49 protein-coding genes (1 of these 49 cut by a window edge) are annotated in these 55,762 nt (G+C 68.7%); 29 read left to right on the top strand and 20 right to left on the bottom strand.

What is annotated here, in order from left to right; translation table 11 throughout:
• The 3 genes from AC1DJH_RS24445 to AC1DJH_RS24435 all read left to right on the top strand — a co-directional run.
• Positions 1 to 232, top strand: partial view of a LysR substrate-binding domain-containing protein gene (locus tag AC1DJH_RS24445; protein ID WP_478187455.1) — the 3' portion only. It extends 809 nt beyond the left edge of the window; 232 of the gene's 1,041 nt are visible here — the last part of the coding sequence; the start codon falls outside the window, past its left edge; the stop codon is at positions 230 to 232.
• Positions 198 to 1,001: a helix-turn-helix domain-containing protein gene (locus tag AC1DJH_RS24440; RefSeq protein WP_478187454.1), complete on the top strand. Its 804-nt coding sequence runs from the start codon at positions 198 to 200 to the stop codon at positions 999 to 1,001. Before AC1DJH_RS24445 ends, AC1DJH_RS24440 begins: the two co-directional genes overlap by 35 nt.
• Positions 1,002 to 1,064: 63 nt before the next feature.
• Positions 1,065 to 3,500 (top strand): penicillin acylase family protein, encoded by a 2,436-nt coding sequence (locus AC1DJH_RS24435; protein WP_478187453.1) that lies wholly within the window; start codon positions 1,065 to 1,067, stop codon positions 3,498 to 3,500.
• 32 nt (positions 3,501 to 3,532) lie between these two features.
• Here AC1DJH_RS24435 and AC1DJH_RS24430 read toward each other — a convergent pair whose 3' ends face one another.
• Positions 3,533 to 4,792, bottom strand: coding sequence for an MFS transporter (locus AC1DJH_RS24430; RefSeq protein WP_478187452.1), 1,260 nt, complete (start codon positions 4,790 to 4,792; stop codon positions 3,533 to 3,535).
• A 127-nt stretch (positions 4,793 to 4,919) separates the two neighbouring features.
• On the bottom strand, positions 4,920 to 5,477 hold the full coding sequence (locus AC1DJH_RS24425) for an MOSC domain-containing protein (protein WP_478187451.1): 558 nt from the start codon (positions 5,475 to 5,477) through the stop codon (positions 4,920 to 4,922).
• Between the two features lie 112 nt (positions 5,478 to 5,589).
• Here AC1DJH_RS24425 and AC1DJH_RS24420 point away from each other — a divergent pair, with 112 nt between their 5' ends.
• From AC1DJH_RS24420 to AC1DJH_RS24385, 8 genes are all read left to right on the top strand, one after another.
• Positions 5,590 to 6,537: a GlxA family transcriptional regulator gene (locus AC1DJH_RS24420; RefSeq protein ID WP_478187450.1), complete on the top strand. Its 948-nt coding sequence runs from the start codon at positions 5,590 to 5,592 to the stop codon at positions 6,535 to 6,537.
• Positions 6,538 to 6,644: 107 nt separating this feature from the next.
• Positions 6,645 to 7,469, top strand: a complete 825-nt coding sequence (locus AC1DJH_RS24415) for an SDR family NAD(P)-dependent oxidoreductase (RefSeq protein ID WP_478187449.1) — start codon at positions 6,645 to 6,647, stop codon at positions 7,467 to 7,469.
• Positions 7,470 to 7,571: 102 nt separating this feature from the next.
• Positions 7,572 to 9,452 (top strand): acyl-CoA synthetase, encoded by a 1,881-nt coding sequence (locus tag AC1DJH_RS24410; protein WP_478187448.1) that lies wholly within the window; start codon positions 7,572 to 7,574, stop codon positions 9,450 to 9,452.
• A gap of 73 nt (positions 9,453 to 9,525) precedes the next feature.
• Positions 9,526 to 10,335, top strand: a complete 810-nt coding sequence (locus AC1DJH_RS24405; protein WP_435495421.1) for an enoyl-CoA hydratase-related protein — start codon at positions 9,526 to 9,528, stop codon at positions 10,333 to 10,335.
• Positions 10,336 to 10,384: 49 nt separating this feature from the next.
• Positions 10,385 to 11,386 (top strand): Bug family tripartite tricarboxylate transporter substrate binding protein, encoded by a 1,002-nt coding sequence (locus AC1DJH_RS24400; protein ID WP_478187447.1) that lies wholly within the window; start codon positions 10,385 to 10,387, stop codon positions 11,384 to 11,386.
• Between the two features lie 2 nt (positions 11,387 to 11,388).
• Entirely contained in the window at positions 11,389 to 13,095 is a 1,707-nt protein-coding gene (locus AC1DJH_RS24395; protein ID WP_478187446.1) for a tannase/feruloyl esterase family alpha/beta hydrolase, read from the top strand.
• A 71-nt stretch (positions 13,096 to 13,166) separates the two neighbouring features.
• Positions 13,167 to 14,024, top strand: coding sequence for a helix-turn-helix transcriptional regulator (locus AC1DJH_RS24390; protein ID WP_478187445.1), 858 nt, complete (start codon positions 13,167 to 13,169; stop codon positions 14,022 to 14,024).
• A 67-nt stretch (positions 14,025 to 14,091) separates the two neighbouring features.
• Positions 14,092 to 14,748, top strand: a complete 657-nt coding sequence (locus tag AC1DJH_RS24385; protein ID WP_478187444.1) for a hypothetical protein — start codon at positions 14,092 to 14,094, stop codon at positions 14,746 to 14,748.
• A 7-nt stretch (positions 14,749 to 14,755) separates the two neighbouring features.
• Here the strand turns inward: AC1DJH_RS24385 and AC1DJH_RS24380 are convergent, their stop codons facing one another.
• Positions 14,756 to 15,043: a hypothetical protein gene (locus tag AC1DJH_RS24380; protein ID WP_472123377.1), complete on the bottom strand. Its 288-nt coding sequence runs from the start codon at positions 15,041 to 15,043 to the stop codon at positions 14,756 to 14,758.
• Positions 15,044 to 15,303: 260 nt separating this feature from the next.
• Between AC1DJH_RS24380 and AC1DJH_RS24375 the strand changes: the two genes are divergently transcribed.
• A complete protein-coding gene (locus AC1DJH_RS24375) occupies positions 15,304 to 16,863 on the top strand; it encodes a sensor domain-containing diguanylate cyclase (protein ID WP_478187443.1) in 1,560 nt (519 codons plus the stop codon).
• A 108-nt stretch (positions 16,864 to 16,971) separates the two neighbouring features.
• Positions 16,972 to 18,084, top strand: a complete 1,113-nt coding sequence (locus AC1DJH_RS24370) for a BMP family ABC transporter substrate-binding protein (protein WP_478187442.1) — start codon at positions 16,972 to 16,974, stop codon at positions 18,082 to 18,084.
• A gap of 40 nt (positions 18,085 to 18,124) precedes the next feature.
• On the opposite strand, the gene AC1DJH_RS24365 is transcribed toward AC1DJH_RS24370, so the two are convergent.
• Positions 18,125 to 18,913 carry a helix-turn-helix transcriptional regulator gene (locus tag AC1DJH_RS24365; protein ID WP_478187441.1) on the bottom strand — a complete coding sequence of 263 codons (789 nt, stop codon included), beginning with the start codon at positions 18,911 to 18,913 and terminating at the stop codon, positions 18,125 to 18,127.
• Positions 18,914 to 19,075: 162 nt separating this feature from the next.
• Here AC1DJH_RS24365 and iaaH point away from each other — a divergent pair, with 162 nt between their 5' ends.
• The 5 genes from iaaH to AC1DJH_RS24340 are packed head-to-tail and all read left to right on the top strand — an operon-like array spanning position 19,076 to position 25,019.
• Positions 19,076 to 20,482 (top strand): indoleacetamide hydrolase, encoded by a 1,407-nt coding sequence (gene iaaH, locus AC1DJH_RS24360; protein ID WP_478187440.1) that lies wholly within the window; start codon positions 19,076 to 19,078, stop codon positions 20,480 to 20,482.
• 48 nt (positions 20,483 to 20,530) lie between these two features.
• Positions 20,531 to 21,679 (top strand): substrate-binding domain-containing protein, encoded by a 1,149-nt coding sequence (locus tag AC1DJH_RS24355; protein WP_478187439.1) that lies wholly within the window; start codon positions 20,531 to 20,533, stop codon positions 21,677 to 21,679.
• Between the two features lie 7 nt (positions 21,680 to 21,686).
• Positions 21,687 to 22,541 carry a branched-chain amino acid ABC transporter permease gene (locus AC1DJH_RS24350; RefSeq protein ID WP_435439585.1) on the top strand — a complete coding sequence of 285 codons (855 nt, stop codon included), beginning with the start codon at positions 21,687 to 21,689 and terminating at the stop codon, positions 22,539 to 22,541.
• Entirely contained in the window at positions 22,519 to 24,327 is a 1,809-nt protein-coding gene (locus tag AC1DJH_RS24345; RefSeq protein ID WP_478187438.1) for a branched-chain amino acid ABC transporter ATP-binding protein/permease, read from the top strand. The genes AC1DJH_RS24350 and AC1DJH_RS24345 overlap by 23 nt, the downstream gene beginning before the upstream one ends.
• On the top strand, positions 24,324 to 25,019 hold the full coding sequence (locus AC1DJH_RS24340; RefSeq protein ID WP_478187437.1) for an ABC transporter ATP-binding protein: 696 nt from the start codon (positions 24,324 to 24,326) through the stop codon (positions 25,017 to 25,019). The genes AC1DJH_RS24345 and AC1DJH_RS24340 overlap by 4 nt, the downstream gene beginning before the upstream one ends.
• A gap of 39 nt (positions 25,020 to 25,058) precedes the next feature.
• Here the strand turns inward: AC1DJH_RS24340 and AC1DJH_RS24335 are convergent, their stop codons facing one another.
• The 3 genes from AC1DJH_RS24335 to AC1DJH_RS24325 all read right to left on the bottom strand — a co-directional run bounded on the left by AC1DJH_RS24335 (position 25,059) and on the right by AC1DJH_RS24325 (position 27,698).
• Positions 25,059 to 26,399, bottom strand: coding sequence for a type II toxin-antitoxin system HipA family toxin (locus AC1DJH_RS24335; protein WP_478187436.1), 1,341 nt, complete (start codon positions 26,397 to 26,399; stop codon positions 25,059 to 25,061).
• 2 nt (positions 26,400 to 26,401) lie between these two features.
• On the bottom strand, positions 26,402 to 26,707 hold the full coding sequence (locus AC1DJH_RS24330; protein ID WP_478187435.1) for a helix-turn-helix domain-containing protein: 306 nt from the start codon (positions 26,705 to 26,707) through the stop codon (positions 26,402 to 26,404).
• Positions 26,708 to 26,831: 124 nt separating this feature from the next.
• On the bottom strand, positions 26,832 to 27,698 hold the full coding sequence (locus tag AC1DJH_RS24325; RefSeq protein ID WP_478187434.1) for a LysR substrate-binding domain-containing protein: 867 nt from the start codon (positions 27,696 to 27,698) through the stop codon (positions 26,832 to 26,834).
• Positions 27,699 to 27,915: 217 nt separating this feature from the next.
• Between AC1DJH_RS24325 and psrA the strand changes: the two genes are divergently transcribed.
• A complete protein-coding gene (gene psrA / locus AC1DJH_RS24320) occupies positions 27,916 to 29,010 on the top strand; it encodes an iron-containing alcohol dehydrogenase PsrA (RefSeq protein ID WP_478187433.1) in 1,095 nt (364 codons plus the stop codon).
• 84 nt (positions 29,011 to 29,094) lie between these two features.
• Entirely contained in the window at positions 29,095 to 30,411 is a 1,317-nt protein-coding gene (locus tag AC1DJH_RS24315) for an MFS transporter (RefSeq protein ID WP_478187432.1), read from the top strand.
• A 141-nt stretch (positions 30,412 to 30,552) separates the two neighbouring features.
• On the opposite strand, the gene AC1DJH_RS24310 is transcribed toward AC1DJH_RS24315, so the two are convergent.
• The 4 genes from AC1DJH_RS24310 to AC1DJH_RS24295 all read right to left on the bottom strand — a co-directional run bounded on the left by AC1DJH_RS24310 (position 30,553) and on the right by AC1DJH_RS24295 (position 35,738).
• Entirely contained in the window at positions 30,553 to 31,683 is a 1,131-nt protein-coding gene (locus AC1DJH_RS24310; RefSeq protein WP_478187431.1) for a 2-aminoethylphosphonate--pyruvate transaminase, read from the bottom strand.
• Between the two features lie 51 nt (positions 31,684 to 31,734).
• Positions 31,735 to 33,474: a putative 2-aminoethylphosphonate ABC transporter permease subunit gene (locus AC1DJH_RS24305; protein ID WP_478187430.1), complete on the bottom strand. Its 1,740-nt coding sequence runs from the start codon at positions 33,472 to 33,474 to the stop codon at positions 31,735 to 31,737.
• Entirely contained in the window at positions 33,471 to 34,604 is a 1,134-nt protein-coding gene (locus AC1DJH_RS24300; RefSeq protein WP_478187429.1) for a putative 2-aminoethylphosphonate ABC transporter ATP-binding protein, read from the bottom strand. The genes AC1DJH_RS24305 and AC1DJH_RS24300 overlap by 4 nt, the downstream gene beginning before the upstream one ends.
• Positions 34,605 to 34,685: 81 nt before the next feature.
• Positions 34,686 to 35,738, bottom strand: a complete 1,053-nt coding sequence (locus AC1DJH_RS24295; RefSeq protein ID WP_478187428.1) for a putative 2-aminoethylphosphonate ABC transporter substrate-binding protein — start codon at positions 35,736 to 35,738, stop codon at positions 34,686 to 34,688.
• Positions 35,739 to 35,912: 174 nt separating this feature from the next.
• On the opposite strand from AC1DJH_RS24295, the gene AC1DJH_RS24290 reads away from it, so the two are divergent.
• Genes AC1DJH_RS24290 through AC1DJH_RS24265 form a run of 6 tightly spaced genes read left to right on the top strand, consistent with a single transcriptional unit; the run spans position 35,913 to position 41,775 of the window.
• On the top strand, positions 35,913 to 36,656 hold the full coding sequence (locus AC1DJH_RS24290; RefSeq protein WP_435485566.1) for a phosphonate utilization associated transcriptional regulator: 744 nt from the start codon (positions 35,913 to 35,915) through the stop codon (positions 36,654 to 36,656).
• A 1-nt stretch (position 36,657) separates the two neighbouring features.
• Positions 36,658 to 37,884 carry a phosphonoacetate hydrolase gene (gene phnA, locus AC1DJH_RS24285; RefSeq protein WP_478187427.1) on the top strand — a complete coding sequence of 409 codons (1,227 nt, stop codon included), beginning with the start codon at positions 36,658 to 36,660 and terminating at the stop codon, positions 37,882 to 37,884.
• A gap of 14 nt (positions 37,885 to 37,898) precedes the next feature.
• Positions 37,899 to 39,347, top strand: a complete 1,449-nt coding sequence (gene phnY, locus AC1DJH_RS24280; RefSeq protein WP_478187426.1) for a phosphonoacetaldehyde dehydrogenase — start codon at positions 37,899 to 37,901, stop codon at positions 39,345 to 39,347.
• Positions 39,341 to 39,919, top strand: a complete 579-nt coding sequence (locus AC1DJH_RS24275) for a phosphonate degradation HD-domain oxygenase (protein ID WP_478187425.1) — start codon at positions 39,341 to 39,343, stop codon at positions 39,917 to 39,919. The genes phnY and AC1DJH_RS24275 overlap by 7 nt, the downstream gene beginning before the upstream one ends.
• Complete coding sequence (locus tag AC1DJH_RS24270) at positions 39,916 to 40,365, top strand: N-acetyltransferase family protein (RefSeq protein WP_478187424.1); 450 nt, start codon at positions 39,916 to 39,918, stop codon at positions 40,363 to 40,365. Before AC1DJH_RS24275 ends, AC1DJH_RS24270 begins: the two co-directional genes overlap by 4 nt.
• Positions 40,366 to 40,386: 21 nt before the next feature.
• Positions 40,387 to 41,775: an FAD-dependent oxidoreductase gene (locus tag AC1DJH_RS24265; protein WP_478187423.1), complete on the top strand. Its 1,389-nt coding sequence runs from the start codon at positions 40,387 to 40,389 to the stop codon at positions 41,773 to 41,775.
• A gap of 8 nt (positions 41,776 to 41,783) precedes the next feature.
• Here AC1DJH_RS24265 and AC1DJH_RS24260 read toward each other — a convergent pair whose 3' ends face one another.
• The 9 genes from AC1DJH_RS24260 to AC1DJH_RS24220 form a co-directional block, all read right to left on the bottom strand.
• A complete protein-coding gene (locus AC1DJH_RS24260) occupies positions 41,784 to 42,671 on the bottom strand; it encodes a LysR substrate-binding domain-containing protein (protein ID WP_478187422.1) in 888 nt (295 codons plus the stop codon).
• A 103-nt stretch (positions 42,672 to 42,774) separates the two neighbouring features.
• On the bottom strand, positions 42,775 to 44,925 hold the full coding sequence (locus AC1DJH_RS24255) for a phosphocholine-specific phospholipase C (RefSeq protein WP_478187421.1): 2,151 nt from the start codon (positions 44,923 to 44,925) through the stop codon (positions 42,775 to 42,777).
• A 43-nt stretch (positions 44,926 to 44,968) separates the two neighbouring features.
• A complete protein-coding gene (locus tag AC1DJH_RS24250; RefSeq protein WP_478187420.1) occupies positions 44,969 to 45,244 on the bottom strand; it encodes a hypothetical protein in 276 nt (91 codons plus the stop codon).
• A 12-nt stretch (positions 45,245 to 45,256) separates the two neighbouring features.
• The gene (locus AC1DJH_RS24245) at positions 45,257 to 47,422 is read right to left on the bottom strand and encodes a hypothetical protein (RefSeq protein WP_478187419.1); all 2,166 of its coding nucleotides are present in this window, start codon (positions 47,420 to 47,422) and stop codon (positions 45,257 to 45,259) included.
• A gap of 224 nt (positions 47,423 to 47,646) precedes the next feature.
• A complete protein-coding gene (locus tag AC1DJH_RS24240) occupies positions 47,647 to 48,543 on the bottom strand; it encodes an SDR family oxidoreductase (protein WP_478187418.1) in 897 nt (298 codons plus the stop codon).
• 148 nt (positions 48,544 to 48,691) lie between these two features.
• Complete coding sequence (locus tag AC1DJH_RS24235; RefSeq protein WP_478187417.1) at positions 48,692 to 49,705, bottom strand: succinylglutamate desuccinylase/aspartoacylase family protein; 1,014 nt, start codon at positions 49,703 to 49,705, stop codon at positions 48,692 to 48,694.
• Positions 49,702 to 50,526, bottom strand: coding sequence for a transporter substrate-binding domain-containing protein (locus tag AC1DJH_RS24230; protein ID WP_478187416.1), 825 nt, complete (start codon positions 50,524 to 50,526; stop codon positions 49,702 to 49,704). The genes AC1DJH_RS24235 and AC1DJH_RS24230 overlap by 4 nt, the downstream gene beginning before the upstream one ends.
• Positions 50,523 to 51,359 (bottom strand): transporter substrate-binding domain-containing protein, encoded by an 837-nt coding sequence (locus tag AC1DJH_RS24225; protein ID WP_478187415.1) that lies wholly within the window; start codon positions 51,357 to 51,359, stop codon positions 50,523 to 50,525. Before AC1DJH_RS24225 ends, AC1DJH_RS24230 begins: the two co-directional genes overlap by 4 nt.
• A 120-nt stretch (positions 51,360 to 51,479) precedes the next feature.
• Positions 51,480 to 52,433, bottom strand: coding sequence for a LysR substrate-binding domain-containing protein (locus AC1DJH_RS24220; RefSeq protein ID WP_472123419.1), 954 nt, complete (start codon positions 52,431 to 52,433; stop codon positions 51,480 to 51,482).
• Positions 52,434 to 52,542: 109 nt separating this feature from the next.
• On the opposite strand from AC1DJH_RS24220, the gene metC reads away from it, so the two are divergent.
• The 3 genes from metC to AC1DJH_RS24205 are packed head-to-tail and all read left to right on the top strand — an operon-like array spanning position 52,543 to position 55,128.
• Positions 52,543 to 53,700, top strand: a complete 1,158-nt coding sequence (gene metC, locus AC1DJH_RS24215) for a cystathionine beta-lyase (protein ID WP_478187414.1) — start codon at positions 52,543 to 52,545, stop codon at positions 53,698 to 53,700.
• A gap of 10 nt (positions 53,701 to 53,710) precedes the next feature.
• The gene (locus AC1DJH_RS24210) at positions 53,711 to 54,361 is read left to right on the top strand and encodes an amino acid ABC transporter permease (RefSeq protein WP_472123425.1); all 651 of its coding nucleotides are present in this window, start codon (positions 53,711 to 53,713) and stop codon (positions 54,359 to 54,361) included.
• Positions 54,358 to 55,128, top strand: coding sequence for an amino acid ABC transporter ATP-binding protein (locus AC1DJH_RS24205; protein ID WP_478187413.1), 771 nt, complete (start codon positions 54,358 to 54,360; stop codon positions 55,126 to 55,128). The genes AC1DJH_RS24210 and AC1DJH_RS24205 overlap by 4 nt, the downstream gene beginning before the upstream one ends.
• The last annotated feature ends 634 nt before the right edge of the window (positions 55,129 to 55,762 follow it).

Here is a 55,762-nt window from a genome sequence, read left to right as displayed (position 1 = left end):
GGTGCTGTCGTTGCCGGCGCTGCCGCAGATCTCGCTCGTGTTGTACCGCGCGCAGGCGCGCGCCGAGGCGCCGGCCAGCCGGCTGGCCACGTTGCTGCTGGAGGCGGTGCGCCAGCATGTGCAGCCCGTGGCGGTGCCGATGCGTGAGAATCCGCCGCTGGAGACAAAGACAAAAGCAACGACAGAAGCGAGACCGCATGGCAACGCACAACTTCCTGCATCTGTGGGATGACCGGTTCCTCTACATCACGCCGGCGATCCAGTCGGGCCTGACGGCCCGCTCGTCGGCCACCTTGCTGGCCTCGGTCAGCGGCCACCCGTTCACCCTGGAGGCGGTCGACGGCACGCGCGTGCGCTGCACCGCCGCGCTGGTGGCGCCGCACGTGTCGCGCCGGCTCGACGTCGACGGCTGCGGGCTGCTTTCGCTCAACCTCGACCCGGCCTCCGTCGCCTACCGCATGCTCGCCAGGCGCATGGGCGGCCACGGCATCCAGCCGCTGGACGCGCGGCGCTTCGGCCGCCTGCGCGACGATTTCGCGCCGGCGCAGTGCGGCGCCCTGGCCGACGACCGCTTGCAGATGCTCAGCGCGAAGATGGTCGAGGCCATCACCGAAGGGCCCGAGTGCGAGGCGCCCGTCGACCCGCGCATCGAACGGGTGCTGCGGGCCATTCGCGCGCACGCGGGGCAGATCGCGCTGCGCGAGCTGGCGGCCGTGGCCTGCCTGTCGCCCGACCGGCTGACGCACCTGTTCGCCCGGCAGGTGGGCGTGTCGGTCAAGCGCTATGCGCTGTGGACCAAGGTGCGCCGCACGGTGCAGCAGTTCACCGGGCAGCGCGCGCTGACCGACGTGGCGCTGGTCAGCGGCTTCACCGACGCGGCGCACATGAGCCGGACCTTCCAGCGCTACTTCGGCTTGGCGCCGTCCTTCCTGGCGAGCCAGGTGCGCGTGACGGCGGATGCGCAGGCTTCCCGCGCGTGGGGTCAGCACGCGTTGCACTGAGGCCTTGGCGCCGGCCGCGGCGCTGTCGCCCTGAACAAAAGCGCAGCCAGAACGTCAGCAGGCATGCGCGCCAAATTTTCGCGCGGCCTTCGGCCGCTCTCTCTCGTGCCCATTGCCCTGGCCCTTGCGGCATGCGCGGGCATCGAGGATCGTCCGGCGCCCGCGCCCCATGGCGCCTACCAGGCCGAGATTCGCCGCACCGCCATGGGCGTGCCGCACATCAAGGCCGACGACTGGGCCGGTGCCGGCTACGGCTACGGCTACGCGCAGGCGCAGGACAACCTCTGCACCTTGGCCGACGCCTTCCTTAGCTACGGCGGGGAACGCTCGCGGTTCTTCGGCGCCGAGGCCCATGTGCCGGCCAGGAGCACCATCGGCCAGCCGAAGAACATCGATGCCGATTTCTTCCACAGGCACGTGCTCGACGCCGAGCACGTCGATGCCATGGCCCGCGCGCAACCCGCCAGCATCCAGCGCCTGGTCGAAGGTTTTGCCGCCGGCTACAACCGCTATCTGCGCGACCTGACAACCGATGCCCATGCGCACGACGCCTGCCGCAACGAGGCATGGGTGCGGCCCGTGACTCCCCACGACATCTACCGCCGCATGTACGCCACCAACCTGGCGGCGGGCTACAGCAACTTCGTCGCCAACATCGCGACCGCGGTGCCGCCCGGCGCCCAGGTGGCGTCGCACGGCCTGAGCGACACGGCGCCGCGGCAGTGGGCGATGGAAGTCGGCGGCACCGCCGGCGTGGGCAGCAACATGATCGGCTTCGGCACCGCGGCCACCGGCGACGCGAGCCCGCTGCTGTTCGGCAACCCGCACTGGTACTGGCGCGGGCCCGACCGCTTCTACCAGGCGCAGATCACCATTCCGGGGCAGATCGACGTGAGCGGCACGTCTTTCCTGGGTGTGCCGGTGATCCTCATCGGCTTCAACGAGAACGTGGCGTGGAGCCACACGGTGTCGGCGGCGCGGCGCTTCGGTCTGTACCAGTTGCAGCTCGCGCCCGGCGACGCCACCCGCTACCTGCGCGACGGCCGGCCGGTGAAGATGCAGGCCCGCGTCATCACGGTGCAGGTGAAGCAGCCCTCGGGCGCGGTCGAGCCCGTGACGCGCACGCTCTACACCTCGGCCTACGGACCGCTGGTGAACCTGGGCGCGATCGACCCGGCGCTGGCCTGGAACGCGGCCACGGCATTTGCCATCCGCGACATCAACGCCGACAACTACCGCACCTTCCGCACCTGGCTGCGCTGGGGGCAGGCGAAGTCGCTCGACGAGCTGATTTCGGTGCAGCGCGAAGAAGCCGCCATTCCCTGGGTCAACACCGTGGCCGTGGGCCGCGGCAGCGCTCAGGCCTGGTACGCCGACATCGGCGCGGTGCCCAACGTGCCGGGCGCGCAGGTGAAGGACTGCACCCCACCCGCCGGCCAGGCCCTCGGCGCCGCGATGCCGCGCGTGCCGGTGTTCGACGGCTCGCGCAGCGCCTGCGACTGGCAAAGCGATGCCGACTCGGTGCAGCAGGGCGCCGTCGGCCCGTCGCGCATGCCCGGCCTGCTGCGCGACGACTACGTCGCGAACATGAACGACAGCCACTGGCTCGCCAACCCGAAGGCGCCGCTCACGGGCTACCCGGACATCTTCGGGCCGACCGGCAGCGATGCGCAGACCTTCCGCACGCGGCTGGGCCATCTGCTCGCGCAGGGGCTGGCGGGCAACGGCGCAACGGTCGACGGCGTGAAGCGGGCTGCGCTGAACAGCCGCGCCTACACCGCCGAGCTGTTCAAGGCCCGCGCGCTGGCCATGGTGTGCAACGTGCGCCGCATCGCGGTCAAGGCCGACCCGCAGACGGGCGAGGCGTTCTCGCCGCCGCGCAGCGTCGACACCGGCCCCGCCTGCGCGGTGCTGAAGGCGTGGAACGACACCGGCACGGCGTCGGCGCGCGGCGCCCACGTGTGGGACGAGTTCTGGGCGCGCGCCGAGCGGCTGCCCGCGGGCCGGCTCTACGCCGTCCCCTTCAGCGCGAGCGACCCGCTCGGCACGCCGCGCGGCCTTCGGGCATCGGCCGCCGAAGACCTGCGCCAGGCCTTCGGAGCGGCGGTGCTGCGCGTGCAGGCGAGCGGCTACGCGCTGGACGCCCCGCGCGGCGACACCCTGTTCGTGACGCGCAACGGCCGGAAGATTCCGCTGTCGGGCGGCTGCGACGACCAGGGCTACTTCACCATCGTGTGTTCGGAAAACCGCCTCGACCGGGGCGGCTACGGCATGGACGGCAACCCGAACGGCAACAGCTACATGCAGATCGTGCGGTTCCCGCAGGGCGGTGTGGAGGCCCACACCTTCCTGACTTTCTCGCTGTCGGACGACCCCGCCTCGGCGCACCACGCCGACTACACGCGCGCCTACAGCGCGGGGCAGTGGCTGCGCGTGCCGTTCTCGCAGGCGCAGATCGAGGCCGACGCGGCCTACCGCAGCGTGACGATCCGCGAGTAGCTGCGCGCGCCGCCCGCTGTCTCGCCATCTCGCTAAGGTTGACGCCGCTTGGCCAGCCAGTTCCACCCGGCGCCCGCGGCCATCAGCACGCAGGTGCCGAGGAACACGGCGCGCATGCCGATGTGCCCGCCCACCAAGCCGCCCAGCAACGGTCCCGCGACCTGGCCGGTGTACTGCGCCGAGGTCGAGTAGCCCAGCATGTTGCCGGCCACGCGCTCGGGCACGTTGTGGCGGATCACGCTGGCAATGCACGGCAGCAGCCCGCCGAGCGAGAGCCCCATCAGGAAGCGCAGCACCACCAGCTGCCAGCCCGCCGTGACGAAGGCCTGCGGCACCAGCAGCAGCGCCGACACCGCCAGGCAGCCGACGATCACGTTCCAGTGCCCTACGCGGTCGGCCAGCTTGCCCAGCCGCGAGGCCGAAAGAATGCTGCCGAGCGCGGCGGCCGACATCACCAGGCCCGCCATCATCGTCACGCGGTTCGGGTCGTCGACCAGCGTGGCCACGTACACGGTGATGATCGGCTCGATCGACATGTTGGCGAGCATCAGCAGCATGCCGGTGAACAGCATGGCGACGAGCGGGCGCTTGTCCGCAACGGCGGCCCAGCCGCTGTCGGCGGCGTGTGGCTGCTTCTTGCCGGCCGGCGTCCTCCTGTCCTCGCGAATGAGGAAGGCCGTCGCCAGGAAGGCCACGAAGATCATCGCGCCCGCCGCGAAGAAGGTCGCGCGAATGCCGATGAGCGGCGGCAGCACGCCGCCCACCAGCGGCCCCACGAGGTTGCCCGCCATGATGGCCGAGGACATGGTGCCCAGCGCCCAGCCGGTGCGCTCCTTGGGAGTTTGCGTAGCCACAAGCACCATCGAGCCCGAGGCATAGCCGCCCAGCAGGCCGGCCAGCAGCCGCAGCCCCACGAGCTGCCACACGTTGCCCGCCAGGCCGATCAGCGCCATGGCCACCGACATGCCCAGGCTCGCGCGGATGAGCATCGGCTTGCGCCCGTAGCGGTCGGCCAGCCGGCCCCACAGCGGCGCCACCAGCGCGGCACTCAGAAAGGTGGCGCCATAGGCCGCGCCCGACCACTGCACGATGGCCGCATGGTCCTTCACGCCCAGCTGCTCGACGTACAGCGGCAGGAAGGGCAGCAGCAGCGTCATCGCGATGATGGTGGTGAAGGAGCCGAACATGCACACCGCGAGGTTGCGCTGCCAGTGGATGTGGGCGTGGATGTGAGGGGTGGTGGCCGCTGCGGCTTCAGCCGCGGGCGCGTTCGTGGGGGTCGGGTGCGTCATGGGGAGCGGCCATTGTGTGACGCGGCGGCCCGGTTGGCGCCTGCCGGATGGCGGCGGCACCCATCGCGGGGGGCGGGGGCCTCGGTCTGCAACCCAGGGCGCAGATGCGAAGGCGGGAACATCCGGTTCAATTTCCGGTGGGTCTGCCGCCCTCCATGGACATGCCCGCCGCTTCAGCCGGCCGGCACATCACTGCATCTCCCCGCCGCAAGAGCCCGCCCCGCAGCACCCGCGCCGTCAGCCCGCCGTGCCCGCGCACCGCGTTGTAGCCGCCGGGCCCGAGCGCTTCTTCCATGCGCGAGCAGGGTTCGCACGGTCCGCTGATTTCCAGCAGCACCTCGGCGCCGATGCACAGCACCAGCGGCTGGTCGCGAAACAGCGAGCGCGCGGCGATCAGGTTCAGGCCCGACACCACCAGGTTGCGGCGCAGCACGTCCGCCCCGACCTCGGCCCGCGCGCACATCGCTGCAATCACCGGCAGGTGCTCCGCCTGCAGCAGCGTGACCTGCCGGCGCCCGCCAGGCTGCGCCGCACCGCTGCTGCGGTCGCCCTGCAGGCCCCGGCCTTCGAGCGCGACCGCTTCATCCACCGATTGCACGGGCGCACGGCGTGCGGGCCGCAGCAGCACGGCGTCGAGCCGGCCGGGGCGGGGAAACTGGCGGGTCAATTCGCGGAGATCGGGCATGCGGCCATTGTGCGCAAGCCCGCTTCGCATGGCCCTGCCGCCGGCCCGGTCGGGCGGCAAGGCTTACCCTCTCGTCCCGAATGACAGACAACCCTCTTTTCAGGACATGGCCATGAAACGCATCGGCGTGCTCGTCTTCCCCGGTTTCCAGATCCTCGACCTTGCGGCCATCGCGGCGTTCGAGCTGGCCAACATGCATGCGGGCAAGACCCTCTACAAGGTCGAGTTGCTGTCGGAAGAGGGCGGCCTCGTGGCCAGCTCGTCGGGCGTGTCGACCGACAGCAAGCGCTTCACCGCGGCCAGGTTCGACACGCTGCTGATGACCGGCGCGCTCACCATCGAGCCCACCTCCGAGAAGATGTGCCGCTTCCTGCGCGCGGCCCTGCGCCGCGCGCGCCGCGTGGCCAGCATCTGCACCGGCGCCTTCGGGCTGGCCGACGCTGGGCTGCTCGACGGGCGCCGCGCCACCACGCACTGGGCCTTTGCGCAGGAGCTGCAGACGCGCCATCCGGCAATCAAGGTGCAGCCCGACCGCATCTTCATCAACGACGGGCCGGTGTGGACCTCCGCCGGCATGACGGCGGGCATCGACCTGGTGCTGGCGCTGGTGGAGGAAGACCTGGGCGTGGAGGCGGCGCGGTTCATCGCGAAGAAACTGGTCGTGTACCACCGCCGCGCGGGCGGGCAGTCGCAGTACTCGGCGCTGCTGGCGCTGGAACCCCGCTCCGACCGCATCCAGCAGACGCTGGTGCATGCGCGCGCCAACCTGCGCGACGCGCTGTCGGTGGAAGAACTGGCCGAGGTGGCGCACCTGAGCCCGCGCCAGTTCAGCCGCGCCTTCAAGGCCGAGACGGGGCAGTCGCCCGCGCACGCCGTGGAAAACCTGCGCGTGGAAGCTGCGCGTGCGCTGATCGACGAAGGCAGCCTCGCGCTGGGCGTGGTGGCGCTCGAGACCGGCTTCGGCGACCCCGAGCGCATGCGCCGCGCCTTCCTGCGCACGCTGGGCCAGCCGCCGCAGAGCGTGCGCCGCGTGGCGCGCCTGCAGGGTGCCGCGGCCTGAAACGCCAGATGTCCTGAAAGGTGGCTTATATGACATTTACGCCATCGCCTCGAAGGAAGAAACTTCCCCCACGGCCGCACCACCGTGTGGCGACAAAGGAAGTTTTCATGACTGCATCGACAAAGGGCACCGCCCTCATCACCGGCGCATCGTCGGGCATTGGCGCCGTGTACGCCGACCGCCTGGCACGCCGCGGCTACGACCTGGTCCTGGTGGCGCGCAACCGCGAACGCCTGGGCGCGCTGGCGGACCGGCTCGCGGGCGAGACCGGGCGCAAGGTCGAGGTCCTGCCCGCGGACCTCACGAACAAGGGCGACATCGCGCGCGTCGAGGCCGTGCTGCGCACGCGCAGCGACATCACGCTGCTGGTGAACAACGCCGGCGTGGGCGCCACCGCACCGCTGCTCGCGTCCGACATCGACAAGATGGAAGACATGATCGCGCTCAACGTGAACGTGCTCACGCGGCTCACGTATGCGGCGGTGCCGGGCTTCGTGGCGCGCGGCGCGGGCACGCTGGTGAACATCGCCTCCACCGTGGCCGTCTCGCCCGAAACGCTCAACGGCGTGTACGGCGGCAGCAAGGCCTTCGTGCTGGCACTGAGCCAGTCGCTGCAGCACGAGCTGGCCGGCAAGGGCGTGCGCGTGCAGGCGGTGCTGCCGGGCGCCACGGCCACCGAGTTCTGGGGCATCGCCGGCCTGCCGGTGCAGCACCTGCCGAGCGAGATCGTGATGACGGCCGAGAACATGGTCGACGCGGCGCTCGCGGGGCTCGACCTGGGCGAGCAGGTCACGATTCCCGCGCTGCCGGACCAGGGCGAGTGGAACGCCTTCGAGGCGGCGCGCCGCGCGATGTCGGCACGGCTGTCGAGCACCGCGCCCGCGGCGCGCTACGGCGTGCGTGCGAGCGCAGGCGTGGCCGTCCCAGGGTAAGCCTGTCCCCATCGCGGCGGACAGACGCCGCGTCGCCGCCTGCTTACGCTCCCGTCAGACATTTGCCCGGCAACGGGTCACCCCTGACTTGGGAGCGCGCGTTTGAGAGCAGCAACTGGCATCGGCAGCCTGGAAGACATCCGGCGGATCGAACATGCACCCTATGCGGACTTCATGCCGCATGCGGATGTGCTCGATGCGCTGGAGGACGCGGCGCGGCGGCACCCCGAGCGGGCCGCCATCACCTACATCCGCAGCGCCGACCCCTCGGTGCCGCCCGCGCGCTGGACGCACGCGGAACTGGTGGCGCAGGTGCGCCGCGCGGCCCGTGCGTTCACCGCGCTGTGCGGCGACGCCGAGCCTCGGGTCGCCTTCCTGCTGCCCGCCATTCCCGAGGCCTACTTCACGCTGTGGGGCGCCGAGGCGGCCGGCGTGGCCTGCCCCATCAACTACCTGCTGGGCGAGGAGCACATCGCCGAGCTGATCGACGCCGCGCAGGTCAACGTGCTGGTCGCGCTGGGGCCGAACCCCGAGCTGGACATCTGGCGCCGCGTGCCCGGCCTGCGCAACCGCTGCAGGTCGCTGGCGCATGTGATCGCGGTCGGAGGAGCGGAAGGTGCGGAAGGTGCGGCAGGGGCGCAAGGAACGCTCGACTTCGATGCGCTGCTGGCCTCCCACTCGGACGCGCCGCTGCAGCGCACGCGCCAACCCGATGCCCGCCGCATCGCCGCGCTGTTCCACACCGGCGGCACCACCGGCCGGCCCAAGCTCGCGCAGCACACGCACGGCAACCAGCTGCATGCGGCGTGGGGCGCGGCGCGCATGTACGGCACCACGGAGCACGACGTGGTGCTCAACGGTTTCCCGCTGTTCCATGTGGCGGGCTCCTTCGTCTACGGCCTGTCGACCCTGCTTTCGGGCGGCGAGGTGGTGCTGCCCACGCTGCTGGGCCTGCGCAACACGGCCTTCATGCAGGCCTACTGGCAGTTCGTGGCGCTGCACCGCGTCACGCTGCTGGCGGCGGTGCCGACCGTGATGTCCACGCTGCTGGGCGTGCCGCGCAACGGCGAAGACCTGTCGCGCGTGCGCTGCCTGCTCACGGGCGGCTCGCCGCTGCCGTCGGACCTGGCCGAGGCCTTCGAGCAGCGGCTCGGCATTGCGGTGCGCAACATCCTGGGCATGACCGAGTGCGGCGGCGTGATCGCCATCGAGCCGGCGGGCGCGCCGCGCGTGGCGGGCTCGGTCGGCTGGCCGCTGCCGTTCACCCGCGTGCGCGTGGCCGATGAAACCGGCGCGCCGCTGGCGACTGGCGAGGAAGGTGAAGAGGGCATCCTGCAGATACAAGGCCCGAACGTGGGGCCGGGCTACACCGATGCGGACAACAACGCCGGCGTGCTCGCCGAGGGCGGCTGGCTGGTGACCGGCGACGTCGGCCGCATCGATGCGCAGGGGCGGGTGTTCGTGACCGGGCGCTCGAAGGACCTGATCATCCGCAGCAGCCACAACATCGACCCCGTGGTGATCGAGGACGCGCTCATGGCCCACCCCGACGTGCTGCTGGCCGCGGCTGTCGGCGCGCCCGACGAATACGCGGGCGAGGTGCCGGTGGCCTATGTGTCGCTGCGACCGGGCCGCACGGTCGGCAGCGAGCAGCTGGCCGCGTTCGCGCAGGCGCGCATTCCCGAGCGGCCCGCGTTTCCGAAAGCCATCTTCATCCTCGACGCGCTGCCCGTCACCGCGATCGGCAAGCTCTACAAGCCCACGCTGCGCGCCATGGCGATCCGCTGGGTGGTGGAAGACCGGCTCGCGCGCAGCGCGCTGGCGTCGAAGGTGCACGTCGACGTGCGCGCCGAGGGCAAGGGGCTGGTGGTGCATTGCACGCTCGCCGGCGACGACCCCGGCACCGCCGCGCAGGTGCGCAGGCTGCTCGGTGTGTTCGCGTTGAACTGCCGTGTCGGCACCGCCGAAGGAGCCGAGGCATGAGCGCCGCGCCGGGCCGCCCCGAGCAAGAGCGCGTCGAAGAGTGCACCGCAGCGCGCGGCGCGGAGGTCGTCGAATGAACGATGACATCCGCTATGAGAAGAACGGCCATGTCGCCACCATCACGCTCGACCGGCCGCAGGCGCGCAACGCGCTCACGCCGCGCATGCTGTGCCTGCTGGCCGACGCCTTCGTCGACTTTCGCGCCGACGCGGCCCTGCGCGTGGCGATCCTCACCGGTGCGGGCGAGCTGGCCTTCTGCGCGGGCGGCGACCTGGCGACCACGCTGCCGCTGATGACCGGCGACCGCGCGCCGGCCGATGCCTTCGAGCACCGCATGCTCGCCGACCCGCTGGTGCTGGCGGCCTCGTCGCTGCGTGACTTCGCGCTGCACAAGCCGGTGATCGCGGCCATCAACGGCGCCTGCATGGCCGCGGGCTTCGAGACCATGCTGGGTACCGATATCCGCATTGCCGCCGCGCATGCGAGCTTCGGGCTGCCCGAAGTGCAGCGCGCGCTGATTCCCTTCGCGGGCTCGATGGTGCGGCTGCCGCGGCAGATCGGGCATGCGCGGGCGATGGAGTTCATGCTCACCGGAAGGCCCATGAACGCCGAGGCCGCCTTGCAGTGCGGGCTGGTCAACCACGTGGTTCCTGCGGACCGGCTCATGGCCAAGGCGAACGAGATCGCGCAGCAGATCGCCGCCAACGGACCGCTCGCGGTGCAGGCCGTGAAGCAGACGGTGATGGAAGCCAACGGCGTGCCGCTCGATGTCGGCTACCGGCTCGAAGACCGTGCGAAGAAGGCCGTGTTCGCCAGCGCCGACGCACGCGAAGGGCCGCGCGCCTTCATGGAAAAGCGCAGCCCCGACTACAAGGGCCGGTGAGCCCGGCCCTTCGAGCACATTCGATTCAAGAACCAACGGAGACAAACCGATGAACCCCAAGCAGATGTCCAGAAGAGCGTGCCTCACCGCGGGCGCCGCGGCGTCCCTGGCGCTGGCCTGCCCACCGCTCGCCCTTGCCCAGACCGCGCAGGCCTACCCGTCGCGTTCGGTGCGCCTGACCGTCGGCTTTGCGCCCGGCACCGGTCCCGACGTGCTCACGCGCGTGCTCGGCCAGCGGCTGGGCGAGACCATCGGCCAGCCGATGGTCATCGAGAACCGCGCCGGCGCGGGCGGGCAGATCGCCGCGCAGTTCGTCGCCAAGAGCTCGGCCGACGGCTACACGCTGCTCATTGCCGACGTGAGCGCCATCAGCATCGCGCCGGCCGCGTTCTCCAAGCTGCCCTACGACCCGGCGCGCGAACTGGTGCCGGTGTCGGAGGTTGTGCGCACGGACTTCATCCTGGTGGTGCCCAACTCGTCGCCCGCGAAGACGGTGGCCGATTTCGTGAAGATGGCCAAGGCGGACAAGGACAAGGTCAACTTCGGCACCTTCGGCGCGGGCACGCCCGGCCATTTCGGCGCCGAGATGTTCGCGGAGCAGGGCGGCTTCAAGGTGGAGCCGGTGCACTTTCGCGCGACCGGCGATGCGGTGACGGCCATCATCGCGGGCGACGTGCAGGCGGCTTTCGTGTCCACCGCGCTGGCCATGGCGCAGGTCAAGGGCGAGAAGATGCGCGCGCTGGCCACCACCGCGCCGCAGCGTTCGCCGCTGCTGCCGGCGGTGCCCACGTTCACCGAATCGGGCTTTCCCAAGGCCGATTTCTCGGCGTGGTTCGCGCTGTTCGTGCCCGTGGGCACGCCGCAGGCGGTGATCGACAAGCTCAACGTGCAGGTGGTGGCGGCCGTGCAGTCGCCCGAGGTGCGCCGCCGGCTGGAGGAGGCCGGCTTCAGCATCGCGGGCACCAGCGCGGCGGACACGCGCCGCATGATCGCCACCGAGACCGTGCGCTGGCAGAAGGTGGTGGCGGCCACCGGCTTCAAGGGAGACTGAGCATGCGAGCGCACCTTCTCGCGGCCGGTGTGCTGCTGGTAGCGGGTTGCTCGGGCATCGACACGGGTGGGTCCGCATCCACGGGCGCATCGAACGCGCCGCTGGCGTGCGCACGGCTGGCCGCCGCCGTGCCAACGGGCACCCGCCTCACGCTCAGCGAGACGGTGCCCGCGGGCGCCATCCAGCTCACCGGCGTGCAGCCCGGCGCGCCCGGTTCCACGGCGCCGGTGCCCGCGCATTGCCATGTGCAGGGCAAGATCAATGAGCGCACCGGCATCGACGGCAAGCCCTACGCCATCGGCTTCGACCTGCGCATGCCCGCGGCCTGGAACGGCCGCTTCTTCTTCCAGGGCGGCGGCGGCACCGACGGCACCTTGCGCGACGCGGTCGGCCAGCTCACCGGCGGCGGCAACACGAGCAACGCCTTGCTTCAGGGTTATGCGGTGGTGTTCACGGACACGGGCCACATCGACGAGCCCGGTCCCGACGGCCCGTACCGCTTCGGCCTCGATCCGCAGGCGCGGCTGGACAACGGCTACAACTCGATGGCGCAGACCGGCCTCGTGGCCAAGGCGCTGATTGCCGCGCACTACGCGAAGGCGCCCGAGCATTCCTATTTCGTGGGCTGCTCCAACGGCGGGCGGCAGGCCATGATGATGGCGCAGCGCTACCCCGACATGTTCGACGGCGTGATCGCCTCCGCGCCGGCCTACCGCGTGCCGCTGGCCTCGGTGCAGGCGGTGTACGACACGCAGCTCTACGCCAGGGCCGCCGCTGAAAATGCGCCCCTGGTGAACGGCCGCCCGGTGCTCTCGGCCGCGTTCTCGCCGGCCGACATGAAGCTGGTGACGACCGAGGTGCTCAACCAGTGCGACGCCCTCGACGGCCTGCGGGACGGCATCGTCGACAACTGGCCCGCCTGCAAGTTCAAGCCCGATGCGCTGCGCTGCACCGGCGGCAAGACCGCGCAGTGCCTGAGCGGCACGCAGGTCGATGCGCTCGCGAAGTCCTTCGCGGGCCCGAAGGACGCGGACGGCCGCCCGATCTACAGCGACTGGACCTTCGACGCCGGCCTGCACTCGCAGGAGTGGACGCGCTGGAAGTTCGGCGACGCGCCCGGCGCCGTGCCCAATGCGCGCAACATCACGCTCATGACCGGCGCGCTGGCCATGGTCTTCAGCACGCCGCCCACGGTCACGGCCGATTTCTACGGCCATGCGCTGGGTTACGACGTGGCACGCGACAGCGCCAAGGTGCGTGCGTCGAACGCCACCTTCACGCAGTCGGCCATTCAGTGGGAGGTGCCCGATTCGCCGAACGTCGACGCCTTTGCGCGGCACGGCGGAAAGATGCTCTTCTTCCACGGCGTGAGCGACCCGGTGTTCTCGGTGAAGGACACGGTGCGCTACCTCGGCCAGCTGCGCGAGCGCTACGGTGACAGGACCGACGCCATGGCCCGCCTGTTCACCGTGCCCAACATGGCGCACTGCGCGGGCGGCCCGTCCACCGACCAGTACGACGGCCTGGGCGCGCTGGTGAACTGGGTCGAGAAGGGCCAGCCGCCCGAGCGCATCGTGGCGCGCGCCCGGCCCGAGAACCGCGATGTGACCACGCCGGGCCGCACGCGTCCGTTGTGCGCATGGCCGAAGCAGTCGCGCTACAACGGCAGCGGCAGCATCGAGGACGCGGCCAGTTTCAGTTGCCGTTGAGGGCCACCGGAACAGGCTGGAACAGGGTCAATCCCGATGGAAGAACGCGCGGCACGCGCTAGCTTGGCCCCATGGACCTGATACCCCTCAAGCACCGACCCGCGCCGGCCCCCCTCGCGACCGCGTCGGAGCGCGCGAGCCTGGCGCTGGCCGGCGTCATCGGCTGCACCGGCCAGCCCGATTTCAGCGCCAAGGCGCTGATCGAGCTCAACCGCATGCTGCCGATGTGCTGGATGTCGATCTACAAGCTGTTTCCCGATGCGCCGCCGCAGAGCTACGGCGGCGGCGCCTTCGGCATCGCCGACGGCACGCGCGATTCGTGGCGCGTGTACCGCCAGGGCCTCTACAGCCGGGACCGCACCTTTCTCGCGGCCCGCGAGGTCACCGAGGGCGGCGACGCCGTGGTCACGCGCTGGCATGCGCGCGAAATTCCGCTGGAGCACCGCAAGGCCATCTACATCCGCCACGGCCTGCGCGAGCGCGTGTCGCTGGTGGCGGGCGATGCGCTCGGCGGCGGCGGTGCAGGCGGCGTGTTGGCGGTGAACCTCTACCGTGGCATGGAACAGCCGTCGTTCCGTGACGACGAGGTCGACCTGCTGTGCAGCCTGGCGCCGCCGCTGCTGGCCACGGTGCAACTGCACCTGCGGCTCACGGCGCCGCAGCACGCGGGAGAAATGCAGGGTGGCGATGCCGTCACGCTCAACCCCGAACCCGCCGCGCTGGCCGACCTGCCGCGCCGCGAGCGCGAGGTGTGCCAGCGGCTGCTGCGCGGCTGGACCTACGACGGCATCGCCGCCGACCTCGGCATTTCCGCCGGCACGGTGAAGACCTACCGCAACCGCGCCTTCGAACGCATGGGGCTGCACCACCGCAACGAACTGTTCGCCAGGGCGCTGGCCGAGGTGGCGGCCGCGCCCGCGGCCGTGTAGGACCGCGGCGCGGGTTGCGAGCGCCGGGGGTTGCCCGGCGCATGCGCGCCTATGATCGTTCGGGACCATGCGCAATTCACTCGACTTCAGTTCCTGGCAAGGCCTGCTGACCACGCTGCTCGGCCTGGTCGTCGTCTCCCTGGTGGCCGTGGGCATCCGCCTCGCCGTGATGCACGGCGTGCAGCAACGGCGCGAGCGTGCGAACCGCCAGATCAACGAGCGGCTCAAGACGCTCATCGCTGCCTACAAGGTGCTGGGTGGCTCTTTCACCGGGGACCTGTCGGTGGACCCCAGCCACCTGCGCGAGCTGCGCACGCGCGAAGGCGCCGAGGCGGCCGCCCTTGCCGCGTCGGACCGGCGCCGGCGCACTCGGGACACGGTCGAGGCGGCGCTGTCCGACGTGATCCTGCTGGGCACCGAGACGCAGGTGCGCCTTGCCGCCAGCGCGGCCAACGACATGGTGGCGGGACGGCCCGTGGAAACGGCTGAACTGGTGGTGTCGCTGCGCCTCTTCATTCGCGACGTGCTCGACCTCGACCCGATTCCGCCCGAGCTCGGCATTCCCAAGCAGGGGCCGGTCCGTGCCAAGGGAACGCCTGCGCGCGAAGGCGCGGGCGGGTCCAGGGGGGGCGGCGCCGGAAAGGGCGGCGAGGGGGGCGGGGGTGGCCTCGGAATGGGCATGGGCGTGCACGGCGACGCCGCGCACGACCCGGCAGCTTCCTAGATCCGGTTCAGATCCGGTTGGTGCGCCGCGCGTAGAACAGCGCCAGCGCAATCCCTGTCACCGCTGCACCGCCCCAGGCCGCGGCGGGGCTGCGAAGCGCGCGCATCAGGCGAGCGCGCGTGCCCAAGGCGCCATCGTCGGCGTTGGCCGCGCTCTGCGCGGCCTGTTCCTTCAGGCTGAGCGGTCGCGCGACGTTAGGGTTTTCCTCACCCTCCAGCACGGCTTGGGAGATGTCGAGCGGAGTCATCGAGTCGTCGGCAATCGATGCAGGCAGGGCGGTGGAAGCAGCGGTCATGGGCTGGCCTTTCTTTTTTCTCTGAGGGAATGATCTGGCCTTCAAGGCTGGCGCGGCCCCGCGCCCGCCGCGTACAGCGAAGCGCCGACATTGAAGTAGGTCGATGCCCCGGTCTCGCCGCCGGGCCGCCGCGACGCAATCAAACGCCTCACTTTGTAAGCAATTTTGCAAATTCATGGAACAATTCGGCCGCCTCACCGGGCGGGTGCGGCGTATCTCGCCACACTCAAGACTCAATCAGGCAGGCGTTGACAAATCAGATGGTTTCCGACTCAGAGTTTCTTGCACAGGCGTTGATGGCGCACGGCGGATGCGCCGTGTGCGGCTACGACGCTTCGGAGCAGGTCACCTTCTGGAACGAGCGCTACCTGGCCTTCTTTCCGGAGGTGGTGCCCTTTCTGCGGGTCGGAACCACCTACCTCGAGACGCTGGAGCCCTTCCTGGCGGTGCAGCAACCCCAGGCCTCCCCGCAGGAGCGCGCCGACGCCGTACGCAACGCGCTGCACCTGCATTCCCACGAGGAGGGCCCGCTCCAATACCAGCGCGCCGACGGCCGCTGGCTCGAAATGCGCATGTTTCCCCGGCCCGGGGGCGGCCGCCTCAAGATGTGGACCGACGTGTCCGCGCAGAAGGCGCCCGGCACGCAGGGCAACCTGCTGCAGGGGCTGATGGAGGTCGCCAATGTGGGCCTGATCGTTCACGACGCGGCGGGGAGCCTGCGCTACGTCAACTCCCGGTTCTTCTCGGAGCATTTCCTCGGCCTCATCGAGCGGGTGCCGTCCATCGACCGGCGCGACGCCGGGCAGGGCGCCTACTGGCGGAAGTTCGAGGACATCTTCGGTGGCGACGACGCCTTCGCCGAGCTGTGCCGCAGCACCGACGCCGGCCCGCTCCAGGCCCTGCTCACGATGCGCGCGCGCACCGGGCGCTTCTACCGGGTCCAGGAGCAAGCCTGGGACATGGGCGGCATCGCCTGCGTGTGGACCGACGTGACCGAGCTGGTCCAGCGCGAGAACGCCCTGCTCGCCGCGCACCGCGAACTCTCGCTGCTCAACCGGCGCCTGGTCGACCTGTCCGAGACGGATCCCCTGACCGGCCTGCCCAATCGCCGCCGTTTCAACGACGTGCTGCAGGCGGCGCAGGCGGCCGTGCAGGGCGGCTCGCAAGGGGCCGTGGCCATCGTCGACCTGGACTATTTCAAATCGGTCAACGACCGCTTCGGCCACGACGCGGGCGACGTCGCGCTGGTGGAGGTCGCCAGGCGGCTGAGCGCGCTGGTCCCGGGCACGGCCTCCATCGCGCGGCTGGGAGGCGAGGAGTTCGGGTTGGTCTTCGAGGCGATGCCATTGGCGCAGGCGCATGCCTGCACCGAAGCCATCCGTGCGGCCTTCTCCGACCATTTGTTCTCCATCGATTCGGAAACGATCCCGCTCACCTTGTCGATCGGCATCGCACCATTGACGGCCACGCGCGACGCGAGCACGTCGCTCAAGGAGGCGGACATGGCGCTGCTGCGCGCCAAGGCAAGGGGCCGTGACTGCGTGGTGCTCGCGGGCCGCAACGCCGCCATTCCGCTGGACACCACGCCCGCCGAAACCCCGGCGCCAAGCGAAACGCTTGTTTTGCTGGACGCCTTCGCGGGCGACATCGACCTGAGCGCGGCCGACCTGGGCGACAAGTACGGCACCGCGAACGAGCACCCCGTCTTTGCCCGCTCCAGCTGGAAAAAGGCCATGGAGGACGGCGCGACCTTCGACCACTACTGGGGCTGGGTGGAATACCAGATCTCCGCGAGCCTGCAGTCGCCGGAAACCGAGTAGCCCGGGCATCGAGGGTCGAAAGGGCCCGCTTAAAATCGTTCCCCCCGCAGCAGGGCGTCCCGGCCGGCTGCGGGTTTTTGCTTTTCCGGGGCCATGTAGAGGACCACCATGTACAAAAACCTCGCGGGCCGCGCCGTTCTGGCGTGGGTTGCCGCTTGCTGTTTGTCTCCCGCTTTTTCCCAGACGCCGCAGCCGCCGAAGGTGCCGCTGAAGATCGGCTTCGTCTACGTCACGCCCGTCACCGATGCCGGCTGGGTACGCCAGCATGAAGAGGGCCGCCAGGCCGTCGCAACGGCGCTGGGCGACAGGGTGAAGACCACCTATGTCGAGAACGTGGCCGAGGGCGCCGATGCCGAGCGCGTCATTCGCGACCTCGCGCAGCAGGGCAACACCCTCATCTTCACGCCGAGCTTCGGCTACATGGAGCCGACGCTGAAAGTGGCGAAGGACTTTCCCGACGTGAAGTTCGAATCCGTCACCGGCTACAAGACCGCGCCCAATGTGGCGACCGCGAACGCGCGCTACTACGAAGGCCGCTACCTCGCGGGCATCGCGGCCGGCCGCATGACGAAGAGCAACGTGGCCGGCTATGTGGCGGGCTTCCCGATTCCCGAGGTGCTGCAGGGCATCAACGCGTTCACGCTCGGCATGCGCTCGGTGAACCCCGACGCGAAGGTGATCGTGGTGTGGCTCAACGAATGGTTCGATCCGCCGAAGGAGCGCGACGCGGCGATGGCGCTGTTCAACCAGAACGCCGACGTGGTCGCCTTCCACACCGGCTCCACGGCCGTGATGGCGGCGGCGCAGGAGCGCGGCAAGATGGCCATCGCCTACCACTCCGACATGCGAAAGATCGCGCCCGACGCGCAGCTCGTCGCCGTCACCCACCAATGGGGCGGCTACTACACGCAGCGTGCCAGGGCCGTGCTCGACGGCAGCTGGAAGAGCGGCAACGTCTGGGGTGGCGTGAAGGAAGGAATGATCCGCGTCGGCGACTTCGGCACCCGCGTGCCCAAGGCGGTGCAGGACGAGGTGCTCGCGCGGCAGCAGGACATCGCCACCGGCAAGCTGCAGCCGTTCCGCGCGGTGAACGGCGACGTGCGCGACAACGAAGGCCGCGTCACGATCGCCAAGGGCACGCAGCTGGGCGACGAGCAGATCCTGAAGATGAACTGGCTCGTGCAAGGCGTGCAGGGGCGGGTGTCCGGCCCGACCAGGTAAGCGGGCGTGCCTTTAGCGCCGGGCGCATGCACGACCGCGTCTAGCCGTCGGCGAAGGCCTCGGCGCCGATCATGGACTGCACCCGGGCGGCAAGCTGCGTGCGGTTTTCGACATGCAGCTTGCGAAACGCATTGCCCAGGTGGAAGCGCACGGTGGGCAGCCCCACGGCCATGCGCTTGGCGATGAGCTTGTCGGGGCATCCCGAGACCACCAGCGCCGCCGCCTCGGCCTCGCGCTGGCTCAACGCGGACTTGCGCTGCAGCAGCTCGCTGACGCCTTCGTGCGCGCGCATCGACGAGGTCGGCCCTGCCTGCCATTTGAAGCGCGCCAGCGCGCCCGCGAAGGCGGGCTCGACCAGGCGCAGCGCCTCGATCTCGTTCGCGTCGAAGTTGCCCCGCTCGCGGTGGCGCCAGATGCGCATGTCGCCGGTGCATTCGCCGTCGGCGAAGACATAGACGTTCACGCCCCAGTGCATGCGGTCGCGTTTCAGGAAGTCGTTGAAGAACTCAGTGCGCGACAGGTCCTGCTGGCAGAGGATCTGCGTGGCCAGCGTGGGGTGGCGACGTTCCATCATCGGAAAGGTCAGCGGGTCGACGAAGCGGTAGTACTCGTCCCAGCTGCGCAGGTTTTCCACCGACATGTTCAGCGCCTTCACGCGCGCGAAGCACTGCGCGGCGGCGTCCCAGGTGAAGGACACGTAGGTGTCGGCGTGCAGCAGGTCGAGCATGGGCAAGGCCAGGTCGGCGCGCAGGGCGTCGGGGTCGCTCGCTTCGGCCAGCAGCCGCATGACGTCGCCCAGGGCGCGCGTCTGTGTCGTGGAGAGGTGCATGGCAGGGGTCAAGCAAAGACCGTGCGAACTTCAGTGCTGGCGATGCTAGCCCCGGCAATGGGCGCCGGTATCGGGGCCGACCCGTAGGCCCCCCTATCTATCGTGCTAGGTGTGAGCGGCTGCTGCGATTCCTAGCATCGGGCCATCGTTACGGGAACTCACATGAACCTCACACAACTGGGCGTCGCGCAACTGCGGCGCGAACTGCGGTCGGGCGCGGTGCGCAGCATCGACGTGGCCGACGCGCTCATCGCGCGCACCGAGGCGCACGCCGCGCTGAACGGCTACGTCGCCTTCGACCCCGAGGGCCTGCGTGCCCAGGCCAGGGACGCCGATGCGCGCATGGCGGCAGGCGAAGACCTGCCGCTGCTGGGCGTGCCGGTGGCGCTGAAAGACAACATCGACGCGGTCGGGCTGCCCAGTTCGGCGGGCACGGGCGCGCTGCTCGGCCTGCACCCCCCGCAGGACGCCGAACTGGTGCAGCGGCTGCGCAAGGCCGGTGCGCTGATCGCCGGCAAGGCGAACATGCACGAGCTGGCGATGGGCATCACCACCAACAACAGCGTGACCGGCGCCGCACGCAACCCATGGGATGCATCGCGCATTCCGGGCGGCAGCAGCGGCGGCTCGGGCGTGGTGGTGGCGGCCGGCCTGGTGCCCGCAGCCATCGGCACGGACACCGGCGGTTCTGTGCGCGTGCCTGCCGCGCTGTGCGGCGTGGTCGGCCTGCGCCCGACGACCGGGCGGGTGCCGGGCCGGGGCATCGCGCCCATTTCGCTGACCCGCGATGCCGCCGGACCCCTTGCGCGCAGCGTCGAAGACTGCGCCTTGCTCGACGGCGTGCTCAGCGGCAATGCGCAAGCGCTGGTGCCCGTGTCGCTGCAAGGCGTGCGGCTGGGCCTGCCGGGGCCGGGCTTCTGGGAAGGGCTGGAGCCTGGCGTGCACAGCGTCGCGCAGGAAGCCATCGAGCGCCTGCGCACGGCCGGCGCGCAGCTGGTCGAGGTGCCGCTGCCCGCGCTGGCGGGCTTCAACGAGGCGGCGGGTTTTCCGATTGCGCTGTACGAATTCGTCAGGGACATGGGCGACTACCTGCAGTACGCGCAGCGCGGCGTGAGCCTGCGGCAATTGGTCGACGCCATCGGCAGCCCCGACGTGGCGGCCATCGTGCAGCCGCTGCTGGGCGAAGGCGCGGTGCCCGAGGCCGTGTATGCGCAGGCACTGCAGGCGCGGCGCGGACTGCAGGCCGTCTATGCCGAAGCCTTCGCTGCGCATGGCGTGCGGGCGCTGCTGTTCCCCACCACGCCGCTGACCGCCGCGCCGGTGGGCCACGACGTGACCGTGCAGCTGAACGGCGAAGCGCTGCCGACCTTTGCCGCCTTCATCCGCAACACCGACCCGGGCAGCAACGCCGGCATTCCCGGCGTGACCCTGCCCGCCGGCCTGGCGGGCGGCTTGCCGGTGGGGCTGGGCCTGGACGGTCCGGCGGGCAGCGACCGCGGCCTGCTGGCGCTGGCCGCCGCCGTCGAGGCGGTGCTGCCGCCCTTGCCATCCGCGCCCTGGATGCGCTGAGCGCGCCCCGCCCGATTCCGTCTTTCTTCATTGCAACCAGGAGTTCTCATGGACCGTCGTACCTTTCTCCACGGCATTGCAGCCGCAGCGGCCGCCAGTTCGGCGGGCGTGCGCGCGGCCTCGCCGCTCAACGTGGCCGTGATGCTGCCGATGAGCGGGCCGGCCGGACTCTTCGGCCCCTCGGCCAAGGCCTGCGCCGAACTGGCGGTGCAGACGATCAACGCGCGCGGCGGCGTGCTGGGCCGCACCATCAACCCGCTGTTCGGCGATGCCGGGCTGCCGCCCGCCGAGGCCTCGCAGACCGCGCTGAAGCTCTGGAAAGGGCAGGGCGCGCAGGCGGTCATCGGCATGCACGACAGCGCGGTGCGCGGCGCGCTGGTGGGGCTCTTCAAGGGGCAGGTACCGTACTTCTACACGCCGGTGTACGAAGGCGGCGAGTGTGCGCGCGGCACCTATGTGAACGGCGAAACGCCGGCGCAGCAGCTCGCACCGGTCATTCCCTGGCTGGCGGCGGAACGCAAGCCGAAGAAGTGGTACCTGATCGGCAACGACTACGTCTGGGGCCGCAACACCAACGCCGCGGCCAAGGGCTACATCGCACAGACCGGCGCACAGGTGGTGGGCGACGAGTACCTGCCTTTCACGGCCGACAACTTCGACTCCAGCCTCGCGCGCATCCGCGACAGCGGGGCCGATGCGGTGCTGGTGTCGCTGGTGGGCGGCGCGTCCGTCACCTTCAACAAGGCCTTTGCGAGCTTCGGCCTTGCCGACAAGACGATCCGCCTGGGTTCGCTGCTCGAGGAGAACACGCTCGCCGGCATCGGCCCGGCCAATGCGCGCAACCTGTATTCGAGCGCGGGCTACTTCGCCAACATCGAGACGCCCGCGGCCAAGGCCTTTTCGGACGCGTACTTCAAGCGCTTCGGCGCGCAGGCGCCCGCGCTCAACGGCCTGGCCGAGTCGGTGTACGAAGGCTTCCTGATGCTGGAGGCCATGGCCGCGCGCGCCAAGTCGCTCGACGTGGCGAAGATGGAGCCCGCCAGCGAAGGCGCGAGCTACAGCGGCCCGCGGGGCGCAGTGACCATGCACGCGCGCCACGTCGACCAGGACATCTACCTCGCCGATGTGGGCGAGAAGGGCTTTCGCGTGGTGAAGACCTTTCCGCACATCGCGTCCGGCCAGACCTGCAAGGTGTGACGCCGCCATGGACACCAGCTGGTTGCTGCACGCGCTGAACCTCGCCTACGCGCTGGCGACGCTGGGCCTCACCACGCTCGGGCTGGCGGTGGTGTTCGGCCTGCTCGGCGTGATGAACATGGCGCACGGCGAGTTCGTGATGCTGGGCGCCTATGCGGTCGTCACCGTGCAGTCCTGGGGCTGGCCGATCGCCACGGCCATGCCGCTGGCCATGCTGGTGTGCGGCGTGCTGGGCTATGCGGTGGAGCGCTGGCTGATCCGCCCGCTGTATGCACGGCCCTTCGACACGCTGCTGGCCACCTGGGGCCTGGCGATGGTCATGCGCAAGACGGTCGAGGCGGTGTACGGGCGCGGCTACCGCAACATCGAAAGCACCCTGGGCGCGCCGGTGTCGCTGGGCGGTGTGCAGTACCCGGGCTACCGGCTGGCGCTGATCGCGCTGGCGGTGGTGCTGATGATTGCGCTGGCGCTCTGGTACCGGCGCAGCACCATGGGGCTGCGGGTGCGCGCGATGACGGGCAACCCCGTGCTCGCGCAGGCGCTGGGCATCGACACGCGCCGGCTCGCGTCGCAGACCTTCGTCATCGGCGTGGTGCTGGCCGGCGCGGCAGGCGTGTTGCTGGCGCCGCTGGTGCGCATCGAACCCGGCATCGGCGTCGACTACCTGCTCGATTCCTTCTTCGTGCTGGTGGTCGGCGGGCTGGGCACGCTCGGCGGCTTCGGCGGCGGCGTGGGCGTGATCGGCGGCACGCAGTCCGTGGTGAGCAGCCTCTCGGGCCAGACCAGCGGCTACGCGGTGGTGCTGGTGTTGTCGATCCTCTTTCTCTGGTTGAAACCGAATGGACTCTTTGGACGCCGTTGATTCTTCGCTGGCGGCCCGGACGCTCGTCGCGCCCGCGCGGCGCTGGCGCCTGCCGGTGCCCGGGCCGTGGCTGCTGGGCGCGGGGCTGGTGGCGCTGCCGTTCGCGTCGAACGACTTCATCGCCTACCAGATCGCGCTGTTCCTCATCTACGGCATCGCGACGCAAGGCGTGGCGCTGTGCTGGGGACGGCTGGGCTTCCTGCCGCTGGGGCATGCGCTGTTCTTCGGCCTGGGCGCCTACCTGGCCGGCGGCACGCTCAAGGCGGCGCTGCAGCAGCCGGCGTGGTTCGCGGCCCTGCCGCTGGCGTTGCTGCTGCCCGCGGCGCTGGCCTACCTGACGGCGCGGCTGGTGTTCGCGCGCAGCCACCGCAGCGGGCCGTTCTTCTCGCTCATCACGCTGGCGATGACGATGCTCGGCTTCCTGGCGGCGCAGCAGTGGAGCGTGGTCACGGGCGGCTTCAACGGCATGGCCGACATTCCGGAGTTGCCCGGCACCGAGCGCTACAGCACCTTCTACTGGGTGGTGGCCGCGTGCGCGCTATGCACCACGCTGCTGCTGGCCGGCGTGTTGCGTCGGCCGCTGGGCCTGCTGTGGAGCGCGCTGGCGCAGAACGAAGAGCGCCTGCAGCTCTTCGGCTACGCCACCGACCGCATCAAGGCGGTGGCCTTCGCGTTCTCCGCGATGCTGGCGGCGCTGGCCGGTGCGCTGTTCGCGATGCACCAGGGCATCGTCACGCCGCTGACCATGGGCTTCGTGCTGTCGACGGAGTTCGTCATCTGGGCGGCGGTCGGCGGCAAGGCGAGCCCGCTGGGCGCGCTGCTGGGGGCGGTGTTCGTGGGCTATGCGTCTTCGGAGTTGCGCGACCACTTCGCCTACTGGGAAGTGGCGGTCGGCGCGATCTTCATCGCTGTCGTGCGTTTCCTGCCCGACGGACTGGCGGGGCTTGCCGCGATGGGGCGCCGATTCTCCGGGCGCACCGACGATGCGCACGCGCTGCCCAGAACACCGGCGCCGCCGGTGCAGGCGCAGGGCGGCAGCGTGAGCCTCGCGTTCGAGCAGGTGGCCTGCGCGCAGGGCGGCGTGCGCATCCTCGACGGCCTGGCGTTCGACCTGCAGGGCCCCGGCCTGCGCTGCGTGATCGGCCCCAACGGCGCGGGCAAGACGTCTGCCTTCAACGTGATGACCGGCCGCCTGCCGCTGCGCGCCGGACGCATCCTGCTCGACGGCGTCGACATTTCGGGCGCCACCGCATGGCGCGTGGCGCGGCAGGGCGTGGGCCGCAAACTGCAGATTCCGTCGGTGTTCCCCGGCCTGAGCGTGAGCCAGAACCTGGACGTCGCGTTGTGGGCCGGACGCCTGCGGCCGGCCGCAACGCTGCAGCGCGGCGCGCTCGCCTGGGACAGCGCCTTGCGCGGCGAACTGCTCGACCTGTTTCCCTCGCTTGCCAGGCAACTGCATGCGCCGGCCGGCAGCCTGTCGCAGGGCGAGCGCCAGGCGCTGGAGTTCGTGATGACCATGCTGCCGCAGCCGCGCCTCGTGCTGCTGGACGAGCCGTGCGCGGGCCTTTCTCCCGGCGAGACGCACCACATGATCGAGGCCATCAAGACGGCGACCGGGCGCCTGGGCGCGGCCGCGCTGGTCATCGAGCACGACATCAGCGCGGTGGCTTCCATCGGCGGCGAGGTGTACGTGCTGCACCAGGGCAAGCTGCTGGCGCGCGGACCGCTGGCGCAGATCCAGGCCGACCCGGCCGTGCGCGCGGTCTATGCGGGAGCACGCAAATGAGCGCGAACCTGCTCGACTTTTCCGATGTGGTCTGTGGCTACGGAGACACCATGGTGCTGCGCGGCCTTGGCGGGGCGGTCGGCGCTGGCCGCGTGCTGGGCGTGCTCGGGCGCAACGGCGTGGGCAAGACCACGCTGATGCGCGCGCTCACCGGCTTCCTGCCGCTGAAGCAGGGCCGTGTCGCGCTCGCCGGGCGCGACCTGGCGCGCGTGGCGCCGCAGCAGCGCCTGGCCGCGGGCATGGCCTATGCGCCGCAGGAGGACGTGGTCTTCGGCGACCTCAGCGTGAGCGAGAACCTGTGGCTGCACCTGCGCGGGCGAGACCCGGCACGCTATGCCGACGGCCTTGCCGCATTTCCGCGGCTGGCCGAGCGCATGGGCCAGCGCGCCGGCTCGCTCAGCGGCGGCGAGCGCAAGCTGCTGTCGTTTACCCGAACCCTCGGGTTGCGCGCACCGCTTGCCATCCTCGACGAGCCGACCGAGGGCGTGCAGCCCGAGAACATCGAGCGCATGGCCACGCTGGTGCGCGCGCGCAAGGCCGAGGGCGCCGCGTTCGTCATCGTCGAGCAGAACCTCGAGTTCCTGCTGCAGGTGGCCGACGACATCCTGGCCATCGACCACGGCGAATGCTCGCTCGCGGGCGCCACCGCCGACCTGCCGCGCGAGACGCTGGAACGGCACCTCGTGGTTTGACCTCTCGCAGGCGCGCGCAAGCGTCGAGCGTTCGGTGGCCTAGAAAGAAGGCATTGCGCCCAGCGCCTTGGCCGAGCGGTCCAGCCCGTCGAGGATCCTGCCGGACACCGCCGCCGGAAAGTGCGGCGGCAAGCGCGCGCCGACCCGGTCGATCACGCCCGGCGTTGCCGCGAGCACGCGCTGGATGAGGTTTTCTGCGTCCGGGCCGTAATGGCATTTTTTTGCCATGGCGTTGAAGTGGCGGCGCTGGACGGTCTTGAAGGGATAGTGCTTGCTCTTGCCGATCAAGGCCATGGCGAGCTTGGCCTCGTGCCTGGAAAACTGGTTGGGCCCGTTGCCTTCCACGGGCCAGATGGACATCACGTCGTAGATGGGCGTCAGCCTGTAGCGGCCCATCGGGAGCCACGCGATGCTGAAGTTCTTTGCGTGGCCGTCGGGCGCGCCGAGCATCCAGAAGAGCAACTGCACGGTGAGCAGCGTGGCCAGGTCTTTCTGTGCATCGACCGAGCTCCGAAGCACGTCCGCCAGGTCGAGCAGGCCGGGCCCCCCGTCGGCCTCGTACTTCAGGTGCGACGGCTTGCCCAGGGCCTGGCAGAAGTCTTCCTGCGGCAGGCGCAGCCACCAGTTGCCGGACGAGTGCAGCCGGCGGTCGAAGCGCTCGACGGCCAGCACCTTTTGCGACCCGAAGCGCAGCATGGCCGTCAGCGGCACGGGAATGCCGTATTCCTGGAGGATGTTCAGGCAGAGCCACTCGTTCTCGACCGAGGTGCTGAAGTCGGCCTTGCGATGGCCGACCAGGCCCAGCGGCAACTTCAGGATGTGCGTGGTGGGGGTCGAGCCGTGCGGGCGCACCCACTGGCCCTGGTGCCACAGGAGCGCAGTCTTTTCCTGCGCACCGGCCAGGGAGATGCGCAGCTCGTCTTCAGGCGCGGATTGCCCTGCGAACCTGCCGGGGTCTACCGTTTGCTGCAGCAGCTTCTCGACGTCGGCCTCGGTCATCGGCTCGCCCTCGATGTGCTCTGCATGCGATGGGCCGTCGTGCTCGCCCAGCAACTGGATGGCGCCGACGCAGTCGCGTCCGATGGCCTGCAAGAGGTCGAACGGCTGTGTGCTGCGCGTCCTGAATCGGCTTGCAATGCGCTCGCGAATGGGCTGGCTGTCGGGCAGCAGGTTGTCGAAGTAGTTCTGGACGACCGCGCCCTTGTGGGTGAAGCCTCCGGCCAGCGGCAACGACAGCGAGAGGGGGCGTCCTGCCGGCGAGCCGACCCAGGCTTCGTCGTAGAGCAACTCGTCCGCCCCGCGCTCGGGAATGCGCCAGATGCCGACGCGCTCGCCGTTGGCCCAGATGGAAAGCGCGGGGGTGTTCGATGCGCGCGCCACGCTCACCACTCCGAAGGAGGCGCAGGCTCGTTGGCGACACGCCTCGGGTCTGGATGGTCGGCGCCTGTCGGGTGGGTCGAGAGCCTTGCCGGGTTCTTCGAGCCGACCAGAATTTCGAGGCCCAGCACGCTGAAGAGGGCCAGCAGTTGCTCCAGGCTCACCGAGCCGGGGTTGAGCTCCATGTGGGACATGCGGCTTTGGCTGATGCCGAGGCGCTCGGCCAGCTTCACCTGGGAAATGCCCGACTCCTTGCGAGCGGCCTTGAGCAGTACGCCGAGCTGTGAGGGGACCGAAAGAACTTGCTGCATGGGAGTTACCGATGAGGTGGGTAACCGGGAGATTATCGATTTTATGGGTATTTGTCAAAATACCCGTCAAATGGGTAATAAGACGAATGCCCAGCAAATGGGTAAATTGACCTTCCCCGGCGCCTCACCCCAGCGCGACTTCGAACAACGCGCGAATCAACGGCCGGTCCTGGCGCACCGACAAGCAGCACAGCGAATAGCCGATCGACAACTCGTCGTCGTCGATCATCACCGCGGCGAGGCCCGGCAACGGAATGAACTCGACCTGCGTCACGAAGCCGATGCCCATGCCGTTGACCACCGCATGCAGGATGGCCTCGCGGCTGTTGATCTCCATGACGCAGTTCAGGCGCACGCTCTTCTCCTGGCACGCCCGCTCGACGCGATGACGGGTCTTCGAGCCGGGCTCGCGCAGGATGACCATCTCGCCCTCGATGTCGTTGGTGGAGATCGAGGCGCGTCGGGTCCACGGATGGTTTTCGGGCACCACCGCCACGATGCGTTCGTCGCGGTAGGGCGCCACATGCAGCCCCTCGACGGCAGCCGGCTCGGCCAGGATGCCCACGTCGATGTCGAAGTCCTGCAGGCCGCGCAGCGTCGACGCCTCGGAGCCGATGGACACCGTGAGTTCCAGCGACGGGTGCGCCTGACGGAAGTGGCGCGCCAGTTCCAGCGCAATGGGCGGGGACACGGCGCCCACGCGCACCAGACCGACCTTCAGCTTGTGCGCGCTCTGCAGGAACTGCATCGCTTCCTCTTCCTGTCCGAACAGGCCTTGGGTGATGGCATAGAGCCGTTCACCCGCCGAGGTCAACCGCACGCTGCGGCCCGTGCGAAGAAAAAGCTCGACGCTGAAGCGCGTCTCCAACGCCTTGACCTGGTCGGTCACCGTAGGCTGGCCGATGTGCAGGTACTGCGCGGCCGCGGTGAAGCCGCCCGTCTTCGCGACGGCGTGGAAGCATCGGATCGATTTGTAGTACTGGTGAAACATGAGGGCCGTCCTCGTGGGGCGAGGTTTTTGGGGCCGGCCAAGGCTCTCACAGGCGCGCCCCTGTGTGCATGCGCGCTTTCCCCTGTGGCGATGCGCGGCGGTGGCGATCCATCGGTTTTCGACCATGCGGACACCGGAAATGCGATTGGACGCGATGGCATGCGACTTCGACACTGCCCCAGGCACACACACACACAAACAACAGGAGACAGCCCCGATGCCCCATGCGTTCCACAACCCCGTTGCCGTTCACTGCGGCCGAGGCAGCCTCGCGCAGCTGCCCTCGATCCTCGCCGGCCGGCGCGTCGTCGTCGTCACCTTTCCCGAAGCCCGCGAGCTGGGCCTGATCGCCCGCCTGCAGGCGCTCCTGAAGGACTCGTTGCTCGGCGTGATCGACGACGTCCGACCGAACCCCGACGTGGCGCACCTGGCCGCGCTCTACAACCGGTTCTGGCAATCGGCCGACGCGTGCGACGCCATCGTCGCGGTGGGCGGCGGCAGCGCCATCGATACCGCCAAGGCGCTGATGGTGGGCACGGCCAGCGGGCAGTTCGACGAGCTGGTCGGCCTGCTCGCCACCGGCAAGCCCTTCGTGCCGGCCAGCGCCAAGCCGCTGATCGCCGTGCCGACGACGGCCGGCACCGGCAGCGAAGTGACGCCGTGGGCCACGATCTGGGACGCAGCGAACCAGAAGAAGTACTCGCTGCACCTGGACGCCACCTGGCCCGAGGCGGCCATCGTCGACCCCGAGCTGATGCTCTCTGTGCCGGCGGGCACCACCGTCTCGACGGGGCTCGACGCGCTCTCGCACGCGCTGGAGTCTGTGTGGAACGTCAACGCGAACCCCATCTCCGACACCTTTGCGATCTCCGCGGTGCAGGACATCTTCGAATGCCTGCCGGCGCTGCGGGCCGACCTGGGCAACATCGAGCTGCGCGAGCGCATGGCGCTTGCCGCGCTCAAGGCCGGCCTGGCGTTCTCCAACACGAAGACCGCGCTGGCGCACTCGATCTCGTACGAGATGACGCTGCGCCACGGGCTGCCCCATGGCATCGCGTGCTCCTTCACCTTGCCGCTGGTGCTCGAAAAGGCCTGGGCCCGGTCGCCCGACCGCGACCGCACCCTGCAGCGCCTGTTCGGCGCGGACCTGTCGGTCGGTGCCGGGCGATTGCGCGACTTTCTCCTGGGCCTCGGCGTGAAGACCGAGTTCGCGGACTACGGCGTGGCGGACGGCGAAGCCGCGGCCATGATCGCGCGCGCCATGGAAGGCGCGCGCGGCAGGAACTTCATCGGGACGGTGTCCGCCCGGTGACCTGAAGCGTCGGAGCGTTGAAAGAAGATGCCGGCCATCGAGCCGGTCCCGCGGACCCACGTCCGTCAAGAACTGGAGACACACATGCAATTGGCAAATCAAGGCCTGCAGGCCGGCACCTATGCGCCGCCTCTCGAACAGACATTCAGGCGCGCGCAGTGGCGAATGCTGCTGGCCGCCATGTTCTGCTATTTCTTCTTCTACACCGGGCGGCAGACCTTCGGCTTCGCCATTCCGGGGTTGCAGAAGGAGTTCGGGCTGTCGAAGGAGGTGCTGGGCTGGGCATCGGCCAGCCTGCTGTGGTGCTACGCCATCGGGCAGGCCATCAACGGCAACCTGGCCGACAAGTTCGGCGGGCGCCGCGTGATGACGGCCGGCGCCATCCTGTCGTGCGCGGCCAACTGGGTGGTGAGCTTTGCGGTCGGCTTCAAGAGCCTGGCGATTCCCTGGGGCGTGAACGGCTACTTCCAGGCGCTCGGCTGGGCGCCGGGAAGCCGGCTGCTGTCGAACTGGTGGGGCGCGCAAGAGCGCGGCAAGGTGTTCGGTTGCTACACGTTTGCCGCCGGGTGTGCGTCGGTCCTGTCCTTCGTCACGTCGATCATCGTGGTCAACGTGCTGCACCTGGACTGGCGCTGGATCTTCCGGCTGCCCGTGCTGCTGATGCTCGTGGGCGGCATCGCGTTCTACCTGATTGCACGGGAACGCCCGGAGGACCTGGGCTTCAAGTCGCCCGACACAGGCATCGCCGATGCGCAAGACGCCGAGGCCGCGAAAGCCGCAGCCGCGCAGCGGGGCGCCGACGAAAGCTCCTGGTCGCGCTACAAGGCGGTGCTCGGCAACCCCAAGCTGCTGATCGCGGCGCTGGCCATCGGCTTTCAGAACGCGGCGCGCTACGGCCTGATCGTGTGGGTGCCGGTGCACTTCCTGGGCAAGGACTGGAGCAAGATGGCCGACGGCATGATCGATCCGGCATGGATCTCCGTGGCGCTGCCGGTGGGCATGGCCTTCGGCGCACTCACCAATGGATGGATCTCCGACCGGGTCTTCGGCTCGAAGCGCTACAAGGCCATCGTGCTGTACATGCTGCTCGGCGCGCTCGCTTCCATGGGCATGTACCTGCTGCCCACCAGCATCGGCGGGCTGGCGCTGCTCTTCCTTGCGGGCTTCTTCGTGTATGGGCCCGCCTCCTCGTTCTGGGCCCTGTGCCCGGACCTCGTGGGCGCCAGGCGCTCGGGCACGGCCACCGGCGTCATGAACTTCTTCTCGTACCTGCTCGCAGGCCTGGGCGAGCCGCTCATCGGCCGGATGCTGGACCACTCGGGCAACACGTCGATCGTCTTTCCGATCGTCGCCGCCAGCTGCCTCATCAGTGCCAGCATCGCGGTCTTCATCCGCCGCTGAAGGACTTCACCAAGACCGGGACCTGTTCGCTGCCCTCGTGAGGCGTGGCGGACGGAGACCAAAAAAAGGGACGCGGCGCGTCCCTTTTTTGTTGTTCGCCGCTGTCGTGACACCTGTGACAGCGGCGCGGCAACGGCCCTGTCAGGCGGCCACCGCTGCGGCTCCGTGCCGGATGCCCATGACCTTCAGCGTCTGCGCGATCGCCTCCACGGCACCGGGAATGCCTGCTTCGCCGAAGTGGCCCATGCAGCCGACGCGGAAGGTCTCGACCTGGGTCAGCTTGCCCGGGTAGAGGATGTAGCCCCGCTTCTTGACCTCCTGGTAGAAGGTCTTGAAGTCGTAGTTCGCGTCGTCAGGGGCGTGGAAGGTGACGATGATCGGCGCCTGGATCGACGGGTCCAGAAAGCTGCGCAGGCCCAGGGCGGCCAGGCCGTCGACCAGCGCCTTGCAGTTGCGCGCATAGCGGCCGCCGCGCGCCGCGAGCCCGCCTTCCTCGACGTACTGCGCGATGGCTTCGTCGAGCGCGGCGACCACGTGGGTGGGCGGCGTGAAGCGCCATTGCGTGGTCTTCTCCATGTACACCCACTGGTCGTACAGGTCCATGCTCAGCGAGTGGCAGTTGCCTTCGCACTTTTCGAGCACGGCACGCCGCGCCACGACGAAGCCCATGCCCGGCACGCCTTCCAGGCACTTGCCGGAGGCCGCGATCACGGCATCGAACGGGGTCTTGCGCGCATCGATCTCCAGCGCGCCGAAAGAGCTCATGGCGTCCACGATCAGGCCGCGTCCGTGCCGGGCCACGACCTGCGCGATGTCGTGCAGCGGGTTCAGCACGCCGGCGCCGGTTTCGCAGTGCACCACCGCCACGTGCGTGATACCCGGGTCGGCGGCGAGGGCGCGTTCCACGTCGGCGGGCTGCACCTGCCTGTCCTCGGTGTAGTCGATGGTGGTCACCTTGCGGCCCAGCACACGGCAGATCTTCGCCAGGCGCTGGCAGTAGGCACCGTTGCTCGGCACCAGCACATGGCCATCGCGCGGCACCAGGGTGCCGATGGCGGCCTCCACCGAGAAGGTACCGCTGCCCTGCATCGGCACGCATTCGTGCGTGCCCTTGCCGTGCACGATGTCGAGCACGCGTTCGCGGATGCGCGCGGTGATCTTGTTGAAGTCGCCGTCCCACGAGCCCCAGTCGCGCAGCATCGCCTGGCGCGTGCGGTCCGAGGTGGTGAGCGGGCCTGGGGTGAGCAGGATGGGGCTGGGGGTCGAACTCATTGTGATGTCTCCGTACAGGTGAGAGGCTGGGGAAAGACTGCGGGATCGAAATCAGGTGCGCCCGAGCAGGCGCCAGGCCTGCGTGCGCGACAGCAGCACCCGCGTGAGCAGCGAATAGACGATGCACACGACGGTGGAGGTGACGACGATCAGGCTGGCCAGCGCGGCGGCCGGGCCAATGTCGCCGGCGTCGTCCATGTGCATGATCGCAACCGACGCCAGGATCGTGTCGGGCGTGTAGAGAAAGATGGCGCACGACAGGCTGGCCATCGACACCACGAAGAAGTAGCGGCCGATGTCCAGGATGGCGGGCAGGCACACCGGCACCGTCACGCGGAAGAAGGTCTTGATGAACGGCACCTTCAGCGAGGCGGAAACGGCCTCGAACTCGTTGTCGATCTGCTTGAGCGCCGTCACCGCGGTGAGGTGGCTGGAGGTGTAGTAGTGCACCACCATCGAGATGACCAGGATCGCCATCGTCTGGTACAGGAAGCCCAGCGGGTTGGCCGGATGGTTGAAGAACATCACGTAGCCCAGGCCGAGCACCAGGCCGGGCACGGCCATCGACAGCACCGCCATCATGTGCATCGTGCGGCGCATCATGCCGAGGTTGCGCGTCTTCTCGATCAGGTAGGCGCCCACGAAGACGATGAACGAGCCGGCCACGGCAGTGATGGCGGCCACCGTCAGGCTGTTGAAGTAGGCCGCGGCCATGTCGCTTTCGAGCAGCACGAAGTGGTAGTGCTTGAGCGTGAGCGACAGGTTGTAGGGCCACAGCGTGATCAGCGAGGTGTAGACCGCCATGCCGATGGTGGCCAGCAGCAGCCCGCACACGCCTGTGCAGAACAGCAGCAGCATGGTGTCGGCCACCTTGCGCGGCTTGGGGCTGTAGGGCACCGAACGGGCGGTGAGCTGCGCCTTGAGCTTGCGGCGCACCACGTAGTCGATGGCGAAGGAAATCACCGAGGGCAGCAGCAGCAGCATGCCGACCACCGCGCCGATGGAGAAGTTGTGCTGGCCCACCACCTGCTTGAACACGTCGACCGACAGCACGTTGAAGTTGCCGCCGATCACCTTGGGCGCGCCGAAGTCGCTCACCACGTAGGTGAAGACCACGGTCGACGCACTGATGAGGCCGTACTTGCAGGACGGCAGCGTGATGGTCATGAACTGGCGCAGGGGCCGGGTGCGCAGCGCGGTGGCCGCCTCGTACAGCCGGCCGTCGGCCAGCGACAGCGCGGTGACCAGGATCATCAGCGCGTGCGGAAAGGTGTTGTAGACCTCGGCCAGGATGATGCCGGGCGCGCCGTAGATCGACATGCCGCCCAGCAGGAACTTGAGTGAACCCTGGTTGCCGAACCACTGCACGAACGAAATGGCCGACAGCAGCGAAGGCGCGAGCAGCGGAATGAGCGCAATGAGCCGGAACGTGGCCTTGAGCCAGGTCGGCATGCAGCTGCGCGTGAGGGCGTAGGCGAACACGAAGGCCGTGGGCACCGCGATGGCGACAACGGCCGCGGAGACCCACACCGAATTCCAGGCCGCGCGCAGCAGGCTCGGTGTCTGGAAGTAGGTGATGAAGTGCGCCAGGCCGACGAAGCGGCCGTCCTTGTCCTGCACCGCATGCGCCAGGATGGTCACCAGCGGCGCGACCAGGAACACGAACAGCATGGCCATCACCGCGAGCAGCACGGCGCGCGCGATGATCTCGTCGCGGCTCCAGCGCATGCCCTGGCGGCGGAAGGCGGCACGGGGCGCCATGGCGGTGGGAGTGTGCGCCAGCGTGTTCATGCGATGGCCCGCGCGGCGGGTGCCGCAAAAGCGCGAATGCGGTTGGCCCGCAGCGCGATCTCGATGGTGTTGCCCTCGCGGATGTCGAGGTCGTGCAGTTGGTTGAGCGAGAAGTGCAGGCCCAGCGTCTGGCCGTGCAGCGCCTGCGCCGTGACTTCGGCGATGCACAGCCCGCCCAGGAACTCGACCTTGCTCACGAGCACGTTCATGCGGTTGGCGGTGTCCTCGCGCAGGTTCTCGGCCATGCGGTCTTCGGGCCGCAGGTAGAGGTTGACCGCATCGCCCGGCGCGAAGGCGCCGTCGCAGGCGTCGCACTGCAGCTCCAGGTCGCCGACCTTGAAGCGCTGCTGGCCGAGCGCCACCGCGCGCAGCACGTTGACCTTGCCCACGAAGTCGGCCACGAAGGGCGTGGCCGGCTGCTCGTAGATGTCCAGCGGCGTGCCGACCTGCTCGATCACGCCGTGGTTCATGACCACGATGCGGTCGGCCATCGACAGCGCCTCTTCCTGGTCGTGCGTGACCATGATGGTGGTGATGCCCACCTGCTTCTGCAGCCGGCGGATTTCGCCGCGCAGGCGCACGCGTTCGATGGCGTCGAGTGCCGACAGCGGCTCGTCGAGCAGCAGCAGGCCCGGCCGGGTGGCGAGCGCGCGGGCGAGGGCCACGCGCTGCTGCTGGCCGCCGGAGAGCTGGCTCGGGTATTTGTGGCCCGAAGTCGGCAGCCCCACCAGCTTGAGCAACTCGTCCACGCGCGCCTTGATCTCGGCCTTGCGGGCGCGCGAATTCACCAGGCCGTAGCCCACGTTGTCGGCAATGCTGAGGTTGGGAAACAGCGCGTACGACTGGAACACGATGCCGTAGTCGCGCCGGTCCGGCGGCAGCCATGACACGTCCTTGCCGTTCTGCAGGATCTGTCCGGCGGTCTGCGTCTCCAGCCCCGCAATGATGCGCAGCAGCGTGGTCTTGCCGCAGCCCGAGGGGCCGAGAAAGCACAGCATTTCTCCGGCATTCACGCGCAGGTGAATGTCGCGCAGCGCGCTGAAGGTCTCGAAGTCCTTGCGCACGCCGACGATCTCCAGCGCGGCGGCGCGGGCCTGTTCGGCGATGTATTTGCCAGCGGTCATGTCCATGGTTCGCACTCGGTGAGACGAACGCCGCGGAGCGCGGCGTCGCAGGTTGGAGAAGCTTCTTCGCAGCTGGGGGCGAGCTCTTTACTTGGGCTCGGCCTTGCCTTCGTAGCGCTTGCTCCACTCCGCGAGGATTCGCTCGCGGTTCTTGGCGGCCCAGTTCAGGTCGTTCTTGGCCAGCAGCTTTTCGTAGTTGTCGGGAATGCCCTCGAGCTTCGACGCCACGCCGGGGTACGCCACCACGGCCCACCAGTTCGCCGTGATCTGGTTGGCCTCCTTGCTGGCCATCCAGTCGGAGAAGCGCCTGGCTTGTTCCATCTTCTTGCTCGTCTTCATGATGCTGGTGGCCTCGATGTCCCAGCCCAGGCCTTCCTTCGGAAAGATCAGGTCGACGGGCGCGCCCGACTTCTTGACCTGGTGCGCACGGAATTCGAAGGAGATGCCGATCGGGAACTCGCCCGCGCCCGCCTGCTTGCAGGGCTTGGAGCCCGAATGCACGTACTGGGCCACGTTCTGGTGCAGTGCGTCCATGTACTTCCAGCCCTCGGTGTCGCCCATGTTCTGCAGCCAGGACGACACGTCGAGGTAGCCCGTGCCGCTGGAAGCCGGGTGGGGCATGGTGATCGTGCCCTTGTAGATGGGCTTGGCCAGGTCCTGCCAGGTTTCCGGCTTGGGCAGGCCCAGCTTCTTGGCCTCGACGCGGTTGAAGCAGATGGTGGCGGCCCACACGTCCATGCCCACCCAGGCCGGCGGGCGCGCGGCGTCGGAGTAGGCCGGGTTCAGCTCCTTGAAACCCTTGGGCTCGTAGGGCAGCAGCATGCCTTCCTGCTGCAGCAGCGCCAGGCTGCTGGCGGCCAGGCCGGCCACCACGTCGGCCTGCGGGTTGGCTTTTTCGGCCAGCAGCTTGGCGGTGACGATGCCGGTGGAGTCGCGCACCCACTTCACCTCGATGTCGGGATTGGCCTTCTCGAAGCCGTCCTTGTAGAGCTTCATGGCGTCGGTCTCGAGCGCCGTGTAGACCAGCAGCGGCGTGCGCTGCTGGGCATGGGCGAGGCCGCTCGCGGCAAGGCCCACGGCTGCGGTGACTGCAATGGAGAGGGCTGTCGTGAGGCGGCGCGCGCTTCGGATGATCGTCATCTTCAACTCCTGTTCAGCTGGCTGTCGAACCCCGTGCAGGGGTGGGTTGGCGGGCTCCAGAACACGAAATTCCGGCGTGCGGCCGTGTCGGGATGAAGTCAATGTAGATTGTGAACTGAGGACTGTCAATAAAAGATTGTTGACAGTTTTCAATTCGAAGCCAAAATAGCGGACATGGCAACGCACAACTCCACCTCCGCCCTGGCCTTTCTTCAGTCGAGCTCGCTGCCGATGCTCATGCAGGAAGAAATCGAGCGACTCATCATGAACGGCGAGCTCGCCGTGGGCAGCCGCATCAACGAGAGCGAGCTGTCGCAGCGCTTCAACACCAGCCGCGGGCCGATCCGCGAGGCGCTGCGCGCGCTGGAGGAGGCGGGCCTCGTGCGCAACGAGAAGAACCGGGGCGTGTTCGTGCGAGAGATCTCGTTCGAGGAAGCCGACGAGATCTACGAGTTGCGCGAGGCGCTGGAAGAAATCATCGGCCGGCGCGTGGCCGCCAGCATGCAGCCCGACGCGCTCGAACGCCTGGGCGCCATGATCGAGCCGATGCGCGAAGCCGCGCTGGCGCAGAACGTGGAGCAGTACGCGCAACTGAACCTGCAGTTCCACGACATCCTGCTGGACACCGCCGGCAGCCGCAAGCTCACCGAGACCTACAAGCGCCTCGTGAAGGAGCTGCACCTCTTTCGCATGCGCGCACTCGACACCGGCGGCGGCCTGCGCGTGTCGGCCGACGAACACCGCGAGATCGTCGATGCCATCGCCAGCCGCGACCCCGAGGCCGCCGGCCAGGTGCTGCGCCGGCACGTCGCCGGCAGCCGCGCCCGCATGCACAAGGCGATGGGCCGCCCCGACAGCACGCCCGCTCCCCACCTGCAGAACACCCCGCAGAACAACCTGACCCGCAAGGAGACCTGAGATGACTGTGAAGACGCTGGAAGTGAACGCCCGAAGCTACCGCTGGATGAGCCGACCCGTCGTGGTCGTGTGCGTCGACGGCTGCGAACCCGCCTATCTGGACGCGGCCATCGCGGCGGGCGTGGCCCCGTACATCGAACGCATGCGCAAGTCCGGTGCCGACCTGCTGGCCGACTGCGTGGTGCCCTCGTTCACCAACCCGAACAACCTGTCGATCGTGACCGGCGCGCCGCCCGCGGTGCACGGCATCTGCGGCAACTACTTCTTCGACCGCGAGCTCGGGCAGGAAGTGATGATGAACGACCCGAAGTACCTGCGCGCCGGTACCGTGCTTGCGGCCTTCGCCGATGCGGGTGCCAAGCTCGCGGTGGTCACCGCGAAGGACAAGCTGCGCAAGCTGCTGGGCCACCGCATGAAGGGCATCTGCTTTTCTTCGGAGAAGGCCGACCAGGCGACCATCGAAGAGAACGGCATCGACGGCGTCGTGGAGATGGTCGGCATGCCCGTTCCGTCGGTGTACAGCGCGGAGCTGTCGGAGTTCGTGTTCGCCGCAGGCGTGAAGCTGATGGCATCGCGCCGCCCCGACCTGATGTACCTGTCGACCACCGACTACGTGCAGCACAAGGCGGCCCCCGGCAGCCCGGCGGCCAACGCCTTCTACGCGATGATGGACGGCTACCTGGCGCAGCTCGACGCGATGGGCGCGACCATCGTGCTCACGGCCGACCACGGCATGAACGACAAGCACAACGCCGACGGCTCGCCGCAGGTGATCTACCTGCAGGACGTGCTCGACGGCTGGTACGGCAAGGACGTGGCGCGGGTCATCCTGCCGATCACCGACCCGTATGTGGTGCACCACGGCGCGCTCGGCTCGTTCGCCACGGTCTATGCGCCCGACGAAGCCCGCGTGCCCGGCTGGATCGACCGCATCAAGGGCGTGCCCGGCATGGAGCTGGTGCTCTCGCGCAAGGAAGCGGCCGAGCGCTTCGAGTTGCCGCCCGACCGCATCGGCGACATCGTGGTCGTGAGCGAGCAGAGCACCGTCATCGGCACCTCGGCCAGCCGCCACGACCTGTCGGCGCTCGAAGTGCCGCTGCGCTCGCACGGCGGCGTGTCGGAACAGCGCGTGCCGCTGATCTGCAATCGCCCCGTCACAGGCATTGCCGCCAACCGCCGCCTGCGCAACTTCGACGCGCTCGACCTCGCCCTGAACCACGCCCAGTAATCCCGGAGCACCCCATGAGCCAAGCCATGTTGAAGCCAGGCACCGTCCACAAGGAAGCGCTGCGCATCGCCGGAGAAAAAATCCATCGCGACCGCACCATCGAGGTCACCTACCCCTACACCGGCGAAGTGATTGCCACCGTGCCCAAGGCCACGCTGGAAGACGTGCGGCTGGCCTACCGCATCGCGCGCGAGTACAAGCCCACCCTCACGCGCTACGAGCGCTACAAGATCCTGATGCGCGCGGGCGAGATCATCGCCTCGCGGCTGGACGAGATTTCGCGCGTCATCACGCTCGAATCGGGTCTCTCGCGCAAGGACTCGCTCTACGAAGTGGGCCGCGCGTCCGACGTGCTGCTGTTCGCGGCAAACCAGGCATTGGTCGATGACGGCCAGGTGTTCTCGTGCGACCTCACGCACCACGGCAAGAGCCGCAAGGTGTACACGCTGCGCGAGCCGCTGCAGGGTGTAATTACCGCCATCACGCCGTTCAACCACCCGTTGAACCAGGTGATCCACAAGGTGGCGCCGTCCATCGCCACCAACAACCGGCTGGTGCTCAAGCCGAGCGAGAAGACGCCGCTCACGGCCTACATCCTGGCCGACATCCTGTACGAGGCGGGCCTGCCGCCGCCGATGCTGTCGGTCATTACCGGCGACCCGCGCGAGATTGCCGACGAGATGCTCACGCATGCCGACGTCGACCTCGTCACCTTCACGGGCGGCGTGCCCATCGGCAAGTACATCGCGGGCAAGGCGGTCTACAAGCGGCAGATCCTGGAGCTGGGCGGCAACGACCCGATCATCGTGATGGACGACGCCGACATCGAGGAGGCGGCCACGCTCGCGGCCAGCGGCTCGTACAAGAACTCGGGCCAGCGCTGCACGGCCATCAAGCGCATGCTGGTGCAGGAATCGGTGGCCGACCGCTTCGTGGAACTGCTGGTCGAGAAGACCCGGGCACTGAAGCACGGCGACCCGATGGACCCCGCCACCGATGTAGGCACCGTCATCGACGAAGCGGCCGCGAAGGAGTTCGAGGCGGTGGTCAACCAGGCCATTGCGGCCGGTGCCCGGCTGCTGCACGGCAACGTGCGCGACGGCGCGCTGTATTCGCCCACCGTGCTCGACCGCGTCGACCCCGAGATGACGGTGGCCAAGCACGAGACCTTCGGCCCCGTGTCGCCGGTGATCCGCTTCAAGACCATCGACGACGCGATCCGCATCTCCAACGGCACGGCCTACGGGCTCTCGTCGTCGATCTGCACCAACCGGCTCGACGACATCACGCGCTTCATCCGCGAGCTCAACGTGGGCAGCGTCAACGTGCGCGAGGTGCCGGGCTACCGGCTGGAGCTCACACCCTTCGGCGGCATCAAGGACTCGGGCCTGGGCTACAAGGAAGGCGTGCTCGAGGCGATGAAGAGCTTCACCAACACCAAGACCTACTCGCTGCCGTGGTAGCCGCCGCACCGTTGGACGTGGCGGGCATCGTCGCCCTGTTCGAGGCCAAGGGCCACGCGCAGTACGACGGCGAGCCCGTCACGCAGCTCGAGCACGCGCTGCAGTCCGCGCACCTGGCGGAGCAGGCCGGCGCATCCAGCGAACTCATCACGGCCAGCCTGCTGCACGACCTGGGGCACCTGCTGCACGACATGGCGGGCACGCCCACGCAGCAGGGCATGGACGACCTGCACCAGTACCGCAGCCGCGCCTTCCTGAAGCACCTGTTCGGCCCGGCCACGCTGGACCCGATCCGCCTGCACGTGGACGCCAAGCGCTACCTGTGCGCGCGCGAGCCGGGCTACCTGCAAGCCCTGTCGGCCGACTCGCAGCGCAGCCTGGTGCTGCAGGGCGGCGTGTTCGACGATGCGCAGGCGCTGCAGTTCGAGGCCTTGCCGCATGCGCTCGACGCCGTGCGCCTGCGCCGCTGGGACGACAGCGCCAAGTGCGCCGATGCGAAGACGCCCGGCCTGGCGCACTACGCGAGGCACATGGTGCTCGCGTCCAGCCACGCCGCCACGGAGCGGTCATGAGCGCGGTGCTGCCGCTCGCGCTGGCGCGCCGCCAGGCCACGCCGCAGGACATTCCATTCCTGCTCGCCCTTCGCCAGCAGACGATGAACGGCCACCTGGTCGCATCGGGCGCCGAAGTCGACGATGCCCACCACATGGCGCGGCTGATGCACCGCTTCGAGTGCGCCGAAGTGCTGCTGCACGACAGCGCGCCGGTCGGCCTGCTGAAGGTGTCGCGCGACGCGCGGGAGTGGGTGGTCATCCAGATCCAGCTGGTGCCCGCCTGGCAGGGCCGCGGCATCGGCGCAGCGCTGCTGGCCGAGGTCGCGGACCAGGCCACGCGGGCCGGCGCCGACCTCACGCTCAGCGTGCTGAAGGCCAACCCGGCGAGGGCGCTCTACGAGCGCCTGGGGTTCGTCACCGATCGCGAGAGCGGCTTTTCATACGAGATGCGGCGCAAGCCCTGACAACCTGAGAGAGCAAGCAACATGCGCCCCTTCTGGATCGAACAGGCTCTCTTCAACGACGGTGACCTCGCGCCCGCACTGCAAGGCGCGCAGCGCGCCGACGTGTGCATCGTGGGCGGTGGCTTCACCGGGCTGTGGACCGCCATCCAGGCGAAGCAGCGCAACCCCGCGCTAGACATCGCCATCCTGGAGAGCGACCTCTGCGGCAGCGGGGCCAGCGGACGCAACGGCGGCTGCCTGCTGACCTGGTCGGCCAAGTTCTTCACGCTGCGACGGTTGTTCGGCGAGGCCGAGGCCATCCGCCTCGTCAAGGCCTCGGAAGCAGCCGTGCAGCACATCGCGGACTTCTGCAACGCGCAAGGCATCGATGCCGAGCTGCGGCAGGACGGCACGCTCTACACCGCCACCTCGCACGCCCAGGTCGGCACGCTCGACCCGGTGATGAAGGGGCTGGAAGACTGCGGCATTCATTCGTACCGCACGCTGCCGCCGCAGGAGGTGGCGCGGCGCTCCGGTTCGGCGCGCAACCTGGCGGGCGTGTACTCGCCCATCGCGGCCACGGTGCACCCCGGCAAGCTGGTGCGCGGCCTGCGGCGCGTGGCGCTGCGCATGGGGATCCGCACCTACGAGCGCAGCCCGATGATCGACTTCAGCGCGGGCCACCCGGCCCGGGTGCGCACGCCGGGCGGCACGCTCGAGGCGCCCAAGCTGGTGCTGGCCATGAACGCCTGGATGGCCAGCGCGCTGCCGCAGTTCGAGCGCAGCATCGCCATCGTGTCCAGCGACATGGTCATCACCGAGAAGTGCCCCGAGCTGCTGCGCGCCACGGGCCTGGTCGACGGCGTGTCGGTGCTCGACTCGCGCACCTTCGTGTACTACTACCGCACCACGGTCGATGGCCGCCTGATGCTGGGCAAGGGCGGCAACACCTTCGCCTGGGGCGGGCGCATCGCGCCGGTGTTCGACCAGCGCTCGCCGTACGAGGCAGAGCTGAAGCGCGCGCTGGACGACTTCTTTCCGTCGCTGCGCGACGTGCCGGTGACCGCGAGCTGGAACGGACCTTCGGACCGTTCGGTCACCGGGTTTCCGTTCTTCGGCCGGCTCGACGGCGCGCCGCACATCTACTACGGCTTCGGCTATTCGGGCAACGGCGTGGGGCCTACCTACATGGGCGGGCAGATCCTGTCCTCGCTGCTGCTCGACGAAGACAACGCGTGGACGCGCAGCCCGCTGCTGCAGGGACCGCTGGGGCTGTTTCCACCCGAGCCGATCCGCTACATCGGCTCGATCGTCGTGCGCGACGCCATCCGCCGCAAGGAGGCCGCGGAAGACCGCGACACGCGCCCGTGGATGGTCGATCGCCTGTTGAGCAAGTTCGCCAACGCGGCGGGCAAGGCCGACAAGGCCTGAGCCGCGGCTCAGCGCGCGCAGGCCGGCGGGGCAGGACGTTCCGATTCGATTGCGTCGAAGAAGGAAGAGATCAGCCGGCTCTCGCGCCGCTCGCGCAGGCAGCACACGTGGATGTGCGTGGAGACCACGTCGCCCTCGATGCGCACGGGCCGCAGGCGCGGATCGGGCACGTACTCGGACTGCGAGACCGTGCCGATGCCAAGTCCCCGGGCCACGGCCTCGCGCAGTGCCTCGCGGCTGCCGATTTCCATCGCGACCTGCACGCTCACGCCCTGCGCGAGGAGGGCGTCTTCCAGTGCCTTGCGCGTCGTGGAGCCGGGCTCGCGCATCAGCAGCGGTTGCCCGGACAGCTCCTTCAGCGCGATGGATTCGCGCTTCGCAAACGGGTGGGAGACATGCACGAACGCGATCACCGGGTACCGCGCATACAGCTGCATGTGGTAGCGCGCGTCGGGGAAGCGGCTTGCCACCACGCCGACGTCGCTCACGTACTTGTCGAGCGCGTCGAGCACCACTTCGGAATTGCCCAGCGTGACGGAGATCCGGATGCGCGGATGCACCGCGTGGTAGGCCTCGATCATCTCCGTGACGTGAAAGGGCCCGACCGCGCCTACCTTGAGCGACCCGCGGCGCAACTGGCCGCTGTCGTCCAGCAGCGAGCTCATGTCGCCTTCGAGCGCGATCATGCGCCGGGCCAGCGGAAGCATCTCCAGCCCCAGGGCTGACAGCTCCACGCGCCGGCCGCGGCGGTGGAACAGCTCGGCGCCGTACTCGCGCTCCATCATCTGGATCTGCGAGTTGAGCGTGCTGTGGCTCATGCCCAGCGTGCGCGCGGCGGCCGTGAAGCCGCCGTCGTGCGCGACCGCGATGAAGGCGCGAATCTGGTTGAGCGTCACTGCGGGGGTCTCCTGGGCTCTGGGGGTTCTGAAAGGCCGACATGATGCCGGCCGATCGTGATGCCCGTGTGTAAGCTGCCCGATCCGCCGGCCGATCCGCCGGCTATGTGCCTGCGACGCCCATGGCGGGGTCGCTCACGCCGTCCTGCCCCGTCTCCAGCCGGCCCGCGAAGCGCCGCTCGAAGCCGTCGGCCGTGGTCAGCGTGAAGTCGTACCAGCTGCGGGTGGCCGCCAGGCTCCACGTCGGCTCGACCTGCATGCCGGGCGACACCGTGTAGGTCCACGGACCGTCGTTGCGGTAGGCGTTGGACGTGACCGTCACCGTCGCGGGGGCGTCGCCCATGTTCATGACGGTGAGGTACACCGCGTTGCCGGCCGGGTCGTAGCACACGCGCACCTCGGGGTTCGGCCCGGTGGCGAGTGCGGCAAGGTCCCCCTTGAAGCGCCGGTGGTAGCCGTTGGGGCCCAGCACCCACAGGCTGTACTTGCCCGCGTTGTCCGCGACGGCCTTCCATGCGTCGGAAATCATCTTGCCGGCTTCCACGGTGAAGCGGCGCGGGTAGCGCGACAGGTTGAGTTCGTCGTACACATGGAACACCGCGCCCTGCGTGCCGGTGTTGCTGAAGGTGAGCCACACCTGGCCGTTGGCCAGGTCGACGTTGGCGCTGGTGTGCAGCCGGTAGGGCAGGGCGCGCGAAGGCCGCAGGGCCAGCGCCTGCGAAGGCAGCGGCACGGAGCCCGCCGCCGGCACGGGCACGCCGGGTGCGGCCACCTGCTGCGTCAACGTGGCGTCGGCCTGCGCCTTGGTCGGCGCGGTCGCCAGTGCGGGTTTGGCGCTGTTCGGGTTGCGGAAGTCGAAGCACGACATCAGGTCGCCGAACACGGTGCGCCGCCACGGGCTGATGTTGCTTTCGCGCACGCCGAAGCGCTGCTCCAGGAAGCGCAGCGTCGAGGTGTGGTCGAACACCTGCGAGTTGACCCAGCCGCCCACGCTCCAGGGCGAGATCACCAGCATCGGCAGGCGCACGCCGGCGCCGAAGGGCTTGCCGTCGGGCGTGCGCTGGCTCGAGTCGCCGCGCGGCGGCGGCATCGTGTAGTACTCGTTGGCGATGTCGGCCGTCGACTTGCCTTCGTAGCTTCCGTCGGCGTTGCGCCACGGCGGCGCCGGCGGCGGCATGTGGTCGAAGAAGCAGTCGTTCTCGTCGAAGTTGACGATCAGCACCGTCTTGCTCCAGACCTCCGGGTTGGCCGTGAGCATGTCGAGCAGCGTCTGCATGTACCAGGCGCCCTGGCCGGGCACCGACATGCTCGGGTGCTCGCTGTAGGGGCCCGGCGCGACGATCCAGCTCACCTGCGGCAGCGTGCCCGCCGCGATGTCGTCCGCCACGGCCTGCAGGTAGCCGCCGTCGGGCATGGTGTTGCCGAAACCCTTGTACAGGGGCGACTGCGCTTCCATCGCGGGGCTGTAGGCCGCGTTCGGCGAGCCCTGCGCGCGCAGCTGCTCGTCGGCCGCGCGGTACGAGGCGAAGGCGACGAGCTGGTTGTTGTTGCTGTTGTTGCCCGGCCGGTTGTAGACCTTCCAGCGCACGCCCGCGGCCTGCAGGCGCTCGGGGTAGGTGGTCCATGGGAGGCCGTCGGTGGAGGGGCCGAGGCCGCCCCAGTTGGCGTTGGTCACGCAGGCTTGGCCGGCCACGTTCGCGCCGTTGGTGCCGCTCCACATGAACATGCGGTTGGTGAAGGTGCCGGTGTGGATGGAGGTGTGGTACGCGTCGCAGATCGTGAACGCGTTGGCCAGCGCCCAGTGGAACGGCAGGTCTGGCTGCTGCAGGTAGCCCATAGAGATCTTGGTGTTCTTGGCCTTCGGCCACGCCGCCATGCGCCCGCCGTCCCAGGCGGATTGCTGGTCACCCCAGTCGTGCGCGCCGCCCACGCGCAGGGCGTTGCCCTTGGTCGCATCGAGATAGAACGGCTGCACGGCGTCAGTGGCGCCCTGTTGCAGCCACACCGGGTTGCCCGAGGCCATCGGAATGGTGAAGCGGTCGCTGAAGCCCCGCACACCGGGCAGGGTGCCGTAGTAGTGGTCGAAGGAGCGGTTCTCCTGCATCAGGATGATGACGTGCTCGACGTCGTTGATCGTGCCCGTGGCGTTGTTGGCCGGGATGGCCAGCGCGCGCTGGATGGCGGGCGGGAAGGGGCCGAGCGCGGCGCTGGCCGCGGCGGCGCGCAGGAAGGTCCGGCGGTTGAAGGGGGTCATGGTTCTTCGAGGTCGACGATGTGAGGTGTGTGCCCGCGCGCGGTCAAGGAGCGCAGTTGAGCTTCGAGTTCGGCAGAGCCGGAGGTACGTCGGTGCCGTTGGCCGCGCAGCCGGGGCAGGGCGCGGCCCCGAGCGGAACCTGCGCGGGCGCCGTGCCGTCGCCGGTGGCAACGGCCGCTGCAGCGGTGGGAAGCATCGCGGGCATTTGCGCGCCACCCCCGCCACCACCGCCGCACGCGGCGACGAGCAGGCATGCGATGCTGGCGGCACCCGCGGCCTTCACGGCGCGCGGCAATCCGGGAAAGAAGCTGGATGTCATTGCGCTTGCCCCTCAGTTCGCCGACAACGTCGACAACGGCTTGTTCGACAGGAAGATCGACTGCAGCTCGGCGTCGCTCAGCACGCGGTTCCACATCGCCAAATCGCCGAAATGGTGCTGGTACGTCGGCGCCGTCGCGCACTTGCCGGCGAAGTACGGCGGCGTGACCGTGCCGTTGCACTTGTTCATCAGGAAGGTGCCGGTGCCGTCGTCGCCGATGCCCCATTGCGGGAGCGGCGAGAGCTTCGAGAGGTCCACCGCACCCGTCGACTTGCCCACGGCGACGCGGTTGGTGGTGCTCGTGACCGGGTCGAACACGACCATGTTCATGGTCTTGGCCACGCCGTCGACCGAGAAGGCGATGTACACCCAGCGGTTGACGGTGATCTGCGTGTACGGGCTGGTCGGTCCGTCCGCACGCACGCCACCGCCCGAGCCGATGTTGAACGCCACGCCGCACTGGTTGCCCGAACTGGCGAACAGGCCGACGGCGACGCCCGCATTGCCGCCGCTGACATAGCTCTTGTTGGAGATGATCGTCACGTTGTTCGTGGCGACGCACGAGGGCGTCTTGAACCAGAAGCCGAGCGTGAACTGCGGCGCCGCGCCCTTGGCGACGTCGAAGCCGTTGGCCGGCGTGAGCCTGTAGCCCTCGAAGCCGCTGGTGGTGACGAAGTTCGTGTCCACCAGCAAGCCCTGGGTACCGGTGAACGGCCCCGGCACGACCAGGCCGGCGGCGGCCGGAAGGTCGTTCGCGGCAGGTCCCATCGTGCTGTGCGCAAGGGCATCGACCGGCGGCAGCGTGGCGCTGAACGGGTAATAGGAGACCAGTCCGTTCGTCAGCGTCGCAGCCAGCGGCACCGGCGGCACGTAGGAAACAGGTGGCGAAAGAACGGCCCGCGCTGCGGCATCCGCACCGTCCCCGGCCTGCACCGTGTAGCTCAGTTGGTAGGTGCCCTTGGCGCTCAGCACCTGCGAGAGCTGGTTGTCGGTGTAGGTGCTGGTGCCGGCCGGCAGCTTCGATGCGACGACCAGGCCGTCGCGCAGCACCGTGACGGCGCCTGCAGCGGGCGCCGTCCATTTCAGCACCACGCTCGCGGCGGCGGTGTTGTTGTCGGCCACGGTGGCGGTCAACTGCGACACCGGTTGCATGCCGACCAGCTGGGCGCCGTCCATCGCGTAGCCAGCGGCGTCGGGCAGCGCGCCCAGGTGACCGAGCACGGTCGGCGCCACGTCGGCGATGCTGGCATAGGCGTACAGGTCGGCGAGCTTCGCCGGCACCGTGGCGCCGACGCCTTGCGTGGCAATGTTGGCCGGCTGGTTCAGACCGATGAAGGTGCTCGACTCGGGCACCAGCGGCAGGCCGTCGTCCTGGCTGTTGGCGCTGAGCCCGTGGTTGCCGGTCACCACGATCAGCCAGCGGCGGTCCGGGCGCCTGGCCGTGGCGTCGACGAGGGTGCCGACCGCCTTGTCCAGCTGGGCCAGCGCGCCCGCGTACTGCGCGGCGCCCAGGCCGAAGTCGAGCGCGGCGTCCTTGGCCGCGCGGTACTGCGCGAGCACCGTGGCGTAGTCGCCGCCGATCAGTTGCGCGGCCTGCGTGGTCACGCAGTCGGTGGCGTTCGTGCCGCCGGAGCAATCGGCGAGCGCGTCGAGGGCGCCGCTGTCGCGGTCCGATGACAGCAACTGCGCCAGCCCGGCGGAGGCCACGGCCGCGCCGTTGAGCCCCGTCTTCTTCGCCTTGCCCATCTGGAACACCGTGGCAGTGCGCAGCGCCTGCTTCGGTGCCTCGGACATCACCTGGTGGCGGCTTGCCCAGGTGCCGGTCAGCAGCGTGGCCCAGCCGGGCGTGTCCAGCGTGGGTTGCTGGCTGGGCGTGCCGGCCATGCCGCCGGCGTAGGCCAACCGGATCTCCAGCTTCGCGAGGTTCGGCAGCGTGCCGGCGGCGATGCCGGCTTGCACCGCGCCGTAGGTCGCGCCGTCGAGGTCGACGACCAGCGTGCGCGGGGTGCCCGCGGCCACGGGCGTCTCGGGCGCAGCGCCCGCGGGCGGCGTGGTTGCCGCGGCGGGCGGCAAGGCCCCGGCCGCGCCGCCGGAGCTGCCACCGCCGCAGGCGCTCAACGTGGCTGCCGCGGCCGCGAGCACGGCGGTGATGGCCAGGCCACGCGCTTGCGAGGCCATGCCTCGAAGGAATCTGAAGGGGGGTCGCTCGACTGACATGTTTCGACTGCCTCTGATGTGGGGGTGGTCGAATTACAGAAGAGCAGGGTGACGTGCCAGAGACGAAAGCCCACGGGTATTTCGATGCTCCTGTCGGCTTTTTCGTCAGGAGGGCGCGCCGCGCATTGCGCAGGCTCGGAGCATCGCGCCGCTGCGGGCATGGCGGGCGCGGCGGATACCGGCGGTCAGTGCGCGTCGAGCTCCAGCCGCTCCAGGTCGGCCAGCATGGTCGGGCCGCTCGGCTCCCAGCCCAGCTGCCGGCGTGTCCGGGTGCTCACCGCCGCCATGTCGTGGTTCGCGAACATGGCGAGCCAGCCGAAGGTGGCGCCAGCCTCTTCGGCGGCGATGGACGCCGTCGGCAGACCCAGTCGGCGGCCCAGCGTTTCGGCGATGTCGCGAAACGCCACGCCCGTCTCCGCCACCGCGTGGTACTTCGCCCCGGGCTCGGCCCGCTCGAGCGCCAGCCGGTACAGGCGAGCCACGTCCAGGATGTGCGCCGCGGGCCAGCGGATGCTGCCGTCCCCGGTATAGGCGCACACGCCCTTGTCGCGGTAGGCCTCGATCACGTACGTGATGAGCCCCTGCCGGCGCGTGTCGTGCACCTGCGGCAGGCGCACGACGGACACGTTGATGCCGTGCGTGGCCAGGGCCGCGGCGGCTTCTTCGGATGCGGCGCGCGGGTTGGCCTGCGAGCTGACCGTCGCGCCGTCCTCGGTCGCCGGCTGGTCGGGCGCGGTGTTGGCGATCGCCGTGCCGGAGGTGACGAGCAAGGGGCGTTTCGAGCCCGACAGGGCTGCGCCGAGCGTGCCGATGATGCGCCGGTCGTCCTCGCAGTTCGCCGCGAACTTCGAGAAGTCGTGGTTGAACGCGAGGTGGATGACGCCGTCCGAACGGGCCACGCCCTGCCTGAGGATCTCCGGGTCGTCGATCGATCCGCTGAGCACCTCGGCCCCGGCGGCCGCCAGTGCGGCGGCCTTCTCCTGCGAGCGGCAGAGGCCCAGCACGCCGTGCCCCGCCGCGATCAATTCCTTCACCACCGCCGAGCCGATGAAGCCGGTGGCACCTGTGACAAATACCTGCATGGAACAGTCTCCAAAACGTCGATGCACGGACTGTCTGCGCTGCGCTCATCCCGGTAAAGTAGTGAGCGCATCATGGTATGAAAACCAACAGGATGGACAAGCGCGTGGTGCCCTGCTTCGGCGCCGCCTTGTCGATCAAGCCACGGGTTCAAACTCGCGCGCGACGTTCGCTCGCCAGCTGGAAAATGCAATCTCCCCGCCGAACCATCGCGATCGCCCGCTTGCAGATGACCTCGCCGTTGCCGGGGAAGTACACCGTCTCCGGCTCGCGCTTCGGGCTCGCCGGGAAATGCACCAGAGCGGCCGGCTGGCCCTTCTTGACAACCGCACCCAGCTCGACGAGCGGTTCGTGGACACCCTCGTCCATTGCATAGACATAGTGCAGCGCGCGGTCGATGTGCATGAGCCGCGGCACGGCCGGTGGCCTGGGCGGCACGATGGCGCCCTGCAGCACGCCGATGAAGCCCAGCAGGTGGAGCAGGCCCTGCCTGCCTTGCGCGACCAGCGATGCATCCACCGCGCCGCCGCCGCCGAGTTCGGTCAGGAAGCAGATCGCGCCCTGACGCCGCGCCGCCGCCGTCACATTGACCGCGTTCGGCTGGTACAGAAACGCCCGTGGCAAGCCGAAGGCGTTGAGCAGGCCGGTGACGCGCGTCTCTTCTTCGGCATCGCGCGGCTCCAGTCCCATCATGTTGGCGCCGTCGTACATGAGCGAGGAGCCGCCCGAGTGCAGGTCGACCATGTACTGGGCCCGCGAGAGCAGGGTGTGCTCGATGTAGTGCGCAATGACCTGCGAGGGCGTTCCCTGCGGGTCGCCGGGGTACAGCCGGTTGAGGTTGCCGTCGTCGAGCGGCGAGGTGCGAAGCCCCGCCTCGGCCGCCGGCGCGTTCGCCATCGGCAGCAGGATCAGCTGGCCCTGCACCATGTCCGCGTCGATCTCGCGGATCAGCCGCGACACGATGATCTGCCCTTCGTACTCGTCGCCGTGCGTGCCCGCGCTCACGATCACCACGGGGCCTTCGCCGCGGCGGATCGAGGCGATGGGGATCGGCAGCCAGCCGTAGGCCGAGCGGTGCACCGAATGCGGCAGCCGCAAGAAGCCGATGTGCTTGCCCTCGGCATCGAGATCGATGTCGCAGCGAATGGGGTTGGGAGCGCTCATTTCCAGGCCGTGCCTTTCTTCATGTTGCCGACCATGTCGTAGCCCGGCGCGACATGCTCGTTCGCGAGCTTCTGCAGCGTGCCGTCGGCCGCCATGTCGTTGATGGCCTTGTTCATGGCCTCGAGCAGCGCGGGAGAATTCCTGGGCACGACCGCGGCGCCCAGCGAATACACGACCGGCTCGCCGACCGACTTGATCGGCAGGTTGTTCACTGTCTTCATCTTGTAGCCGTTGAAGTACGAGTCGACGATGGCATCGATGCGTCCGTTGACCAGGTCGTTGAACACGAAGCCGCCGCCGTCGTAGGCCTTGATGTCGGAGGCCGGCAGGTTGCGCCTTGCCCACATCTCGTTCGTGGTGCCGGCACTCACGCCCACCCTTTTGTCCTTCAGGGAGGCGGGGTCCACGATGTCGGTGTTTTTCGCGTGCACCCAGATGCGGAAATCCTGCACGGTGTAGGGCACGGTGAAGTCGACCACCTTCGCGCGCTCCTCGGTGCGCGCCAGGCTGTTGACGACCACGTCGTACTTCTTGGCGTTCACGCCGTCGATGAAGTGCTTGAACTTGTCCGCGACGAACTCGACCTTGGCCACACCCAGCCGGCGGAAAATCTCGCGCGCCACGGCCACGTCGTAGCCGGCGGGCTGGTTGTCGGCGCCCACGTAGCTCCACGGCGGGCTCTCCTGCGTGTTCGCGACGAACACCACGCCCTTCTTCTGAAGGCGTGCCAGCGATTCATCGGCCTGGGCCGCGGCCAGGGTCCAACCGCCCGCTGCCAGCGAAAGCAGCGCGAGGCCGAAGATGCGTCGAGCCCGCTTCATTGCTTTTCCTCTTGCGCGATCTGCGCCGACATCTGGTAGCTCACCCCGAGCAGCCGGTTCGAAAGCCTGTCGATCGTGCCGTCGGCGCGCATCTCCCGGATCGCCTTGCTCACCGCTTCGCGCAGCGCGGGCTGGTTCTTCGGCATCGCCGCGGCCGAGAGCTGGTACGTCAGGATCGGGCCGACCTCCTTGATCGGCAGCTTGTTCACGCTCGCGTAGCGCATGCCGCCGAAGTGGGAGCTGATGAGCGCGTCGATGCGGCCGATGGCGATGTCGTTGAAGACCAGCCCGCCGTTGTCGTAAGTCACGATCTCCGAGCCAGGCAGATTCGCACGCGACCAGGATTCGTTGCTGGTGCCCGCGGTGACGCCGACGCGCTTGCCCTTGAGGTTCGGGCGGTCCTTGATGTCTGTGTTGGACGTGCGCACGAAGATGCGAAAGTCTTCCAGGCCGTAGGCGACGCTGAAGTCGACCTGCTTCTCGCGCTCGGGCGTGGGAGTCAGGTCGTTCATCACGAGTTCGTACTTGCCGGCCTTCAATCCTTCGACGAAATTCTTGAAGAGATCGGCTACGAACTCCACCCGAGCGACGCCGATGCGCCTGGCCACTTCCTTGGCCACCTCGACGTCGTAGCCTGCCGGCTGGTTCTTGTCGTCGAGCATGCTCCACGGCGGGCTGGCCTGCGTGTTGGCCACGCGGATCACGCCGCTGGCGCGCGCGTTCGCAAGAAGATCGGCCTGCTGTGCGCAGGCGTCGGGAGCAAGCAGTGCGCCGAAGGCCGACATGGCGAACAGGCTGCAGATCAGGTGGCGTCTGGATGGAACTCGGTTCATGGCGCTTGTGCAGGTTGGAGGTCGATGAAAGCGCGATCTTGTCGCGCGTCATGGCCTTGCCACAATCCGGCGCCGGTAGTTGCTCAATAAGCGCAGCTTATGCACCAATCAGGGAAACTACTATCCCCGTTTAGGTGCCTTCCTCGGAACCGAGACGGCCGCGCCACCCACGGCCTCCCGCACGCGCTTGAGGTCTGCGTCGAGCTGGATGCGCATCACGCGCAGCAGTTCCTTCGCGTTGTCGGACAGCGGCACGCCCGGCCTGAAGACGAGCAGCGACGTCGATGGAATGTCGAACGTCATCGGCTTGAGCAGCAACCCGCGCGAGACATAGTCGAGCGCCATCACCGGGTGGGCCATGCCCATGCCGACGCCTTGCAGCGCGAACTCGCACACCGAGTTGGAGTAGGGCGTCTCGATCACCGGCCGCAAGCTCCTGCCCTCGGCCGCCAGCGCCTCGTCGAGCGCGCGCCGCCCGACATCTTCCGGATTGAGCGCGATGAACGGGTGGCTTGCCAGGTCGTTCGCGTCGAGTATCTTCTTTCGCGCCAGCGGGTGCTTCGCGTTCATGACGATCACGCCGTACACGGCCGCGAAGGGGGAGTGCTCGAGGCCGGTGACCGACAGTTCCTCGGCCATCAAGCCGAAATCGAGCTGGCCGGCGGACACCTGCTGGTACACCTCGCGCGAGCTCATGACCTGGAACGACAACTGGATCTGTCGCTGCTCGAGCCCGAACGCCGCAATGGCCCGCGGCATGAAGCCGGTGCCCAGCGCAGGCAGCGAGCCGATGGCCAGGCGCCCGAGGCCGAAAGACTTGAGGCTGCGAATGCGGTGCTCGATCATCTCGAGGCCCGTGAAATAGCGGTCGACCTCGACCATCAGCGCCACCGCCTCCTGCGTCGGCACCAGGCGCCCGCGCACCCGCTCGAACAGGCGCAACTCGCAGGCCAGTTCGAACTTGCGCAGCGACTGGCTCACCGCCGGCTGCGACACGCCCAGCAGGTTCGCGGCCTGGCTGGTGGTGCCGGCGCGCATCACGGCGCGAAAGACCTCGATGTCGCGCTTTTCCATCCATAACCTCCGCTTATTGAGCGAGTCATCCACGCTGTTGAGTTGACAGGACGCCTGACAAATACTTCAACGCATCGCCAAGACAACCTAACCTGGACGAATAGCATAAATGCAATCAATTGCCTCAACTAATGACCAGTTCGAGAGCCTGTCACCCCCCGTGATGCGTGGATCGACCGTCGTCTTCAAGACCTTCGACGACTTCGTGCAACGCAAGAGCCGGCAGCCCGACGGCTTCAGCTACGGCATCACCGGCACGCCGACGGCGCGGGGCCTGGAGAAGAAGATCGCGGCGCTCGAAGGCGGCCGTCACTGCGTCGTCACGCCCTCGGGCCAGTCCGCGCTGATGACCACGGTGATGGCCTTCCTGCGCGGCGGCGATCACCTGCTGGTGTCGGCCGCCTGCTACGGCGCGCTCAAGACCTTCGCGCAGAAGTGGCTGGCCGGCATGAACGTCGAGGTGGAGTTCTATCCGGCGGCCATCGGCGCGGAGATCGAATCGCTGATCCGGCCGAACACCCGGATGATCTGCATGGAGTCGCCCGGCACCGTGACCATGGAGATGCAGGACACGCCCGCCATCGCGGCGGTGGCACGCCGGCGCGGCGTGCTCACGATGATGGACAACACCTGGGCCAGCCCGCTCGGCTTCCGGCCGCTGGAGCACGGCGTGGACTTCAGCATCGAGGCCGCCACCAAGTTCTTCGGCGGCCACTCCGACCTGCTGATGGGCAGCATCAGCATGAACGACCATGCGCACTACGAGGTGCTGCGCGAGACGCAGAGCATCCTGGGCCAGCAGGTGAGCCCGGACGATTGCTTCCTGGTGCTGCGCGGCCTGGAGACCCTCAAGCTGCGGCTCGAAGCCCAGAGTGCGTCGACGCTGCGCGTGGCGCGGTGGCTGGCAGATCAACCCGAGGTCGAGCGCCTGCTGTACCCGCCGCTGGAGTCGGACCCGGGCCACGCGCTGTGGAAGCGCGACTTCCGCACCAACGGCTGCCTGTTCTCGCTGGTGCTCAAGCCGGGGCCCGAGCGTGCCTTCCATGGCTTCTTCGATTCGCTCAGGCAGTTCGTCATCGGCGCGAGCTGGGGCGGCGTGCACAGCCTGGCGGCCTACTACCCCGCTGCGTTGCAGGCCGAGCGCATTTTCCCTGCCACCGACCAGCCGGTGATTCGCCTGTCGATCGGGCTGGAAGCGACCGACGACCTGATCGCCGACCTGAAGGCCGGCCTGGCGGGCTACAGCGCGTTGATGCCCACGCGCTGAGGAGACCACGATGCTCGATCTGTTCTTGAGGGCGCTGCCCTTGCTCGAGAAGGCGGTGCTGGTCACGCTCGGCCTGGGGTTTTCGGCGTTCTTTTTCGGCAGCGTGCTGGGGCTGCTGGTGGCGCTGGCGCGGATCTCGCCGTTTCGGCCGTTGCGCTGGTTCGCCTTTTCTTACGTGTCGGTCTTTCGCGGCACGCCGCTCCTGATACAGATCCTGCTGATCTATTTCGGCCTGCCGAGCTACGGCATCGTGATCTCGCCGATTCCCTCGGCGCTGCTCGCGCTGAGCCTGTTCGCCGCCGCCTACCTGAGCGAGAACTTCCGCTCCGGCATCATGGCTGTGGACAAGGGCCAGTGGGAGGCCGCCTGGGCCATGGGCATGGGCTACTGGAAGACGCTGTTTCGCATCGTGCTGCCGCAGGCCTTCCGCATCGCGCTGCCCCCGGTGGGCAGCCGGCTCATCGGGCTGATGAAGGACACGTCGCTCGCGTCGACCGTCACGGTGGTTGAGCTCACCCGCGTGGCCGAGCAGATGGGCGCCACGACGTTCCGCTACATGGAGATGTTCCTCATCGTCGGTGCCATCTACTGGTTCATCAACCAGGTGCTCACCATCCTGCAGACCTGGCTCGAAAGCCACCTCTCGAAGCGCTACGCATGACCGAATCCCATATTCCTCCAGTGCACGTCGCGGGCCTGGCCAAGAGCTTCGGCGCGAACCACGTGCTCCGGCAGATCGACCTCACGGTGGCGCGCGGCGAGGTCGTGGTCATCATGGGCCCTTCGGGCTCGGGCAAGACCACGCTGATCCGCTCGCTCAACTTCCTGGAGATGCCCGACCGCGGAACGGTCCGCATGTGCGGCATCGAGATCGCCGATGCGGGGCCGAAGCCTTCGAGCGACACACGCCGCAAGATGCGCGACATCCGCAAGAAGACCGCCATGGTGTTCCAGTCGTTCAACCTCTTCGCGCACATGACGGCCGTGGAGAACGTGATCGAGGGCATGGTGTCGGTGCAGGGCATCCGCAAGGCGGTGGCCCTGCCGCGCGGACGCGAGCTGCTGGCCCAGGTAGGCCTGCTGGAGAAGGCTGATGAATACCCGGGCCGCCTCTCGGGTGGGCAGAAGCAGCGCGTGGCCATCGCACGCGCGCTTGCCATGAACCCCGAGGTCATTCTTTTCGATGAGCCGACCTCCGCGCTGGACCCCGAACTGCGCGGCGAAGTGCTCAAGGTGATGCGCGACCTTGCCGACAAGGGCATGACCATGCTGGTCGTCACCCACGAGACGCGCTTCGCGAAAGACGTCGCCGACCGCATCGTGTTCATGGAAGGCGGCGTGATCGTGGAGGACGCGTCGCCCGATCACTTCTTCGGGCCGACCGCGAGTCAGCGCGCGAAGGATTTCCTGGGCCTCATTCGGGACTGAGCGCGGTGGACGTGCTGCTTCCACTTCCAGGCCCTTTAGCCGAGCGCGCGCCTGCCGCCTCGAGCATGGCTTTTTTCAACGGGCTGTAGAGCTTGCCGTCGTGCTGTCGACGGCGAGGAAATACGGCTTCACGAATTCGAGGCATCACCAATGAAGCCTTGCGGGAAAGCGGGGCCTGCGACCACGCGGGGCCTGCGCTCGACCTGAGCCATTCTCATTGGGCCTTCCGTCTAGGACGGCCTTGGTTCTGAAGTCGGGTTCGGTCCCGTGCGAAGCCCGAAGTGGCGGGCGCGACCGGCAGCGTTTCAAGGTCTCGTTTTCGACAATTAGGGTTTTTGAGGCGTTTTCACCTACATTTGCAACAAGCTGAAACAACTAGGGTCGGCTCCGAGATGCTGCTTATTGACGGTCTATGCCGTTTTCATGAGCACCGTGTTCGTACCTCGATTCTCATTTCGAGCGGCATCTCACCTTCTATCGCACACCGTCCCTAGTCGATGTGCATGACCGGAAGTGCAAGGGCAGCGTGATGCGCAATATTCAGACTGGCAGCGGACGCGTCTTCTCCGCAACGATTGAAGGGGCACGTCCGACCCTGCAAGACACGATGGTGGCCACCAGTGTTTATGTGGGG

It is taken from the genome of Variovorax sp. 10N412 (assembly GCF_056394985.1).
The sequence above is the reverse complement of the archived record's forward strand: the minus strand, read 5'-3'. Positions and strand labels throughout refer to the sequence as shown.

What these genes read in the sequence shown, in the direction of transcription:
- AC1DJH_RS24295 (WP_478187428.1), bottom strand. Translation starts at nt 35,738, where the DNA reads ATGACGATCATCCGAAGCGCGCGCCGCCTCACGACAGCCCTCTCCATT.
- AC1DJH_RS24265 (WP_478187423.1), top strand. Translation starts at nt 40,387, where the DNA reads ATGCGCCCCTTCTGGATCGAACAGGCTCTCTTCAACGACGGTGACCTC.
- AC1DJH_RS24210 (WP_472123425.1), top strand. Translation starts at nt 53,711, where the DNA reads ATGCTCGATCTGTTCTTGAGGGCGCTGCCCTTGCTCGAGAAGGCGGTG.
- AC1DJH_RS24385 (WP_478187444.1), top strand. Translation starts at nt 14,092, where the DNA reads ATGCGCAATTCACTCGACTTCAGTTCCTGGCAAGGCCTGCTGACCACG.
- AC1DJH_RS24300 (WP_478187429.1), bottom strand. Translation starts at nt 34,604, where the DNA reads ATGGACATGACCGCTGGCAAATACATCGCCGAACAGGCCCGCGCCGCC.
- AC1DJH_RS24235 (WP_478187417.1), bottom strand. Translation starts at nt 49,705, where the DNA reads ATGAGCGCTCCCAACCCCATTCGCTGCGACATCGATCTCGATGCCGAG.
- AC1DJH_RS24425 (WP_478187451.1), bottom strand. Translation starts at nt 5,477, where the DNA reads ATGCCCGATCTCCGCGAATTGACCCGCCAGTTTCCCCGCCCCGGCCGG.
- iaaH (WP_478187440.1), top strand. Translation starts at nt 19,076, where the DNA reads ATGAACCTCACACAACTGGGCGTCGCGCAACTGCGGCGCGAACTGCGG.
- AC1DJH_RS24355 (WP_478187439.1), top strand. Translation starts at nt 20,531, where the DNA reads ATGGACCGTCGTACCTTTCTCCACGGCATTGCAGCCGCAGCGGCCGCC.
- AC1DJH_RS24330 (WP_478187435.1), bottom strand. Translation starts at nt 26,707, where the DNA reads ATGCAGCAAGTTCTTTCGGTCCCCTCACAGCTCGGCGTACTGCTCAAG.
- phnA (WP_478187427.1), top strand. Translation starts at nt 36,658, where the DNA reads ATGACTGTGAAGACGCTGGAAGTGAACGCCCGAAGCTACCGCTGGATG.
- AC1DJH_RS24225 (WP_478187415.1), bottom strand. Translation starts at nt 51,359, where the DNA reads ATGAACCGAGTTCCATCCAGACGCCACCTGATCTGCAGCCTGTTCGCC.
- AC1DJH_RS24375 (WP_478187443.1), top strand. Translation starts at nt 15,304, where the DNA reads ATGGTTTCCGACTCAGAGTTTCTTGCACAGGCGTTGATGGCGCACGGC.
- AC1DJH_RS24420 (WP_478187450.1), top strand. Translation starts at nt 5,590, where the DNA reads ATGAAACGCATCGGCGTGCTCGTCTTCCCCGGTTTCCAGATCCTCGAC.
- AC1DJH_RS24310 (WP_478187431.1), bottom strand. Translation starts at nt 31,683, where the DNA reads ATGAGTTCGACCCCCAGCCCCATCCTGCTCACCCCAGGCCCGCTCACC.
- AC1DJH_RS24405 (WP_435495421.1), top strand. Translation starts at nt 9,526, where the DNA reads ATGAACGATGACATCCGCTATGAGAAGAACGGCCATGTCGCCACCATC.
- AC1DJH_RS24440 (WP_478187454.1), top strand. Translation starts at nt 198, where the DNA reads ATGGCAACGCACAACTTCCTGCATCTGTGGGATGACCGGTTCCTCTAC.
- AC1DJH_RS24230 (WP_478187416.1), bottom strand. Translation starts at nt 50,526, where the DNA reads ATGAAGCGGGCTCGACGCATCTTCGGCCTCGCGCTGCTTTCGCTGGCA.
- AC1DJH_RS24365 (WP_478187441.1), bottom strand. Translation starts at nt 18,913, where the DNA reads ATGCACCTCTCCACGACACAGACGCGCGCCCTGGGCGACGTCATGCGG.
- AC1DJH_RS24305 (WP_478187430.1), bottom strand. Translation starts at nt 33,474, where the DNA reads ATGAACACGCTGGCGCACACTCCCACCGCCATGGCGCCCCGTGCCGCC.
- AC1DJH_RS24325 (WP_478187434.1), bottom strand. Translation starts at nt 27,698, where the DNA reads ATGTTTCACCAGTACTACAAATCGATCCGATGCTTCCACGCCGTCGCG.
- AC1DJH_RS24395 (WP_478187446.1), top strand. Translation starts at nt 11,389, where the DNA reads ATGCGAGCGCACCTTCTCGCGGCCGGTGTGCTGCTGGTAGCGGGTTGC.
- AC1DJH_RS24290 (WP_435485566.1), top strand. Translation starts at nt 35,913, where the DNA reads ATGGCAACGCACAACTCCACCTCCGCCCTGGCCTTTCTTCAGTCGAGC.
- AC1DJH_RS24400 (WP_478187447.1), top strand. Translation starts at nt 10,385, where the DNA reads ATGAACCCCAAGCAGATGTCCAGAAGAGCGTGCCTCACCGCGGGCGCC.
- phnY (WP_478187426.1), top strand. Translation starts at nt 37,899, where the DNA reads ATGAGCCAAGCCATGTTGAAGCCAGGCACCGTCCACAAGGAAGCGCTG.
- AC1DJH_RS24220 (WP_472123419.1), bottom strand. Translation starts at nt 52,433, where the DNA reads ATGGAAAAGCGCGACATCGAGGTCTTTCGCGCCGTGATGCGCGCCGGC.
- AC1DJH_RS24250 (WP_478187420.1), bottom strand. Translation starts at nt 45,244, where the DNA reads ATGACATCCAGCTTCTTTCCCGGATTGCCGCGCGCCGTGAAGGCCGCG.
- AC1DJH_RS24350 (WP_435439585.1), top strand. Translation starts at nt 21,687, where the DNA reads ATGGACACCAGCTGGTTGCTGCACGCGCTGAACCTCGCCTACGCGCTG.
- AC1DJH_RS24240 (WP_478187418.1), bottom strand. Translation starts at nt 48,543, where the DNA reads ATGCAGGTATTTGTCACAGGTGCCACCGGCTTCATCGGCTCGGCGGTG.
- AC1DJH_RS24270 (WP_478187424.1), top strand. Translation starts at nt 39,916, where the DNA reads ATGAGCGCGGTGCTGCCGCTCGCGCTGGCGCGCCGCCAGGCCACGCCG.
- AC1DJH_RS24205 (WP_478187413.1), top strand. Translation starts at nt 54,358, where the DNA reads ATGACCGAATCCCATATTCCTCCAGTGCACGTCGCGGGCCTGGCCAAG.
- AC1DJH_RS24415 (WP_478187449.1), top strand. Translation starts at nt 6,645, where the DNA reads ATGACTGCATCGACAAAGGGCACCGCCCTCATCACCGGCGCATCGTCG.
- psrA (WP_478187433.1), top strand. Translation starts at nt 27,916, where the DNA reads ATGCCCCATGCGTTCCACAACCCCGTTGCCGTTCACTGCGGCCGAGGC.
- AC1DJH_RS24245 (WP_478187419.1), bottom strand. Translation starts at nt 47,422, where the DNA reads ATGGCCTCGCAAGCGCGTGGCCTGGCCATCACCGCCGTGCTCGCGGCC.
- AC1DJH_RS24315 (WP_478187432.1), top strand. Translation starts at nt 29,095, where the DNA reads ATGCAATTGGCAAATCAAGGCCTGCAGGCCGGCACCTATGCGCCGCCT.
- AC1DJH_RS24435 (WP_478187453.1), top strand. Translation starts at nt 1,065, where the DNA reads ATGCGCGCCAAATTTTCGCGCGGCCTTCGGCCGCTCTCTCTCGTGCCC.
- AC1DJH_RS24430 (WP_478187452.1), bottom strand. Translation starts at nt 4,792, where the DNA reads ATGACGCACCCGACCCCCACGAACGCGCCCGCGGCTGAAGCCGCAGCG.
- AC1DJH_RS24255 (WP_478187421.1), bottom strand. Translation starts at nt 44,925, where the DNA reads ATGACCCCCTTCAACCGCCGGACCTTCCTGCGCGCCGCCGCGGCCAGC.
- metC (WP_478187414.1), top strand. Translation starts at nt 52,543, where the DNA reads ATGCAATCAATTGCCTCAACTAATGACCAGTTCGAGAGCCTGTCACCC.
- AC1DJH_RS24390 (WP_478187445.1), top strand. Translation starts at nt 13,167, where the DNA reads ATGGACCTGATACCCCTCAAGCACCGACCCGCGCCGGCCCCCCTCGCG.
- AC1DJH_RS24340 (WP_478187437.1), top strand. Translation starts at nt 24,324, where the DNA reads ATGAGCGCGAACCTGCTCGACTTTTCCGATGTGGTCTGTGGCTACGGA.
- AC1DJH_RS24380 (WP_472123377.1), bottom strand. Translation starts at nt 15,043, where the DNA reads ATGACCGCTGCTTCCACCGCCCTGCCTGCATCGATTGCCGACGACTCG.
- AC1DJH_RS24345 (WP_478187438.1), top strand. Translation starts at nt 22,519, where the DNA reads ATGGACTCTTTGGACGCCGTTGATTCTTCGCTGGCGGCCCGGACGCTC.
- AC1DJH_RS24370 (WP_478187442.1), top strand. Translation starts at nt 16,972, where the DNA reads ATGTACAAAAACCTCGCGGGCCGCGCCGTTCTGGCGTGGGTTGCCGCT.